General features: G+C 66.8%; 53 protein-coding genes and 1 tRNA gene (1 of these 54 running past the window's edge). 30 read left to right on the top strand and 24 right to left on the bottom strand.

Annotation, left to right across the window (positions count from 1 at the left end):
* On the top strand, positions 1–1433 hold the 3' portion of the coding sequence (gene glgP, locus A5697_RS26255; RefSeq protein WP_068012671.1) for an alpha-glucan family phosphorylase. It extends 1207 nt beyond the left edge of the window; 1433 of the gene's 2640 nt are visible here — the last part of the coding sequence; its start codon lies off the left edge, out of view; it ends in the stop codon at positions 1431–1433.
* A 2-nt stretch (positions 1434–1435) separates the two neighbouring features.
* Here glgP and A5697_RS26250 read toward each other — a convergent pair whose 3' ends face one another.
* Both A5697_RS26250 and A5697_RS26245 read right to left on the bottom strand, forming a co-directional pair.
* The gene (locus A5697_RS26250) at positions 1436–3442 is read right to left on the bottom strand and encodes an ATP-dependent DNA helicase (protein WP_068012669.1); all 2007 of its coding nucleotides are present in this window, start codon (positions 3440–3442) and stop codon (positions 1436–1438) included.
* Between the two features lie 14 nt (positions 3443–3456).
* On the bottom strand, positions 3457–4770 hold the full coding sequence (locus A5697_RS26245; protein WP_068012668.1) for a nicotinate phosphoribosyltransferase: 1314 nt from the start codon (positions 4768–4770) through the stop codon (positions 3457–3459).
* 67 nt (positions 4771–4837) lie between these two features.
* On the opposite strand from A5697_RS26245, the gene clpS reads away from it, so the two are divergent.
* The 7 genes from clpS to rph all read left to right on the top strand — a co-directional run bounded on the left by clpS (position 4838) and on the right by rph (position 10057).
* Positions 4838–5143, top strand: coding sequence for an ATP-dependent Clp protease adapter ClpS (clpS, locus tag A5697_RS26240; protein ID WP_067950984.1), 306 nt, complete (start codon positions 4838–4840; stop codon positions 5141–5143).
* Between the two features lie 24 nt (positions 5144–5167).
* A complete protein-coding gene (locus tag A5697_RS26235) occupies positions 5168–5749 on the top strand; it encodes a DUF2017 domain-containing protein (protein ID WP_067950983.1) in 582 nt (193 codons plus the stop codon).
* Positions 5746–6798 (top strand): P1 family peptidase, encoded by a 1053-nt coding sequence (locus A5697_RS26230; RefSeq protein WP_068012666.1) that lies wholly within the window; start codon positions 5746–5748, stop codon positions 6796–6798. The genes A5697_RS26235 and A5697_RS26230 overlap by 4 nt, the downstream gene beginning before the upstream one ends.
* 36 nt (positions 6799–6834) lie before the next feature.
* On the top strand, positions 6835–7509 hold the full coding sequence (locus tag A5697_RS26225; RefSeq protein WP_068012663.1) for a rhomboid family intramembrane serine protease: 675 nt from the start codon (positions 6835–6837) through the stop codon (positions 7507–7509).
* Positions 7506–8333: a glutamate racemase gene (murI, locus tag A5697_RS26220; RefSeq protein ID WP_067950980.1), complete on the top strand. Its 828-nt coding sequence runs from the start codon at positions 7506–7508 to the stop codon at positions 8331–8333. The genes A5697_RS26225 and murI overlap by 4 nt, the downstream gene beginning before the upstream one ends.
* A gap of 127 nt (positions 8334–8460) precedes the next feature.
* Positions 8461–9243 carry a cyclic nucleotide-degrading phosphodiesterase gene (locus A5697_RS26215; RefSeq protein ID WP_067950979.1) on the top strand — a complete coding sequence of 261 codons (783 nt, stop codon included), beginning with the start codon at positions 8461–8463 and terminating at the stop codon, positions 9241–9243.
* A 34-nt stretch (positions 9244–9277) separates the two neighbouring features.
* Positions 9278–10057 (top strand): ribonuclease PH, encoded by a 780-nt coding sequence (gene rph / locus A5697_RS26210; protein ID WP_067950978.1) that lies wholly within the window; start codon positions 9278–9280, stop codon positions 10055–10057.
* Between the two features lie 37 nt (positions 10058–10094).
* Here the strand turns inward: rph and A5697_RS26205 are convergent, their stop codons facing one another.
* On the bottom strand, positions 10095–11195 hold the full coding sequence (locus A5697_RS26205) for a ferritin-like domain-containing protein (RefSeq protein WP_068012662.1): 1101 nt from the start codon (positions 11193–11195) through the stop codon (positions 10095–10097).
* 209 nt (positions 11196–11404) lie between these two features.
* Between A5697_RS26205 and rdgB the strand changes: the two genes are divergently transcribed.
* Positions 11405–12004 (top strand): RdgB/HAM1 family non-canonical purine NTP pyrophosphatase, encoded by a 600-nt coding sequence (gene rdgB, locus A5697_RS26200; RefSeq protein ID WP_068012660.1) that lies wholly within the window; start codon positions 11405–11407, stop codon positions 12002–12004.
* A 67-nt stretch (positions 12005–12071) separates the two neighbouring features.
* On the opposite strand, the gene A5697_RS26195 is transcribed toward rdgB, so the two are convergent.
* Entirely contained in the window at positions 12072–12413 is a 342-nt protein-coding gene (locus A5697_RS26195) for a DUF3817 domain-containing protein (RefSeq protein WP_068012658.1), read from the bottom strand.
* Positions 12410–12790: a hypothetical protein gene (locus A5697_RS26190; protein WP_067950974.1), complete on the bottom strand. Its 381-nt coding sequence runs from the start codon at positions 12788–12790 to the stop codon at positions 12410–12412. The genes A5697_RS26195 and A5697_RS26190 overlap by 4 nt, the downstream gene beginning before the upstream one ends.
* Before the next feature lie 97 nt (positions 12791–12887).
* Between A5697_RS26190 and A5697_RS26185 the strand changes: the two genes are divergently transcribed.
* Both A5697_RS26185 and A5697_RS26180 read left to right on the top strand, forming a co-directional pair.
* Positions 12888–12970, top strand: a tRNA-Leu gene (locus A5697_RS26185).
* 74 nt (positions 12971–13044) lie between these two features.
* Positions 13045–13353 (top strand): hypothetical protein, encoded by a 309-nt coding sequence (locus A5697_RS26180; protein WP_067950973.1) that lies wholly within the window; start codon positions 13045–13047, stop codon positions 13351–13353.
* Here A5697_RS26180 and A5697_RS26175 read toward each other — a convergent pair.
* On the bottom strand, positions 13350–13775 hold the full coding sequence (locus A5697_RS26175) for a thiol-disulfide oxidoreductase DCC family protein (RefSeq protein ID WP_067950972.1): 426 nt from the start codon (positions 13773–13775) through the stop codon (positions 13350–13352). The genes A5697_RS26180 and A5697_RS26175 overlap by 4 nt on opposite strands.
* A 157-nt stretch (positions 13776–13932) precedes the next feature.
* On the opposite strand from A5697_RS26175, the gene A5697_RS26170 reads away from it, so the two are divergent.
* From A5697_RS26170 to A5697_RS26160, 3 genes are all read left to right on the top strand, one after another.
* Positions 13933–16518, top strand: coding sequence for an ABC transporter ATP-binding protein/permease (locus A5697_RS26170; protein WP_068012657.1), 2586 nt, complete (start codon positions 13933–13935; stop codon positions 16516–16518).
* Positions 16515–18251, top strand: a complete 1737-nt coding sequence (locus tag A5697_RS26165) for an ABC transporter ATP-binding protein (protein ID WP_068012655.1) — start codon at positions 16515–16517, stop codon at positions 18249–18251. Before A5697_RS26170 ends, A5697_RS26165 begins: the two co-directional genes overlap by 4 nt.
* An 87-nt stretch (positions 18252–18338) precedes the next feature.
* Entirely contained in the window at positions 18339–19418 is a 1080-nt protein-coding gene (locus A5697_RS26160) for a phosphotransferase family protein (RefSeq protein WP_068012711.1), read from the top strand.
* On the opposite strand, the gene A5697_RS26155 is transcribed toward A5697_RS26160, so the two are convergent.
* From A5697_RS26155 to A5697_RS26140, 4 genes are all read right to left on the bottom strand, one after another.
* Entirely contained in the window at positions 19404–22718 is a 3315-nt protein-coding gene (locus A5697_RS26155) for a LuxR C-terminal-related transcriptional regulator (RefSeq protein WP_231972187.1), read from the bottom strand. The genes A5697_RS26160 and A5697_RS26155 overlap by 15 nt on opposite strands.
* 101 nt (positions 22719–22819) lie before the next feature.
* Positions 22820–23248 (bottom strand): pyridoxamine 5'-phosphate oxidase family protein, encoded by a 429-nt coding sequence (locus A5697_RS26150; protein WP_068012653.1) that lies wholly within the window; start codon positions 23246–23248, stop codon positions 22820–22822.
* 55 nt (positions 23249–23303) lie between these two features.
* Positions 23304–24125: a mycofactocin-coupled SDR family oxidoreductase gene (locus A5697_RS26145; protein WP_068012651.1), complete on the bottom strand. Its 822-nt coding sequence runs from the start codon at positions 24123–24125 to the stop codon at positions 23304–23306.
* A 29-nt stretch (positions 24126–24154) separates the two neighbouring features.
* On the bottom strand, positions 24155–25327 hold the full coding sequence (locus A5697_RS26140; protein WP_067951087.1) for an acyl-CoA dehydrogenase family protein: 1173 nt from the start codon (positions 25325–25327) through the stop codon (positions 24155–24157).
* 61 nt (positions 25328–25388) lie between these two features.
* Here A5697_RS26140 and fabG point away from each other — a divergent pair, with 61 nt between their 5' ends.
* The 6 genes from fabG (at position 25389) to A5697_RS26110 (ending at position 30943) form a co-directional block, all read left to right on the top strand.
* A complete protein-coding gene (gene fabG / locus A5697_RS26135; protein ID WP_067950967.1) occupies positions 25389–26186 on the top strand; it encodes a 3-oxoacyl-ACP reductase FabG in 798 nt (265 codons plus the stop codon).
* Positions 26183–27409, top strand: a complete 1227-nt coding sequence (locus tag A5697_RS26130; protein WP_068012650.1) for an acetyl-CoA C-acetyltransferase — start codon at positions 26183–26185, stop codon at positions 27407–27409. The genes fabG and A5697_RS26130 overlap by 4 nt, the downstream gene beginning before the upstream one ends.
* A 65-nt stretch (positions 27410–27474) precedes the next feature.
* On the top strand, positions 27475–28599 hold the full coding sequence (locus A5697_RS26125; RefSeq protein WP_231972189.1) for a CoA transferase: 1125 nt from the start codon (positions 27475–27477) through the stop codon (positions 28597–28599).
* 25 nt (positions 28600–28624) lie between these two features.
* A complete protein-coding gene (locus A5697_RS26120) occupies positions 28625–29818 on the top strand; it encodes an acyl-CoA dehydrogenase family protein (RefSeq protein WP_068012647.1) in 1194 nt (397 codons plus the stop codon).
* Between the two features lie 2 nt (positions 29819–29820).
* Positions 29821–30513: a GntR family transcriptional regulator gene (locus A5697_RS26115; RefSeq protein ID WP_068012645.1), complete on the top strand. Its 693-nt coding sequence runs from the start codon at positions 29821–29823 to the stop codon at positions 30511–30513.
* A gap of 67 nt (positions 30514–30580) precedes the next feature.
* Positions 30581–30943: a hypothetical protein gene (locus tag A5697_RS26110; protein WP_067950962.1), complete on the top strand. Its 363-nt coding sequence runs from the start codon at positions 30581–30583 to the stop codon at positions 30941–30943.
* Here the strand turns inward: A5697_RS26110 and A5697_RS26105 are convergent.
* The 6 genes from A5697_RS26105 to A5697_RS26080 are packed head-to-tail and all read right to left on the bottom strand — an operon-like array spanning position 30940 to position 37956.
* A complete protein-coding gene (locus tag A5697_RS26105) occupies positions 30940–32466 on the bottom strand; it encodes a class I adenylate-forming enzyme family protein (RefSeq protein WP_068012644.1) in 1527 nt (508 codons plus the stop codon). The two genes, A5697_RS26110 and A5697_RS26105, sit on opposite strands and share 4 nt — an antisense overlap.
* Positions 32459–34063: a class I adenylate-forming enzyme family protein gene (locus tag A5697_RS26100; protein WP_068012642.1), complete on the bottom strand. Its 1605-nt coding sequence runs from the start codon at positions 34061–34063 to the stop codon at positions 32459–32461. Before A5697_RS26100 ends, A5697_RS26105 begins: the two co-directional genes overlap by 8 nt.
* Positions 34053–35534 (bottom strand): AMP-binding protein, encoded by a 1482-nt coding sequence (locus A5697_RS26095; RefSeq protein WP_068012641.1) that lies wholly within the window; start codon positions 35532–35534, stop codon positions 34053–34055. The genes A5697_RS26100 and A5697_RS26095 overlap by 11 nt, the downstream gene beginning before the upstream one ends.
* Complete coding sequence (locus A5697_RS26090; protein ID WP_068012639.1) at positions 35534–36331, bottom strand: enoyl-CoA hydratase/isomerase family protein; 798 nt, start codon at positions 36329–36331, stop codon at positions 35534–35536. Before A5697_RS26090 ends, A5697_RS26095 begins: the two co-directional genes overlap by 1 nt.
* The gene (locus A5697_RS26085; protein ID WP_067950957.1) at positions 36322–37134 is read right to left on the bottom strand and encodes an enoyl-CoA hydratase/isomerase family protein; all 813 of its coding nucleotides are present in this window, start codon (positions 37132–37134) and stop codon (positions 36322–36324) included. Before A5697_RS26085 ends, A5697_RS26090 begins: the two co-directional genes overlap by 10 nt.
* Positions 37135–37143: 9 nt before the next feature.
* Positions 37144–37956, bottom strand: a complete 813-nt coding sequence (locus A5697_RS26080) for an enoyl-CoA hydratase/isomerase family protein (protein ID WP_068012637.1) — start codon at positions 37954–37956, stop codon at positions 37144–37146.
* 131 nt (positions 37957–38087) lie between these two features.
* On the opposite strand from A5697_RS26080, the gene A5697_RS26075 reads away from it, so the two are divergent.
* Both A5697_RS26075 and A5697_RS26070 read left to right on the top strand, forming a co-directional pair.
* Positions 38088–38795, top strand: a complete 708-nt coding sequence (locus A5697_RS26075; protein ID WP_068012636.1) for a hypothetical protein — start codon at positions 38088–38090, stop codon at positions 38793–38795.
* A complete protein-coding gene (locus A5697_RS26070) occupies positions 38792–39688 on the top strand; it encodes an enoyl-CoA hydratase/isomerase family protein (RefSeq protein ID WP_068012634.1) in 897 nt (298 codons plus the stop codon). Before A5697_RS26075 ends, A5697_RS26070 begins: the two co-directional genes overlap by 4 nt.
* Positions 39689–39707: 19 nt before the next feature.
* Here the strand turns inward: A5697_RS26070 and A5697_RS26065 are convergent, their stop codons facing one another.
* On the bottom strand, positions 39708–40520 hold the full coding sequence (locus tag A5697_RS26065) for a TetR/AcrR family transcriptional regulator (protein WP_067950953.1): 813 nt from the start codon (positions 40518–40520) through the stop codon (positions 39708–39710).
* 222 nt (positions 40521–40742) lie between these two features.
* Here A5697_RS26065 and A5697_RS26060 point away from each other — a divergent pair, with 222 nt between their 5' ends.
* Together A5697_RS26060 and A5697_RS26055 are read left to right on the top strand one after the other, a co-directional pair.
* Positions 40743–41540 carry an SDR family NAD(P)-dependent oxidoreductase gene (locus tag A5697_RS26060; RefSeq protein ID WP_067950952.1) on the top strand — a complete coding sequence of 266 codons (798 nt, stop codon included), beginning with the start codon at positions 40743–40745 and terminating at the stop codon, positions 41538–41540.
* A 44-nt stretch (positions 41541–41584) separates the two neighbouring features.
* Positions 41585–42592, top strand: coding sequence for a dihydrodipicolinate synthase family protein (locus A5697_RS26055; RefSeq protein ID WP_068012709.1), 1008 nt, complete (start codon positions 41585–41587; stop codon positions 42590–42592).
* A 90-nt stretch (positions 42593–42682) separates the two neighbouring features.
* Here A5697_RS26055 and A5697_RS26050 read toward each other — a convergent pair whose 3' ends face one another.
* Positions 42683–42922, bottom strand: a complete 240-nt coding sequence (locus tag A5697_RS26050; RefSeq protein ID WP_068012632.1) for a general stress protein CsbD — start codon at positions 42920–42922, stop codon at positions 42683–42685.
* A 285-nt stretch (positions 42923–43207) separates the two neighbouring features.
* Here A5697_RS26050 and A5697_RS26045 point away from each other — a divergent pair, with 285 nt between their 5' ends.
* The 6 genes from A5697_RS26045 to A5697_RS26020 are packed head-to-tail and all read left to right on the top strand — an operon-like array spanning position 43208 to position 50042.
* Entirely contained in the window at positions 43208–44050 is an 843-nt protein-coding gene (locus tag A5697_RS26045; protein ID WP_068012630.1) for an enoyl-CoA hydratase, read from the top strand.
* 30 nt (positions 44051–44080) lie between these two features.
* The gene (locus tag A5697_RS26040; RefSeq protein WP_067950949.1) at positions 44081–45283 is read left to right on the top strand and encodes an amidohydrolase family protein; all 1203 of its coding nucleotides are present in this window, start codon (positions 44081–44083) and stop codon (positions 45281–45283) included.
* 11 nt (positions 45284–45294) lie between these two features.
* Entirely contained in the window at positions 45295–46962 is a 1668-nt protein-coding gene (locus A5697_RS26035; RefSeq protein ID WP_068012628.1) for an acyl-CoA synthetase, read from the top strand.
* Positions 46943–47773 (top strand): amidohydrolase family protein, encoded by an 831-nt coding sequence (locus A5697_RS26030; protein ID WP_068012627.1) that lies wholly within the window; start codon positions 46943–46945, stop codon positions 47771–47773. The genes A5697_RS26035 and A5697_RS26030 overlap by 20 nt, the downstream gene beginning before the upstream one ends.
* Positions 47774–47775: 2 nt before the next feature.
* On the top strand, positions 47776–48834 hold the full coding sequence (locus tag A5697_RS26025) for an acyl-CoA dehydrogenase family protein (protein WP_067950946.1): 1059 nt from the start codon (positions 47776–47778) through the stop codon (positions 48832–48834).
* Between the two features lie 14 nt (positions 48835–48848).
* Positions 48849–50042 carry an acyl-CoA dehydrogenase family protein gene (locus tag A5697_RS26020; protein WP_068012625.1) on the top strand — a complete coding sequence of 398 codons (1194 nt, stop codon included), beginning with the start codon at positions 48849–48851 and terminating at the stop codon, positions 50040–50042.
* Positions 50043–50149: 107 nt separating this feature from the next.
* On the opposite strand, the gene A5697_RS26015 is transcribed toward A5697_RS26020, so the two are convergent.
* The 6 genes from A5697_RS26015 to A5697_RS25990 all read right to left on the bottom strand — a co-directional run bounded on the left by A5697_RS26015 (position 50150) and on the right by A5697_RS25990 (position 57058).
* Positions 50150–51367: a CaiB/BaiF CoA-transferase family protein gene (locus tag A5697_RS26015; protein WP_067950944.1), complete on the bottom strand. Its 1218-nt coding sequence runs from the start codon at positions 51365–51367 to the stop codon at positions 50150–50152.
* Positions 51368–51388: 21 nt separating this feature from the next.
* Positions 51389–52585 carry a cytochrome P450 gene (locus A5697_RS26010; RefSeq protein ID WP_369806154.1) on the bottom strand — a complete coding sequence of 399 codons (1197 nt, stop codon included), beginning with the start codon at positions 52583–52585 and terminating at the stop codon, positions 51389–51391.
* 143 nt (positions 52586–52728) lie between these two features.
* Positions 52729–53778 carry a 2-hydroxy-3-oxopropionate reductase gene (locus A5697_RS26005; protein WP_082953603.1) on the bottom strand — a complete coding sequence of 350 codons (1050 nt, stop codon included), beginning with the start codon at positions 53776–53778 and terminating at the stop codon, positions 52729–52731.
* Positions 53673–54632, bottom strand: a complete 960-nt coding sequence (locus tag A5697_RS26000) for an alpha/beta fold hydrolase (RefSeq protein WP_082953602.1) — start codon at positions 54630–54632, stop codon at positions 53673–53675. The genes A5697_RS26005 and A5697_RS26000 overlap by 106 nt, the downstream gene beginning before the upstream one ends.
* Before the next feature lie 99 nt (positions 54633–54731).
* Positions 54732–55595: an alpha/beta fold hydrolase gene (locus A5697_RS25995; RefSeq protein ID WP_082953601.1), complete on the bottom strand. Its 864-nt coding sequence runs from the start codon at positions 55593–55595 to the stop codon at positions 54732–54734.
* A gap of 242 nt (positions 55596–55837) precedes the next feature.
* Positions 55838–57058: a GlxA family transcriptional regulator gene (locus tag A5697_RS25990; RefSeq protein WP_255396034.1), complete on the bottom strand. Its 1221-nt coding sequence runs from the start codon at positions 57056–57058 to the stop codon at positions 55838–55840.
* Positions 57059–57671: the final 613 nt, after the last annotated feature.

Here is a 57671-nt window from a genome sequence, read left to right as displayed (position 1 = left end):
ACGGTGAGGTGAGTCGGGCCATGTTCAACGAGCTGTGGTCCGGGTTCGACGCGGACGAAGTGCCGATCGGGTCGATCACCAACGGGGTTCACGCGCGCACCTGGGCGGCGCCGCAATGGTTGCAGTTGGGGCGTGAGTTGGCCGGGTCGGATTCGTTCGGCGATCCCGGCGTCTGGCTTCGGCTGAACCAGGTTGACGCGGGCCATCTTTGGTGGATCCGCTCGCAATTGCGGTCGCTGCTGGTCGAGGACGTCCGGCAGCGGCTGCGGAAATCCTGGCTGGAACGCGGCGCATCGGACGCAGAATTGGGCTGGATAGCAACGGCATTCGATCCGAACGTGCTTACCATTGGGTTCGCCCGGCGGGTGCCCACGTACAAGCGGCTGACGCTGATGCTGCGCGACCCGGAGCGGCTCGAACGCCTGCTGCTCGATGAGGACAGGCCGATTCAGCTGATCGTCGCCGGAAAGTCGCACCCGGCCGACGACGGGGGGAAGGCGTTGATCCAGCAGGTGGTGCGCTTCGCCGACCGGCCGGCGGTACGCCACCGCATCGCGTTCTTGCCCGACTACGACATGTCCATGGCCCGGCACTTGTACTGGGGTTGCGACGTTTGGCTGAACAACCCCCTGCGGCCGCTGGAGGCCTGCGGCACCTCCGGGATGAAGAGCGCGCTCAACGGTGGGCTGAACCTGTCCATCCGCGATGGTTGGTGGGACGAGTGGTACGACGGCGAAAACGGTTGGGAGATACCGTCTGCCGACGGTGTGGCCGACGAGGCTCGCCGGGACGACCTGGAGGCCAGCGCGCTCTACGACCTGCTGGAGCAGGCCGTGGCGCCCAAGTTCTACGAGCGTGACGAACACGGGGTGCCGCCACGCTGGATCGAGATGGTGCGGCACACACTGCAGACACTCGGCCCGAAGGTGCTGGCCTCGCGCATGGTGCGCGACTACGTCGAGCAGTACTACACGCACGCCGCGCAGTCGCTGCGCAGGACCGTCGGGCCCGCCGAGGACGGTGCGGACGGCGCTGAGTTCGGCGCGGCACGCGAGGTGGCCGACTACCGTCGGCGCGCCGAGGAGGCCTGGCCCAAGATCATCATCACCGATGTGGACAGCACCGGGCTGCCGGATACGCCGGTGCTCGGCTCCAAGCTGACCCTGACCGCCACCGTGGCGTTGGACGGGCTCGCGCCGGACGAAGTCACGGTCCAAGCGGTGGTGGGTAGGGTCGACGGCAGCGACGCGCTGCTGGATCCGGTCACCGTTGAGATGTCGTATACCGGGACCGCCGAGGGCGGCAATCAGGTGTTCTCGACGACGCTGTCGTTACCGCTGGCCGGGGCGGTCGGGTACACCGTTCGCGTGCTGCCCCGCCACCCGATGCTTTCCTCCAGCACCGAGCTGGGTCTGGTCACTCTGGCCCGCTGACATCACGCGGGAAGGCCCTCCGACGCGGTGCGCAGCCGCTCGAGCGCGGCGCGGACCTGCGCCGGATTGGTGGTCTGCCAGAACGGCGGCAGCGAGGCACTCAGGTAACCGCCGTAGCCGGCGGTGACCATCCGCGAGTCCAGCAACGCGACCACACCGCGGTCGGTGATGCGGCGCAACAGCCGACCCGAGCCTTGCGCCAGCAGCAACGCGGCGTGGCTGGCGGCGACCGCCATGAAGCCATTGCCGCCACGCGCGGCCACCGCTCGCTGGCGGGCGCCCAGCAGCGGGTCGTCCGGCCGCGGAAACGGGATGCGATCGATGAGCACCAGGGACAGGGACGGCCCCGGAACGTCGACGCCCTGCCACAGCGACAGCGTGCCGAACAACGAGGTCCGTTCGTCGGCGCTGAACTGTTCCACCAGCGCGGAGGTGCTGTCGTCACCCTGACACAGCACCGGCGTCGATAACCGTTGGCGCATGGCCTCGGCGGCGGCCCGCGCGGCGCGCATCGATGAGAACAACCCCAGGGTCCGCCCGCCGGCCGCGGTGATGAGCTCTTCGATTTCGGTGAGCTGCTCGGCCGACCCGGTGCCGTCCCGGCCAGGAGGCGGCAGGTGGGCGGCGACGTAGAGGATTCCTGCCTTGGCGTGCTCGAACGGTGAGCCGACGTCGACGCCCCGCCAGGGCACCTCGGCATCGGCGCCGGTCAGCCCCCACGCCGCGGCCATCGCGTCGAACGACCCGCCGATTGTCAGGGTCGCCGAGGTCAACACGGTAGTGGAACGGGAGAACACCCGGTCGCGCAGCAGGCCCGCGACCGACAGGGGTGCCACCCGCAACACCGGGCGCAACGCCCCCCTGTTGTCCTCGTGATCCAGCCACACCACCTCGGTGCGATCCGGAATGGCGGGGGCGAACGACGACAGGACCCGCGAGGCGGTATCGGATATCTCGCTCAGGGCGGCTATCGCTTCGGCGCGCGCGGCGGCCGCCTTCGCGTCGCTCGTGGTGTCGATCGCCGAGCGTGCCGCGCCGGCCGCGTCGCGCAGGGCGGTCACGTACGTCGCCAGCTCCTCGTCGAGGCGGTCGATGCGACCCGGCGTGCCGTCGTGGATCGCCGCGGCGAAGTTGGCGGTCGCCGCCTCCAGCCGCTGCGTCAGCTCGGGGTTCACCAACCGGGCGATCCGTCGCGCCGCGACGCCGAGGGCGGCCGGCGTCAGCTCCGCGGTCGCCACCGACGTCACCCGGTCGACCAACTCGTGGGCCTCGTCGACAACCAGCAGCGCGTGTTCGGGCAGTACCGCGGATTCGGCGACGGCGTCGATGGCGAGCAGCGCATGGTTGGTGACCACGATGTCGGCGGCGCCGGCCCGGCCGCGCGCCCGTTCGGAGAAGCATTCGGAGCCAAACGGACAACGGGCCACACCCAGGCATTCCCGTGCCGAAACGCTGACCTGGGACCAGGATCGATCGGGCACACCGGGTTTCAGGTCGTCGCGGTCGCCAGACTCGGTCGTCGACGCCCAGGTGGTGAGCCGCTGGACGTCACGCCCCAGGGCGGTGGCCGCGATGGGATCGAAAAGCTCCTCCTGCGGCCGGTCACCGGGGTCTTCCTCGGCCTCGGCGCCGCCATTGTGAATCTTGTTCAGGCACAGATAGTTTCGGCGCCCCTTGAGCAGCGCGAACTGCGGGCGGCGCGGAAGGGCGTCGGCGATCGAATCGATCAGCCTGGGCAAGTCCCGATCGACGAGCTGTCGCTGCAGCGCGATGGTGGCCGTGGACACGACGACGGGCGAGTCGTCGTCGATGGCGCGGACGATTGCGGGCACCAGGTACGCCAGCGACTTTCCGGTGCCGGTACCGGCCTGCACGACGAGATGCTCGCCGGTGGCGAACGCCCGCGCGACGGCGTCGGCCATCTGGAGCTGGCCGCTACGCTCACTGCCGCCGAGCGCGGCCACGGCGACGGCCAGCAACTCGGGCACGGACACTTCGGACGTGGTCAGCCCCTTTTGCTCTGCTACCGGCGGCCGGCGGGGATCAGCGTGGTCGGGATCGCGGGTTCGCCGTGGGAGAGGTTCAGCCCTTCCCAGGGCAGACTGCGCAGCCCGGAAGCTACCAGTTCACGCGCCGCGGCCACATTCGGTTTGGACACCACGTCACCACCGCGGACCAGGGGGACGGTCAACACCCGGGACGGCTCGGTGACCGGGGGCCGGCGGCCCGCCGGATACACCAGCTCCTCGGTGGCGGTCCCGGATGTGCGCGTCAGGCGCAGCGCCTCCTTGCGGCCGCCGCGGGATTCCTTGTGGCTGCTGCGCTTTTGCACCGGCATTCCGTCGACCTCGACCAGTTTGTAGACCATGTTCGCTGTCGGCGCGCCCGAACCCGTCACGAGCGACGTGCCGACGCCGTAACTGTCCACCGGTTCGGCGCCCAGCGCGGCAATCGAGAATTCGTCGAGGTCGCCGGACACCACGATGCGGGTCCCGGTGGCTCCCAGGCCGTCGAGCTGCTCGCGGACCTGGCGGGCCAGCACGCCCAATTCCCCGGAGTCGATGCGGACCGCGCCGAGCGACTCCCCGGCGGCGGCCACGGCGTTGGCCACGCCGGTCGTCACGTCGTAGGTGTCCACCAGCAGCGTGGTGTCGACACCCAGCGCGTCGACCTGCGCGCGGAAGGCGGCCAGTTCGGTCACTTCGGCGGGCTCTTCGGTCGCGTGCAGCATGGTGAACGCGTGCGCCGACGTGCCCTGCGCGGGAATTCCGTACCGGCGCTGAGCCTCGAGATTGGAGGACGCGGCGAAGCCGGCGATATAGGCCGCACGCGCCGCGGCGACCGCGGCGTGCTCATGCGTTCGCCGCGACCCCATCTCGATCAGCGGACGATCCCTGGCCGCGCTCACCATTCGCGCCGCTGCCGACGCGACCGCCGTGTCGTGATTGAAGATCGACAATGCCAGCGTCTCCAGCACGACACACTCGGCGAACGTGCCGGTCACCGACAACACAGGAGAGCCGGGGAAGTACAGCTCACCTTCGGCGTAGCCGTCGATATCGCCGCGGAACCGGAAATCGCGCAAGTAGCGCAAGGCATCTGGATCCAGGAATTGCGCCAGCAATTGACACGCCTCATCGTCGAAGCCGAACTGCGGCAACGCTTCGAGCAGGCGCCCGGTCCCGCACACCACGCCGTAGCGACGCCCCTCGGGTAGTCGGCGCGCGAACAATTCGAAGGTCGTCGGGCGATCGGCGGTACCGTCTCGCAGCGCCGCCGCCAGCATCGTCAACTCGTACTTGTCGGTAAGCAGCCCAGTCACGACCGGGTCGTTCATTCCATAACGGTATCGGCTGGCATCGGGGGCTCGGAAACCTCATCGGTCCCTCGGTATCCTGGGGGCCATGGTTGTTATGTCAGCGCCCACTAAGCCGGGCACTACAGGACAACGCGAGTCCGCTCCGGTAGACGTCACGGCGAGTCCGTGGGTCACGATCGTGTGGGATGACCCGGTCAACCTGATGACCTACGTGACGTATGTGTTCCAGAAGTTGTTCGGCTACAGCGAGCCGCACGCCACCAAGCTGATGCTGCAGGTGCACAACGAAGGCAGGGCGGTGGTGTCGGCCGGCAGCCGGGAGTCCATGGAAGTCGACGTGTCCAAGCTGCATGCCGCCGGGCTGTGGGCGACGCTGCAGCAGGACCGCTGACACTCGGGGCTGCGGCGATTACCTGTGCGCAAATGGAAGCGCGTCGAGACCGCGGACGGTCCCCGTTTTCGGTCCGCCCTGGCGTCGCACGAGGCCGCCCTGCTGAAGAACCTGGCAACCGCCATGCTCGGGTTGCTCGACGAGCGTGAATCATCCTCGCCCGCAGACGAACTCGAGCAGATCACCGGCATAAAGACCGGAAACAGCGATCCGCCGAAGGACCCGACCCTGCGCCGGCTGTTGCCCGACTTTTTCCATCCCGACGACGATGACCCGTCGGCTTCCGACGCCGCCGATAGCCTCAACGCCGCGCTGCGCAGCCTGCACGAGCCCGAGATCATCGGCGCCAAACGTCTTGCGGCGCAGCGGATGTTGGACACCGTTCCGCAAGACGGCGGCCGATTCGATCTGACCGAGGAGGATGCCAACGCCTGGGTGGCGGCGGTCAACGACATTCGGCTGACGCTGGGGGTGATGCTCGAGGTCGGGCCGGAGGGGCCGGAGCGGCTGCCCGCCGACCACCCGCTGGCCGTGCACTTCGACGTGTACCAGTGGTTGACCGTCTTGCAGGAATACCTCGTCCTGGTGCTCATGGGGTCCCGATGAGCACCGACGGCGGCCGGGCGAACGCCATCACCGACGTCGGAGGCATCCGCATCGGTCACCATCATCGACTCGACCCCGACGCGTCCATGGGCGCCGGATGGGCGCGCGGCGTCACCGTCGTGCTGACCCCGCCGGGGACCGTCGGGGCCGTCGACTGCCGCGGCGGCGCGCCCGGTACCCGGGAGACCGACCTGCTGGATCCCGCCAACACCGTCCGCTACGTCGACGCGGTGCTGCTCGCCGGCGGCAGCGCCTACGGTCTGGCCGCCGCCGACGGCGTGATGCGCTGGCTGGAAGAACGCGAACGCGGCGTGGCGATGGACGGCGGGGTGGTGCCCATCGTGCCCGGCGCCGTGATCTTCGATCTGCCGGTCGGTGGCTGGGATCGCCGCCCGACGGCGGAGTTCGGCTACCTGGCCTGCGAAGCCGCCGCGAGCGGCGGGGGTGCGCCGGCCGTCGGGAACGTCGGCGCCGGCGTCGGGGCGCGGGCCGGGGTATTGAAGGGCGGGGTCGGGACGGCTGCTACGACGCTGCCGTGCGGGGCGACCGTTGGCGCGGTGGTCGTGGTGAACTCGGCCGGCGAGGTCGCCGACCGGGCCACCGGCCTGCCATGGATGGCGGACCTGATCGAGGAATTCGCGTTGCGACCACCGCCGGCGGAGGAGATCGACGCCTTCGCGCAGTTGCCGACCGCGGCGACCCCGCTCAACACCGTCATCGGCGTCGTGGCGACCGACGCAGCGCTGAGCGCGGCTGCGTGCCGGCGCGTCGCCGTCGCCGCGCAGGACGGCCTGGCCCGTACGGTCCGGCCGGCGCACACCCCGTACGACGGCGACACCGTGTTCGCGCTGGCCACCGGGGCGGTAGAGGTGCCGCCCCCGCCGGACGCGCCCGCCTCGTTTTCGCCGGAGATGCGGCTGGCGGCGGAGGTCGGTGCCGCGGCGGCCGATTGTCTGGCGCGCGCGGTGTTGATCGGCGTGTTCGCCGCGGATTCGGTAGCCGGCATACCGACCTATCGCGACGTGTTGCCCGGGGCGTTTGCCCGATGAGAAGTTCTCCTCAGTTCGCGCCGGTAACCTGCAGCTATGGGTAAGACCACCGGGCGCCCCGGCACACCGGCGACGTCTGCGAAGCGTCCCGCGTGGGTGGTCGGCGCGGCCACGATCCTCACCTTCGTCGCGCTGCTCTACCTCATCGAGCTCATCGACCAGCTGACGCGGCACTCCCTGGACGAGAACGGCATCAGACCGCTGGAGGCCGACGGGCTATGGGGGATCGTCTTCTCCCCGGTCTTGCACGCGAGTTGGCAACATCTAATGGCCAACACGGTGCCGCTGTTGGTGCTGGGATTCCTCATGACGCTCGCCGGCCTGAGCCGGTTCGTCTGGGCCACCGCGATCGTGTGGATCCTCGGCGGCTTCGGTACTTGGCTGATCGGGGACGTGGGCAGCTCATGCGGACCGACCGATCACATCGGGGCTTCCGGCCTGATCTTCGGCTGGCTGGCCTTCCTGCTCGTGTTCGGGATCTTCGTGCGCAGGTTCGCGGACATCGCGATCGGGCTGGTGGTTCTGTTGGCCTACGGCGGAGTGCTGCTGGGCGCCATGCCGGTGCTCGGCAGATGCGGTGGCGTCTCGTGGCAGGGGCACCTGTGCGGTGCGATCGCCGGCGTCGTCGCCGCTTATTGGTTGTCCGCGCCCGAACGCAAAGCCCGGGCGAAGAGAAAAGCCGGCGCCGCCACGCCGCGTCCCAAGACATGACGTCGCCGTTGGCGCCCGTCGGGATCTTCGACTCCGGCGTCGGCGGGCTGACCGTCGCGCGGGCCATCATCGACCAATTGCCCGACGAGGACATCGTCTACGTGGGCGACACGGGCCACGGGCCATACGGTCCGCTCACCATCCCAGAGGTCCGCGCGCACGCCTTGGCCATCGGGGACGACCTTGTCGGGCGCGGGGTGAAGGCGTTGGTGATCGCGTGCAACACCGCGTCCGCGGCTTGCCTGCGGGACGCCCGCGAGCGGTATGACGTACCGGTCGTCGAGGTGATCCTGCCGGCGGTGCGTCGTGCCGTCGCCACGACGCGCAACGGGCGCATCGGTGTCATCGGCACCCGCGCGACCATCAACTCGCACGCGTACCAGGACGCGTTCGCCGCCGCCCGCGACACCGAGATCACCGCCGTGGCCTGCCCGCGCTTCGTCGACTTCGTGGAGCGCGGGGTGACCAGTGGGCGCCAGGTGCTCGGGCTGGCCGAGGGCTACCTCGAGCCGCTGCAACGCGCCCAGGTCGACACCCTGGTGCTCGGGTGCACGCATTACCCACTGCTGTCGGGATTGATCCAGCTGGCGATGGGCGAGCAGGTGACGCTGGTGTCCAGCGCCGAGGAAACCGCCAAGGAGGTACTGCGCGTACTCACCGAGCGCGATTTGCTGCGTCCGCACCCGGACGATCCCGACGCCGCCCCGCCTTCCCGAGTCTTCGAAGCCACCGGCGACCCCGAGGCGTTCACCAAGTTGGCCGCGCGATTCCTCGGTCCTGCCGTCACCGGCGTGCAACCCGTTCACCACGTGCGGATCGACTAGTGAGGATCATGGCGACCCGTCTCGCCCGGCTTCGCCGCGCTGACGATCGCCACGTGCCGATGGCGAGATTCTCATCACACCAATGCGGCGATGTTTTCGTCACGGTCCTATCGGGCATGGCACAGTAGTGTCCGTGCGAATAACCGTGCTCGGCTGCTCGGGCAGCGTGGTAGGGCCGGATTCGCCCGCGTCGGGATATCTGCTTCGGGCACCGGATACACCGCCGATGGTCATCGACTTCGGCGGCGGCGTGCTGGGCGCGCTCCAGCGCTATGCCGATCCCGCCTCCGTGCACGTGCTCTTGTCCCATCTGCACGCCGACCACTGCCTCGATTTGCCCGGCCTGTTCGTGTGGCGGCGCTACCACCCCTCGCGGCCGGACGGCAAGGCGTTGTTGTACGGGCCCGGCGACACCTGGTCCCGGCTGGGCGCGGCGTCATCGCCGTACGGCGGTGAAATCGACGACTGCTCAGACATTTTCGACGTTCGGCACTGGGTCGACGGCGAACCGGTCACGCTCGGCTCGCTCACGGTGACGCCGCGGGTGGTCGCCCACCCGACCGAGTCGTACGGCCTGCGGATCACCGATTCGACCGGCGCCTCGTTCGTCTACAGCGGTGACACCGGCGTCTGCGACCAACTCGTCGAGCTGGCGCGGGACGCCGATGTCTTCCTCTGCGAGGCCTCCTGGACCCACTCGCCGGACCGCCCGCCCGCTCTGCATTTGTCGGGCACCGAGGCCGGCCGGATCGCGGCGCAGGCCGGCGTTCGCGAGCTGCTGCTGACCCACATCCCGCCGTGGACGTCCCGCGAGGACGTGATCAGCGAGGCCAAGGCCGAGTTCGACGGCCCCGTGCATGCGGTGGTGTGCGGCGAATCTTTCGATATCCGCCGCTCTGAAAGGGTCTGAGCAAGCCGCGCGTGAGTTGGCTTAGGGTTACCGGGTGACCAGACGAGAAGACGGCCGCCTTGACGACGAGCTTCGCCCCGTAGTCATCACCCGCGGATTCACCGACCACCCGGCGGGGTCGGTACTCATCGAATTCGGCCACACCAAGGTGATGTGCACCGCCAGCGTCACCGATGGGGTGCCGCGCTGGCGCAAGGGGTCGGGGCTGGGATGGCTGACCGCCGAGTACGCGATGCTGCCGTCGGCAACCCATACGCGCTCCGATCGCGAATCCGTGAAGGGACGGCTGTCCGGGCGCACCCAGGAGATCAGCCGGCTGATCGGCCGGTCGCTGCGGGCCTGCATCGATCTTGCGGCGTTGGGGGAGAACACCATTGCCGTCGACTGTGACGTCCTGCAGGCCGACGGCGGCACCCGCACCGCCGCCATCACGGGCGCGTTCGTGGCCCTGGCCGACGCCGTGACCTACCTGGCCGCGGCGGGCAAGCTGTCCGACCCGCGCCCGTTGTCGTGTGCCATCGCGGCGGTCAGCGTCGGGGTGGTCGACGGCAGGATCCGGGTGGACCTGCCCTACGAGGAAGACGCGCGGGCCGAGGTCGACATGAACGTCGTCGCCACCGACACCGGGACACTCGTGGAAGTCCAGGGCACCGGCGAAGGCGCGACGTTCCCGCGTTCGACGCTGGACAAATTGCTCGACGTGGCGCTGGCCGCTTGCGACAAGTTGTTCGCCGCCCAGCGCGAGGCGTTGGCGCTGCCGTATCCCGGTGAGCTGCCCGAGGGCTCTGCACCGCCGAAGGCGTTCGGCAGCTGACCAAGCTTCTGGCCGCCAGCGCCAAACCAGACTTGGGTTAGCTCGCGCCCGCCGCGATCACCTCGTCCACCTCGACGGCCCGGGCAGCCATCTCGGCGTGTGCCTTGTCCAGCGCCTCGGCCTGATCCTCATCGGCCTTCATCAACGCCTCGATGTTGGAGTCGGCCAGGTCGTGGACACCCATCTCCCTGAACGCCTTCTGTACCTTTTCGCCCCACAGCCCGATGTCCTTGACGATCGGCACGATGCGGCTGAACAGGTGCGAGCGGAACTGGATCATCAGCGGAGAGGTGTCGACCCAATCGGCACACTCTTGAACGTCCATGCCGAGGGTCGCGAAAACCTCTTCGCCGCGGAACCGGTCGCGCATCAGGTAGCAGGCGTCCACGACGAACTCTTCACGCTCGCCCCGCTCGGACTCGGTCAGCCCGGAATAGTAATCCTTCAGCGAGATTCGGCCGAAGGCGACGTGGCGGGCCTCGTCCTGCATGACGTAGGCCAGCAACTGCTTGGCCAGCGAGTCCGGCGCCGCCATGTCTCGCATCACCCCGAAGGCGGCCAGTGCGAGCCCTTCGATGAGTACCTGCATGCCGAGGTAGGGCATGTCCCATCGCGAATCGCGCAGGGTGTCGTCGAGCAGGGCGGTCAGATGCTTGTTGATCGGGTAGACCAGGTCGGCCTTGTCCTGCAGGAACCGCCCGAATGCCTCGACGTGGCGGGCCTCGTCCATGGTCTGGGTGGCGGCGTAGAACTTCGCGTCCAGGTCCGGGACGACCTCGACGATCTTGGCCGCGCACACCATCGCTCCCTGCTCCCCGTGCAGGAACTGCGAGAGTTGCCAGGCCTGGAAGTGCTGGCGCAACTCGGCGCGACCCGCGTCACCTGCGGCATCCCACATCGGGCTGCCGAACAGCGGATGAAATTCGTCGGGCAGCGCGAGTGGGTTCGTCGGGTCGACGTCTTGCGTCCAGTCGATGCGCGACTGGGCGTCCCACTGCTTGTCCTTTCCCTTTTGGTACAGGGAAAGGAGTCGGGCGCGGCCGTCGTCGTACTCCCAGGTGAAGCGCGCGTCGCCGGCGCTGGGAACCTCCCACGAGTAGGGGTCTGGCACCTCGGTGTACTTGTCCCTCGTGGTCATGAGTTGCCGCCTCTCTGCCCGGTATGACCAGTGGTCATATGACACGTATCACAGTGCGCCGCGTGCGGCGGCGCTGTCAACCCTGCTGAAGTGAGTCGGTTTGATCGGCTGGATGAGCCGCAGATGAGCTCCGCGTAGCACTCCGGCTAGTTTGTTGCCGTATGCATAGGTCGCTGTGCGGAGGTAATGGCCATGTTCCGGATTGACCGGTGACCAAGCTTCTGGTCGCCAGCCGCAACCGGAAGAAACTGGCCGAATTACGCCGGGTGCTCGACGCGGCCGGCCTGACCGGCTTGAGGCTGGTCTCTTTGCATGATGTGCCGCCCTTCGATGAGGCGCCCGAAACGGGCGCGACCTTTGAGGACAACGCGTTGGCCAAGGCGCGGGATGCATTCGCCGCGACGGGCCTGGCTGCGGTCGCCGACGATTCCGGCCTGGAGGTGGCCGCTTTGAACGGCATGCCCGGCGTGCTGTCGGCGCGCTGGTCGGGTGACCACGGCGACGACGCCGCCAACACCGCGCTGCTGTTGGCGCAGTTGCGCGACGTGCCCGACGAACGGCGCGGCGCGGCGTTCGTGTCGGCCTGCGCCCTGGCGGGACCGTCCGGCGAGGTCGTCGTCCGCGGGGAGTGGCTCGGCAGCATCGCCCGGGAACCGCGGGGGGACGGCGGCTTCGGGTACGACCCGGTCTTCATTCCAGCGGGTTCCGACCGCACCGCGGCCGAGCTCAGCCCCGAGGAGAAGGACGCGGTCTCCCATCGCGGCCGCGCCCTCGCGTTGCTAGTGCCGGCGCTGCGCGACCTGCCCTAGTACCTGCCCAGTGTGAAGCCAGCCGCACACTCGGCCTCGAGTGTGAAGCCAGCCGCGCACTCGAGCCCTACACGCCGAAACGGGCCTTCACGTCCCTGGTCTGGACTTGCTCGACGATGATGCCCAGGAGCGGGATGGTGCCGGCAAGGAGGACACCGATCGTCTTGGGAATTGGCCACCGCACCTTGACCGCCAGATTGAACGCCGTCAGGACATAGATGAAGTACACCCAGCCGTGGACCACCTCGATCCAGCGGATCTCGTGGTGCAAGACGAGATGCGAGACGATCTCGTAGCACAGCGCGATCAGCCAGAGACCCGTCGCCCACGCCATGATCCGGTAGCCGAGCAACGCGGTGCGGATCTTCTCCACGGGGAATGCCGACGCGGGTCTTTCCGGTGTGGTCATGCGGTGGTCCTGTTCTGTTTTTCGGTGTCTTGTTTGGCAAGTTCGGCCAGGTACGCGTTGTACTCCGCCAGCGCGGGGTCATCGGACGGCTGTTGCTTCGGTTTGGGGCGCTCGGGCAGCAAGCCGGCGGGTATCTCTGTGTCGGCAACGTCCTGCCGAGGCTCCGGCGGCATGTCTTCGTAGCGGACGTACTTGCGGTACGCGTACACGCAGAACCAGGCGAACAGCGGCCACTGCAGTGCGTAGCCGAGGTTCTGGAAGCTGCCCGAGACGGACTGGAACCTGGTCCACTGCCACCAGCCCAGCGCCAGGCAACCGCACGCCGCGACGATCACCAAGGCGATCAGCGCGGGCCTGCGACGATGGGTGGTGGACACCCCTCGAAGGTACCGCTCACGGTTTGGGTCCGACGAATTCGTCGCGGCGTGCGACCGCCGGGTCCGTTCGCGACCTGAGCGGTACGATCGGCACGCTGCGGGCGTGGCGAAATGGCATACGCGCCGGCTTTAGGTGCCGGTGCTCGAAAGAGCGTGAGGGTTCGAGTCCCTCCGCCCGCACCCTTATTTCGCGATCGCGAAGCGTCAAACCCTCCGTGCGGGGTACATGCAGTGCACGGATACGAGGAGACGCCATGGCTACCGGAGACCAACAACGCGATGAAGCCGTCACCGCACGAGACATAGAGCGCGCCGAACGCAGAGCCGCGGCCGCTCGCGAACGCGCTGCACACGCCGGGCTCTCGGCGGCCCGTAGCTTCGAGGAATCGGCCCGCAAACACGAACAAGTTGCGCGGGTGCAAGACAGCGCCGTCGAACAAGGCGTGTCGCACGTAGGCGTGCACCGCGAGTCGGCGGCTCACCATCGTGAATTCGCCGCCGAAGACCGCAAATTGGCCGAGCTGAAGCGCAAAGAGTCCGAGGCCGACCTGGCTATCGACTAGGCGTCCAGAAAGCGCGCGCGAACCTCCGGCGGCGGCAGCGGACACGTGTCGTACTTGCCGAAGATGCGGTAGCGGACGTCTGCGACCCTGTCGTAGAGCCAGTCACGTAGGGGGGTGGGGACGACGCGGGCAACCTCGAGCAGCTTCCACGGCCCGCCAAGGTAATCCACGACCCGCAACGCGGCTGCGGACCGCACTGCGACGCGTTCTCCCGGCTGGTCGGGCTCGTCAACGAACACCACGGAGTCCACGTCTTTGATGGACGGGTGCCGGGCAAACACTGCTTGGGCGAAGTCGCTGTCCAGCGCCGCAAAGCGCAGGGTGCCATGGTGATCGAACCGAAGTATGGTGCGCACCGCCGCGTTGCATACGCCGCAGACCCCGTCGTACAGCAACACGGGCGGCACCGTTTCGCTGCTCACGCTTTCCAGGCTACTGGCCCAACAGCCACACCGACTACGAGTTGACCTTTGGTAAGGCAATCCTTAGTTTGTGCGGTAACTTATCGAATGGCGGGTCCGCCGGGCCCCCGTTCGGTCAAGTCGTCGCGGAGTTGAGCGCCGCAGGAAAGGACCGCTGATGGCGCGCGGGTTCTCCGGTGTGATGTTGCGAAGCTTCGGCGCACGTGACCACGCCGCAACGGTGACCGAAACCGTCCAGATTGCGCCGCATTTCGTGCGGGTGCGCATGACGTCACCGACGTTGTTCGAAGACGTGGACGCCGAGCCCGCCGCGTGGCTGCGGTTCTGGTTTCCTGACCCGGACGGATCCAGCACCGAGTTCCAGCGCGCCTACACGATTTCCGAGGCGGACGTTTCCAGTGGCCGTTTCGCGGTCGACATCGTGCTGCACGAGCCCGCCGGACCGGCGTCGAAGTGGGCGCGCACCGTTCAGCCCGGCGCCACGATCGCCGTCATGGCGCTGATGGGCTCGTCGCGATTCGACGTGCCCGGCGAACAACCGGCCGGCTATCTGCTGATCGGCGACTCGGCGTCGATCCCGGGCATGAACGGAATCATCGGGGTCGTCCCCGACGACGTCCCGATCGAGATGTATCTCGAGCAGCACGACGACAACGACGTCCTGATCCCGATCACCCAACACCCTCGCCTGCAAGTGCACTGGGTGGTCCGACGCGACGAGAAATCGCTTGCCGCGGCGATTGATAACCGGGACTGGTCCAACTGGTACGCGTGGGCCACGCCTGAAGCGACGGTGCTCAAGCACGTGCGGACGCGGCTGCGCGACGAATTCGGCTTTCCCAAGTCGGTAGTACATGCCCAGGCGTACTGGAGTGCCGGGCGCGCGATGGGAACCCGCCGCGGTGACGAGCCGGAGCCGGTGAATAGCGTTGTCCCCGAGGCTGTTTCCCGACTAAACCCGCCCGACAACGCGCCCGCCCCCGTGGCCCGCGGAAGTTGGCGCGCCCAGGGTGGCGGCCGGTTGCTCGCGCCGCTGCGCTTGGCGCTGATCCTCTCCGGTGTGTTGCAGGCCGTCATCACGGTGGTGCAGCTGGCACCGTTCGTGCTGTTGGTCGAGCTGTCGCGGCTGCTGGTCGCCGGGGCGCCCGCGTCGCGACTCTGGGACGTCGGGATCGCCGCGGTCGCGCTGCTGGGAGCGGGAACGGTGCTCGGTGCCGGCCTGACGCTGTGGCTGCACGTCGTCGACGCGCGGTTCGCCGCCGACCTGCGTTCGCGGTTGTTGCGCAAGCTATCTCGGTTGCCACTGGGCTGGTTTACCGCTCGCGGATCGGGCTCGATCAAGCAGCTGTTGCAGGACGACACGCTGTCGCTGCACTATCTGGTCACCCACGCCATCCCCGACGCGGTCGCGGCGACCATCGCACCAGTCGCGGTGCTGGTCTACCTGTTCGTCGTCGATTGGCGCGTTGCGCTCGTGCTATTCCTGCCCGTCCTGGTGTACCTGGTGTTGACGTCGTCGCTCACCATTCAGTCGGGCCCGCGCATCCCCCAATCACAGCGCTGGGCCGAGAAGATGAGCGGCGAGGCCGGCGCCTACCTGGAAGGCCAGCCGGTGATCCGCGTCTTCGGCGGCGCGGCCGCGTCCAGCTTCCGGCGCCGCTTGGACGAGTACGTCGAATTCCTGGTCTCCTGGCAGCGCCCGCTGGCCGGCAAGAAAACGCTCATGGACCTGGTCACCCGCCCATCGACATTCCTGTGGCTGATCGCACTCACGGGCACCCTGCTCACCGTCACCGGGCGGATGGATCCGGTGAATCTCGTGCCATTCTTGTTGCTGGGCACCACCTTCGGTGCGCGACTGCTCGGGATCGCGTACGGGGTCGGCGGTATCAGCGCCGGCATGCTCGCCGCCCGGCGCCTGCAGAACACGCTCGACGAACCCGAGCTCGACGTGCGAGAGCAGGAGCAGTCCGGAGATTCCTCGGCGACAGTGGTGTTCGACGAGGTCAATTTCGGCTATCGACCGGATGTTCCAGTGATCCGGGGCGTTTCGCTGACGCTGCGGCCTGGCACGGTCACCGCGCTCGTGGGCCCCTCTGGGTCCGGCAAGTCGACACTGGCCGCCCTGCTGGCCCGCTTTCACGATGTCGACCAGGGCGCGATACGCATTGGGGGACAGGATATCCGGGCCATGACCGCCGACGAGCTCTACGCAAAGGTGGGGTTCGTCCTGCAGGAGACGCAGCTGGTGCACGGCACCATCGCGGAGAACGTCGCGCTGGCGGTCCCCGATGCCACCGCGGCACAAATCCAGGAGGCGGCGCGTCAGGCGCAGATCCACGACCGGGTCATGCGATTGCCCGACGGCTACGACACCGTGCTCGGCGCGGGAACCGCCCTTTCCGGCGGCGAACGACAGCGGCTGAGCATCGCCCGGGCGATCCTGGCGGATACCCCGGTGCTGATCCTCGACGAGGCCACCGCATTCGCCGACCCGGAGTCGGAATACCTTGTGCAGCAGGCGCTTAACCGGTTGACCCAGGATCGCACCGTTTTGGTGATCGCCCATCGGTTGCACACCATCACCGGAGCCGACCAGATCGTCGTGCTCGACCACGGCCGGATCGCCGAACTCGGCACCCACGAGGAGCTTCTTGCCGCCGACGGTCGGTATCGACGGCTGTGGGAGCGTGGCCGTCGAGACCCGGTCGCGGCCAGCACGGCTCAGGAGGGGGCGCCATGATCCGCACGTGGTTGGGCCTGGTGCCCGCGGATCGCCGAGCGAGCGTGATCGTCTACGCCGCGCTCGCCGTGCTCTCCGTGGTGGTGCGGGCGGTGGCCACCGTCCTGCTGGTGCCCCTGGTGGGCGCCCTGTTCGGCGACGCCCCGCACCGCGCGCTGATGTGGCTGGGCTGGCTCTCCGCCGCCACCGTGATCGGATGGGTGATCGACACGGCGACCGCGCGCATCGGCTTCGGGCTCGGCTTTGCCGTGCTCGACCACAGCCAGCACGATGTAGCGGACCGGTTGCCCGGCGTGCGGCTGGACTGGTTCACCGCCGAGCACACCGCGACGGCACGGCAGGCCATCGCCGCCACCGGGCCCGAACTGGTCGGCCTCGTCGTCAACCTGCTGACCCCGCTGATCTCCGCCATCCTGCTGCCCGCGGCCATCGGGCTGGCCTTACTGCCCATCTCATGGCAGCTCGGCGTGGCCGCGCTGGGCGGCGTGCCTATGCTGCTGGGGGCGCTGTGGGCGTCGGCGCGGTTGACGCGGCGCGCTGACGCCGCCGCCGACGAGGCCAATGGTGCCCTCACCGAACGGATCATCGAGTTCGCCCGCACCCAGCAGGCGTTGCGGGCCGCGCGGCGGGTTGAGCCCGCGCGGAGCCTGGTCGGCGACGCGCTGGCCGCACAGCACGGCGCGACCATGCGGTTGCTGTCCATGCAGATCCCGGGCCAGCTGCTGTTCAGCCTTGCCAGCCAGCTCTCCCTGATCCTGCTGGCGGGGGCGACCGCGGCGCTGACAGTAAACCGGACGGTCACGATCCCGGAGGCCATCGCGCTGATCGTCGTGATCGTTCGGTATCTCGAGCCGTTCACCACGATCAGCGAGCTGGCACCGGCGTTGGAGAGCACCCGCGCCACGCTCGAGCGCATTCGTTCCGTGCTCACGGCGCCCTTGGTGAGCTCCGGAGCCGCCGCGTTGACCGTCGCCGCGGCACCCCGCATCGAATTCGACGACGTTGAGTTCCGGTATGATGGAGCAACCGTGCCGGTGCTCGACGGAGTGAGCTTCACCTTGGCGCCGGGGACCACCACGGCGATCGTCGGACCGTCCGGATCGGGCAAGAGCACCATTCTGGCGCTGATCGCGGGGCTGCACGAACCCACCGGCGGCCGGGTGCTGATCGACGGCGTCGACGCGGCGACTCTGGACGCCGAAGCCCGCCGGGCGGTGAGCAGCGTGGTATTCCAACATCCGTACCTGTTCCACGGGTCGATCCGCGACAATGTGCTCGCCGGGGATCCCGGCGCCGACGATGGCCACTTCAACCGGGCTGTAGCCCTCGCCCGCGTAGACGAACTCATCGGACGCCTGCCCGACGGCGCCGACACGATCGTCGGCGAGGCCGGTTCCGCGCTGTCCGGTGGTGAACGCCAACGGGTCAGCATCGCGCGCGCACTGCTCAAGCCGGCGCCGATACTGCTGGTCGACGAGGCGACCAGCGCCCTGGACACCGAGAACGAGGCCGCCGTGGTCGACGCGCTCACCCTCGATCCCCGCTCACGCACTCAAGTGATCGTCGCGCACCGGTTGGCCAGCATCAGTCACGCCGACCGCGTCCTGTTCCTCGATGACGGCCGAGTGATCGAGGACGGAGCGGTCGACGAATTGCTCGCGGCGGGTGGGCGTTTCAACGAGTTCTGGCGCCAGCAGCATGAGGCCGCCGACTGGCGGATTCTCGCCGACTAGCTCACCGTGGTTGACCGCAGCACTTGCGGTATGCCTTACAGTTTGTCAGTCGGACGGAGCTGTCCGGGTACAGGAGGCGTGCTGTTCATGAGTGCTGTGGTGTCGATCCCGCGGTATCCCGGCGACGTGACCCCGCAATGGCTGTCGGCCGCGCTGAGTGGGCGTGGCGCCCCTGTCGAGGTCGCCGACGTCGACGTGGTCGCGATCGGCACCGGGCAGACCGGTGCCACCTACCGGGTGTGCGCCCGGTACGCGACGGACCCCGGTGACCTGCCGCAGACCTTCGTCATCAAGCTGCCGGCCCAGGACGACACCGTGCGCGACCGGGTCGTCATCGGATATCGCAGCGAATGCGCGTTCTACTCATCCGTGGCGGACCGGGTGCAGGTGCCGACGCCCCAGTGCTTCTACTCCGAGATCACCGAGGACGCAATGGATTTCGCGTTGCTGCTCGCCGACCAGGCGCCTGCAGTGCAGGGCGATCAGCTCGCCGGGTGCGGGGAGACCGAAGCGCGTCTTGCGGTCACCGCTCTGGCCGGGCTGCACGCGCCCAGCTGGTGTGATCCCGTCTGGCTCGACTTCCCGGGCATCGCGTTCGCCAGGCCGGACGAGGCCGGCGCCGGCGGCATGGGCGAAGTGGCGAAGATGAGCGCCGACATCACGCTGGGCAAGTTGGGCACCCGGATGAGCACCGAGGACCGTGAGACCTTCAGCGCGGCAATGGGTCTGGTCACACCGTGGCTGCTTTCCGAGTACGATCGGTTCGCCCTGCTGCACGGCGATTATCGCCTGGACAACCTGCTCTTCGATCCGGACCGGACGCGGGTCAGCGTGGTGGACTGGCAGACGCTCGGCGTCGGTTTGCCGGCCAGGGATCTCGCCTACTTCACCGCGACCAGCCTCAATTCGCAACTGCGCGCGAGCATCGAAGAGGGGCTCGTCGCCGACTATCACCGCGCCTTGGTGGCGTGCGGTGTCACCGGCTATGACCGCGAGACGTGTTGGCGTGATTACCGGCTCGGGGTGTTGCAGGCACCGCTGATCTCCGCACTGGGATTCGCGTTCGCGGCCGCCACCGAACGTGGCGACGACATGGTGCTGGCCATGCTCGGCCGCGGCTGCCAGGCGATCCGTGAGCTCGGAACGCTGGAGCTAATCGAGCACTGATCGGCGCGTTGCTTTGTGCGCCAGCTGCATCCGCGACGTGATCCCTAGCTTCGCGTACACATGGGTCAGGTGGGTCTGCACCGTGCGCGGGGAGATGAACAGCCGGTCGCCGATGTCCTTGTTGCCCAATCCCTCGCTGACGAGCCGGACGACGTCGCGTTCGGTCGGGGTGAGCGAGTCCCAGCCGCTGGGCGGACGTTTGCGTTCGCCGCGGCCGCGCCGCGCGTATGCGATCGCCTCGTCGGTGGACAGGGCGGCGCCCGCTTCCCACGCAGTGCTGAATTCCTCGTCGCTCAGGGCTTTACGAGTCGTTTCCACCGATGTCTCGTAGTCGGCGTCATACACGCGGAAGCGGACGATGCCGGTGCGCTTGCGGATCGAGTCGGCGGCCCCGAAGAGCCGTGCCGCTTCCATGTGGTTCCCGGCGAGGTGAGCCAGATGGGCAAGGCACTCCAAGAGGTCCGGAACGAACAGGTGCGCTCGCTGTTCGGCCGCACGGGCCAATGCGTCGTGGGCATCGCGTTCGGCCTGACCGGGCTCGTCTTCCGCTAACGCCACACGTGACCGGATCGCCAGCGCCTGCACGGCGAACCAGCCTCGCGCGCCGGCAACGCCTTCGTCGGCCAAGCGACGCGCGGAAGTGAGATCACCATGCGCCAGCGCGACTTCACCAGAGGGCTTGGCATTGATGGTCGCCACTGGCCAGTCGCCAAACCGCTCGCGAGCCGCCCCACTGGCCTCAGCGGCGGCGTCCACATCGCCGCTGGCGAGCGCCGCAAACGCCATCGACGAGTACACCACGGCCTCCATGTACCGGCCGATCTCGGCCGCGCCTTCGAGCGCCTCTATGGCGAGAGTGCGACCTTCGTCTGCCTGTCCGTGGTGGGCTAAGACGTGACATAAGCGCTCGCGGGCGCACACCTGCCAGATCAGAGCGTGCGCCGCATCCGCTTCGGTCAGCAATTCGCGAAGTTGCTCCGCCGCGCCGGAGACGTCCCCGAACACCAACTGCGTTCCGGCCAGACACCAACGGCATCCCCGTGAGTAGCCGTGGTCGAAGACGTCGTCCGCGAGGTCGCGGCCCTCCGTCGCGGCGGCGACCGCGGCCTCCACGTCTCCCGAGCCGATTATCGCGGTGAGCGCCTTGCTGTAGAGGAGCTGGCCCAGCCTCCACGGGTCGCCCTGTTCTCGGGCCAGGGTTTCCGCTTCGGATAGATAAGGTTGGGCCAGTTCGGACTTCCAGGCGGCAAGCCGCCCGCAAGTCGTGAGAGTGCGCGCCAACAGCGCTGGGTCGTCCACCCCACGCGCGATGGCCAGTGCGCGCTGGGCGCGCGCGAAGCTATCGGGGTCGCGCATGTTGTCCAGGAACGCCTTGTCCGCCAGGGCTCGCGCCAGCGCGCGGGGCGTCACCTCGGTGCCCGCCTCGGCGTCGGCCAGGGCGAGATCGAGCCAGTCGGACCCCTCCTTGAGGCGGCCCCGGGTGAGCCAATACGGCTGCAGTGAAGTAACCAGTTCCAATGCCCGATCGGTGTCGCATTTCTCGCGGCTCCACCCGAAGGCGGCCCGCAGATTGTCGATGTCGGCCTCGGCCCGGTCGAGCAAAATCTCCCGGCTTGTCTCGCCCGGGGCGTCGAGTTCGGCCGCCATCGCGGTGAAATGGTCACGGTGGCGATCCCGGACATCGACGGCCTCCGCCGACTCGCCGAGCTTCTCCTGCGCATACTGGCGGATCGTTTCGAGCAGTCGGTATCGCGTTGGACCGCCGGTGGATTCGGCGATCACCAGCGATTTATCGACAAGCAGTGCCAGCACATCCATCACCTGGTGTGAGGCCAGGTCGTTGTCGCACACCACATTTACGCAGGCTTCGAGGCCGAACCCGCCCATGAATACGCCGAGCCTGCGGAACAGAATTCGCTCCGGCGCGGTCAACAGCGCGTGCGACCAGTCCACCGATGCGCGCAACGTCTGCTGGCGGCGCACCGCAGTTCGCGATCCGCCGGTCAGCAATCGGAACCGGTCTTGCAGTCCGGCGAGAATCTCCGCGGGTGACAGCGCGCGAATCCGGGCCGCCGCCAGCTCGATCGCCAGCGGCATGCCGTCCAGGCGGCGGCAGATCTCGTCAATCGCGCGAGCATCGTCATCGTTGGCCTGGAAGCTCGGTTGCGCATGGCCGGCACGGTCGTTGAACAGTCGTACGGCTTCGTCCTCCAGCGACAAAGACGGGACTCGCCAAGTCACCTCGCCGTTCATGCCGATCGGCTCGCGACTCGTCGTCAGCATCGTCAATCGTGGGCAGGCCGCCAGCAGGGCCTCGGCCAGCGCCGCGCAGGCATCCAGCAGATGCTCGCAGTTGTCCAGCACCATCAACATCTCTCGGTCCCCGATGAACTGCAGCAGGTTCTTCTCCGGGGCACGCCCCGGCTGGTCCGGCAGACCCAAGGCGCGGGCGGTGGCAATGGGCACCAGGTCGGGGTCGGTGAGGGGAGCCAGGTCCACATAGCAGATTCCGTCGGTATAAGCGCCGCCGGCGGTGGCCGCAACCCGCACGGCCAGCCGGGTCTTGCCGACCCCGCCGGCGCCGGTCAGCGTCACCAGCCTGTCGCGCGCGAGAATGTCTCGCACCACGGCGATTTCCGCGTCGCGACCGACGAAACTGGTCAACTCGGCTGGAAGATGTTGGGTGGCAAGGGTTTCCCGCTTGCGAAGCGGAGGAAATTCGTTGCAGAGGTCGCGATGGCACAGTTGCACCACCCGCTCGGGACGGGGGAGGTCCCGTAGCGCATGGGTGCCGAGATCGCTCAACCACACGTCATCGGGAAGCGCGTCGGCCACCAAATCGCTGGTGGTGCCCGACAGCACGGTCTGGCCGCCATGCGCGAGCTCGCGAAGTCGTGCCGTCCGATTGATCGCGGGGCCGACGTAGTTGTTCTCGTCTCGCAGCTGCACCTCGCCCGTGTGCAACCCGATGCGCAGCCGCAGCGGCGCCAGGGGCGCACGTTGTATCGCGAGCGCGCATGCCACGGCGTCCGACGCTCGGGAGAACGCGATGACGAAGCTGTCACCCTCGCCCTGTTCGACTGGGCGGACGCCGTGATGAATGTTCACCAACTCGGCCAGCGTTTGGTCGAGGTTCGCGATCGCGGCCATCATCTCCGAGGGCTGAGAGTCCCACAATTGCGTCGACCCTTGGACGTCGGCCAGCAGCAGGGTGACGATGCCGGTCGGCAAGGGCTCGTTCATGGCCGCGTCGCTCCAGTCCAAGGGCGGCGTTTCCGCCCGTGGATCGATTTCGCTCATGTTAGCCAGCATGCGTAATCGCATGCGGCAAAACATCGGCGCATGCGCGTAGATTTCCGCCGGAAGCGCTATCGGCTACGGGCGGCGATCACCCTGAGACCTCAGAGGTCGCCGGTGAAATCCGAGCTGAGCCAACGGTCGGGGCGAATGGTGAACAACACCTCTTCCACGCCCTCCATGCTTTTGACGAAGGCGCGGCCACCCTCTTCGCCGAGGTAACGAATGGCGGTGGCCAACGCTACTTCGGCCGGGACCGGCTTGGTGGTGTCGACGACTGTGCCCTCGACCACCACGTACTGGTAGGGCGGCTCCTCGCGCTGAACCACCAGCGTCACCTTGCCCGCTCGCTCGATGAGCCGCGCCTTGCGGCTGGATGCCCCGGTCATGATCCGGACGTCGCCACCTGGGGTGTAGGCATACCAGATCGGGACGCTGGCCGGCGGCCGGCCGTCGGCGGCGTCGACGGACAACACGGCCACGTGCTTGCCGGCCAAAAACTCCTGACGTTCGCTCTCGGTGAAGGCTCTCATGTGCCCTGCAAGCGCCGATGCCGGCGAATATATTCCCCGGGGGTCGGGCGACTCGTCAGTACTGCGTCGAGCCCTGATCGACGGGGATGCGCGCGGCGGTGACCTTGCGGGACTCGTCGCTGGCCAGCCAGCACACCGTGTCGGCGATCTCCTCCGGCTCGGCGACCCAGTCGGGCAGGAACGGGGTGAGGACGTTGGACAGCTGCGGGTTGGTCTCCATGGCCTTGCCCACCGCCGCGACCATGTCACCCGTTCCCATCGGAGTGTTCACCGGCCCGGGATGAACGCTGTTCACGCGGATCGAATGCTTGCCCAGCTCCGCGGCGAAAGCCCGCGCCATCCCGGTGACGGCGTGCTTGCTTGCGGTGTAGTGAATCATGAACGGCTGCATCTTCATGCCGGCCGCGGAACTGATCAGAATGATGGAGCCGCCGCGACCGCCCTCGATGATTTTGTCGGCGCCCGCCATCACGGTGTTCCAGGTCCCGGTCACGTTGATGTCCATGACGTCGCGGAAGTTTTCCGGCGTGATGTCGTTCCAGGCCTGCGGAGCCGCGACCCCGGCGTTGGCGACAATGATGTCGAGCCGCCCGAGGGCGGCGACGCCGGCGTCGACGGCCTTGCGAAGCCCCTCGAAGTCGCGGGTATCCACCACCGAGGCGATGATCCGGCGGCCCGTTTCCTCAACCAGGCGAACCGTCTCGCTCAGATCGTCGGGAGTCGCCGGGTCGTAGGGGACGCAGGACGGCAGCTTGCCGGCGATGTCGACGGCGATGATGTCGGCGCCCTCACGCGCCAGACGAACGGCGTGTGCCCGGCCCTGGCCGCGCGCCGCTCCGGTGATGAATGCCACTCTGCCCGCGAGTTTCCCGCTCATTGTTTGCTCCCCTAGTGGTCCGGCCGCTCTTATCGCTGAGCCGCCTTGACGAGGTTCGATCCGATGATCAAACGCTGAATCTCGCTGGTGCCCTCGTACAGCCGCAGCAGGCGCACGTCGCGGTAGATGCGTTCGACGGCGACGCCGCGCATATAACCGCTACCGCCGTGGATTTGGACCGCGAGATCCGCCACGTTGCCGGCCATTTCGGTGCAGAAGAGTTTGGCCGCCGACGGGGCGATCCTGCGATCCTGGCCCGCGACCCACTGCCGAGCGGCATCGCGCACCAGCGCCCGGCCGGCCATCACCGCGGTCTGCTGATCGGCGAGCATCGCCTGTACCAACTGGAAGTTTCCGATCGGCGTTCCGCCCTGGGTCGCGGTGGCGGCGTAGGAGACCGATTCGTCGAGCGCGCGTTGAGCGGCGCCCACCGCCAGGGCGGCGATGTGCACCCGTCCCCGGGCCAGCGAGGTCATCGCCGCTCGATATCCGATGTCTTCGCTGCCGCCGATCAGCGCGTCGGGGCCGACGCGGACGTCGTCGAAGCTGACGTCGGCCGTCCAGGCACCTTCCTGACCCATCTTGGCGTCCTTGGCCCCCACCTCGACGCCCGCGGCGTCAGCGGGCACCAGGAAGACGGCGATTCCCGGGCCCTGGTCGTCGGCCGGTCGGGTGCGCGCGAACACGACGAAGAGATTGGCGACGGGCGCGTTCGTGATGAAGCGCTTCTGCCCGGAGATCACCCAATCGCCGTCGTTGCGAATGGCTTTGGTGCGCAGGCCGGCCGGGTTTGATCCGGCGCCGGGTTCGGTCAGCGCGAAGGAGGCGACGACGTCGCCTGTCGCAATCGATTCCAACCAGCGGGATTTCTGTTCATCGGTGCCGAAGCCGACCAGAACTTGTCCGGCGATGCCGTTGTTGGTGCCGAACATCGAGCGCAGTGCCAGGGACGTGTAGCCCAACTCCATCGCCAGCTCGACGTCTTGCATGAGGTTGAGGCCCAGGCCGCCCCACTCCTGCGGAATCGCGTAGCCGAACAGACCCATCTTCTTGGCCTCGTCGCGGAGGTCGTCCGGAACGCGATCCTGCTCGAGGATTTCCTGCTCGCGGGGGACGACGGCGCTGCGAACGAATTGCCTTGTCTGAGCCAGGATCTCTCGGAAATCGTCGTCCGAGACCTCGGCGGATTCGGCGGTGGCCATCGACTCCACACTCCTCTCCTGGCTGGGGCACCCCGGTTCAGGGAGGGATCCTATATCAAATATGATATTCGCTCTGAGGGTGTCCGATGGCGGAGGCAACAGTGAAGGATGTGAACACGTGTCGTTGTTGGCAGGTCAGGCCGCGGTAATCACGGGCGGAGCGCAAGGACTGGGGCTTGCCATTGCGGAGCGCTTCGTCGCCGAGGGCGCCCGGGTCGTGCTCGGCGACGTCAATCTCGAGGAAACCCAGGTCGTTGCCAAGCAACTGGGCGGTGATGACGTCGCGGTCGCGGTCCGGTGCGACGTCACGCAGGCCTCCGACGTCGAGAGCCTGATCCAAACCGCGGTTGAGCGCTTCGGCACGCTCGACATCATGGTCAACAACGCCGGCATCACCCGCGATGCGACGATGCGCAAGATGACCGAAGAGCAGTTCGATCAGGTGATCGCCGTGCATTTGAAGGGCACCTGGAACGGCACCCGGTTGGCGGCGGCGGTCATGCGAGAGAACAAGCGGGGCGTGATCATCAACATGTCCTCGATCTCGGGCAAGGTCGGCATGATCGGGCAGACCAATTATTCGGCGGCCAAGGCGGGCATCGTCGGCATGACCAAAGCCGCGGCCAAAGAGCTGGCTTACCTGGGCGTCCGGGTCAACGCAATCGCCCCCGGTTTGATCCGCTCCGCCATGACAGAGGCTATGCCGCAGCGCATTTGGGATTCAAAGGTTGCCGAGGTACCGATGGGCCGGGCCGGTGAGCCCAGCGAGGTCGCCAGCGTTGCGCTGTTCCTGGCGTCCGACCTTTCGTCGTACATGACCGGCACCGTCATGGAAATCACGGGTGGCCGACACCTATGAGCGACCTCCGCGAAGCCGTTATCTGTGAACCCGTCAGGACGCCGATCGGGCGCTACGGCGGAATGTTCAAAGCGCTGACCGCCGTCGACCTCGGCGTCGCCGCGCTGAAAAGATTACTGGAGCGGACCGGGCTGGCGCCGGAGGCGGTGCAAGACGTCATCCTGGGCCATTGCTATCCCAGCAGCGAGGCGCCTGCGATCGGGCGCGTCGTCGCGCTGGACTCGGGGCTGCCGGTGACGGTTCCCGGCATGCAGGTGGACCGGCGTTGCGGCTCGGGTCTGCAGGCGGTCATCCAGGCGTGCCTGCAAGTGGCTAGCGGCAACAACGATCTCGTCATCGCCGGCGGCTGCGAAAGCATGAGCAACGTCGCGTTCTACTCCACAGACATGCGCTGGGGCGGCGCCCGCGGCGGCGTCCGGGTGCATGACGGGCTGGCCCGTGGGCGCACCACCGCCGGTGGCCGGCACTATCCGGTGCCCGGCGGGATGCTGGAAACTGCCGAGAATCTGCGCCGCCAGTACGACATCTCCCGCCAGGAGCAGGACGAGTTGGCGGTGCGGTCGCATCAGCGCGCGGTGGCCGCACAGAAGGACGGCATCCTCTCCGAGGAGATCATTCCCGTTGCGGTGCCCAGCCGCCACGGCGAGGAACTGATCGACACCGACGAACATCCGCGCGCCGACACGTCGGTCGAGTCGCTGAGCAAGCTGAAACCCGTGCTGCTGAGCCAGGATTCGGAGGCCACCGTCACCGCCGGCAATGCCAGCGGGCAGAACGACGCGGCGTCGATGTGCGTGGTGACCACGCCCGAGAAGGCCGCTGAGCACGGTCTGAAGCCGCTGGTGCGCCTGGTGTCCTGGGCGGTGGCGGGGGTCGCGCCCAACATCATGGGGATCGGGCCGGTGCCGGCAACCGAGGTGGCGCTGGCCAAGGCCGGACTGCGGCTGTCCGACATCGACCTCATCGAACTCAACGAAGCATTCGCCGCGCAAGCGCTCGCTGTCATGCGGGAATGGAATTTCGGTGCCGCCGACCACGAGCGCACCAACGTGCACGGTTCCGGCATCTCCCTGGGCCACCCGGTCGGTGCGACGGGAGGGCGAATGCTGGCCAGCCTGGCGCGCGAGCTCGACCGCCGCCGGGCGCGCTACGGGCTGGAGACCATGTGCATCGGCGGCGGCCAGGGACTGGCCGCGGTTTTCGAGCGGGTCGCCCCGACGTGACCGGGCCCCTGAGCGGTCTCACCGTCGTGGAGGTGTCCAGCTTTGTCGCCGCCCCGCTGTGCGGCATGACGCTGGGTCAGCTCGGCGCGGAGGTGATCCGCATCGACCCGATCGGCGGTGCGTCCGACGTTCACCGGTGGCCGCTGGCGGCGGACGGCACATCAATCTACTGGACCGGGCTGAACAAGGGAAAGCGCTCGGCCACCATCGATTTGCGGTCTCCCGACGGGCAAGAGCTGGTCCAGCGTCTCATCGTCGAGGGGGACGGCGTGGTCGTGACCAACGCCGCCGGCCTGTCCTGGCTCAACCACGACGTATTGACGAACAGACGGCCCGATGTCATCCACGTACAGCTGCTCGGACGTGGTGATGGTTCCACCGGAGTGGATTACACCGTCAACGCCGGCATCGGATTCCCGCTCGTCACCGGGCCTGCCGATCACGCCGGCCCGATCAACCACGTGCTGCCGGCGTGGGACGTGTGCTGCGGCCTGTACGCCGCGCTGGCTGTCGTCACCGCCGTCCGCCGCCGCGACGAAAGCGGTGCGGGCGCGCGGATCAGCGTGGCGCTCGAGGACGTCGCGCTGGCCACCGCCGGAAACCTGGGTCTGCTGACCGAGCCCCAAGTCACCGGCACGCAACGACAGCGCCTCGGCAACGCCATTTACGGGCAGTACGGACAGGACTTCAACAGCCGCGACGGCGCCCGGTTCATGGTTGTCACCCTGACCCGCCGGCACTTTCGCGACCTCGTCGACGTGACGGGCACCGGCAACGCGGTAGCGGCGCTCGCTGAGGCGCTGGGGGTCGACTTCGGCTCCGAGGGTGACCGCTACCGATACCGCGACGTGCTGTCCGGCCTCCTGGGCACCTGGTTCGCCGACCACACCGCCGAGGAGATCACCGACGCGCTGTCGGGCACCACGGTGCTCTACGAGCGGTACCGCACCTTCGCGGAGGTCGCGGCGAGCCCGAAAGTGACTGCCAACCCAATGTTTTCCCTCTTGCATCAGGACGGCCTGGGCGACTACTTTGCCCCAGGAATGCCGGTCGCGTTCGACTCCGCCCACCCCGCCGGCACGCCCGCCCCGGCCTTGGGCCAAGACACCGCCGACGTCCTTCAGCGCCGTTTGGGATTGACGAGCACTGACATCGAACGCCTGACAAAGGCCAGGACAATCGCTTGCTGAGCAAGCCGATACGGAAAGACAGCGCATGACCAAACTCGCCCAGACCCTCGGGTTGACCGAATTCCAGACCGAAATCATCGCCACCGTAAGGCAATTCGTAGACAAGGAAGTCATCCCCAACGCCGCGGAACTCGACCGTGGGGACACCTACCCCCAGGACATTGTCGACCGGATGCGCGACATGGGCCTGTTCGGGCTGATGATTCCGGACGAGTACGGCGGCTTAGGGGAGTCGCTGCTGACGTACGCGCTGTGCGTAGAAGAGCTGGCCCGCGGTTGGATGAGCGTGTCCGGAGTGCTCAACACGCACTTCATCGTGGCATACATGCTGCGCCAGCACGGCACTGATGCGCAGAAGCAACGGTTCCTGCCGCGCATGGCGACCGGCGAGACGCGGGGATCCTTCTCGATGTCGGAGCCGGAGCTGGGCTCCGATGTCGCCGCGATCCGGACACGGGCGGTACGCAATCCGGACGGTGACTACACCATCAACGGCCAAAAGATGTGGCTGACCAATGGCGGGAGCTCGACGCTGATTGCGGTGCTGGTTCGCACCGACGAAGGGGCCGACAAGCCGCACCGTAACCTGACCACCTTCTTGGTGGAGAAGCCAACGGGTTTCGGTGAAGTCGTGCCCGGCCTGGTCATACCGGGCAAGCTCGACAAGCTGGGGTACAAGGGGATCGACACCACCGAACTCATCTTCGACGGCTACCAGGCGAGCGCCGACGACGTTCTGGGCGGTAGCCCCGGACGGGGCTTCTTCCAGATGATGGACGGCATCGAAGTCGGCAGGGTGAATGTGTCTGCCCGAGCGTGCGGTGTCGGCATCCGCGCCTTCGAGCTCGCGGTCCGCTACGCCCAGCAGCGCCACACCTTCGGCAAGCCCATTTCCGAGCACCAGGCCATCGCATTCCAGCTGGCCGAGATGGCCACCAAGATCGAAGCGGCACATCTGATGATGGTCAATGCGGCCCGACTGAAAGACTCGGGGGAGCGCAACGATGTGGCGGCCGGGATGGCCAAGTACCTGTGCAGCGAGTATTGCACCGAGGTGACCCAGCAGAGTTTCCGGATCCACGGCGGCTACGGCTATTCCAAGGAATACGAGATCGAGCGGCTGATGCGTGACGCTCCGTTCCTGCTGATCGGCGAAGGAACCAGCGAAATCCAGAAGAACATCATCAGCAAGCGACTGCTCGCCGAATACCAGGCCTAGCGATGACGATCCCGGGTTTCGCTGCGCGACCGCAACTTTCGGATGATGTCGCACGTTTCATCCGTCGACGGATCTTCGATGGCACCTACGTCGCGGGGTCCTACGTCCGCCTGGATCAACTGGCCGCCGAGTTGGGAATCAGCGTCACACCGGTGCGGGAGGCGCTCTTCGCCCTGCGCGCCGAAGGCCTGATCGACCAACAGCCCCGACGGGGTTTCATGGTGCTGCCGGTGACGGGTCGCGACGTCACCGACGTCGCGAACTTGCAGGCTCACGTCGGAGGTGAACTCGCGGCGCGGGCCGCGATCAACATCACCGACGACCAACTGCGCGAACTCAAACAGATTCAGGCGGAACTCGAAGACGCCTACGCCGGCGATGACGACGAGCGGACGGTGCGTCTCAATCACCAATTCCACCGCGCCATCAATGTTGCCGCGGACTCGCCGAAGCTCGCCCAGTTGATGTCGCAGATCACCCGCTACGCACCGGAATCGGTGTTTCCGGCCATCGAAGGTTGGCCCGAACAGTCGATGAGGGACCATCGGCGCATTCTGTCCGCACTGAAAAAACGTGACGGCCAGCTTGCCCGCGCGGCGATGTCACAACATCTGGCCGCCGGCGCGGTCCCGCTGATCGATCACCTCACCGCGCGCGGGGTGGTCATGGACGCGAGCCGTCCGGCCTCGGGCTAACTGTTGTTTCCCGGATGGGCCTCGGCATATTCTGCCTGGGAGGGGGCAACGACATAAGCGAGGAAAAGTGCCCCGAACGATCCGCACGTCGGCCATCTTCGGTGTAGCCGTGGTCGCGATAGCTCTCGCACCCCCGGCCGTCGGCGACCCACTGGACCCGATCCCCGGCAACGGCGTCTTTGTCGTGGGTCCCGACATCGCACCGGGCCTTTACCACACGGGTGGCTCGGGTTCGGCCTTCGGCGTCTGGATCAACAACGTGCCAACCCAGGACTCGATGTGCTCGTGGTTCACCTACAGCACGCCCGATGCGAACAAGGACCACGTACTTCAGACGAATACCTCGATCGGCCCTATGTACGCCAATATCAACACGTCGGTCAAGGCCTTCGAGTCGCAGAACTGTCAACCCTGGACCCGGGTTTCCTAACGCTGATTCGCGTTGGTCAACATCTCACGCAGCCTCCCGGTGTCGACTTTGCCTGTGCCGCCGCGCGGGATGTCGTCGTCGGATTCCAGCAGTAGCCAGACCGTCGGTACCTTGAATGCGCTCAGCAGCTTTCGCGCGTCGCGAGCCAGTCGGTCAGCGGTTGCCGAGTCGTCGCACACCACTACCGCGCCCACCCGTTCGTCCGCCGTTCCGGGCACACTGGTGACGAAGGCGCTATGGACCCCGTCGATGGTCCGCAGCGCGCGTTCCACCTCGCTGGGATAGACGGTGGCGCCGCTGACCTTGAACATGTCGTCGGAACGTCCGCGGTAGAACAGGAATCCCTCGTCGTCGAGGTGGCCCAGGTCGCCGGTCGGGTAGAACCCGTCGGCGGTGAACAGTTCTTCTCGGCTGCGACCGCAGATGCCGCGCAGCGTATGAGGTCCGCGAATCTGGATCATGCCGACCGTGCCCGCAGGGACGGGCTCGCCGCTGTCGGGATTCACGATGCGAACCTCCATGCCGCCGAGCGGCTTTCCGCAGCTGCCCCAAGCAGTCTCGGGCATATCGGTGTCGGCGGGATAGCCGCAGTATGGACCGAATGCCTCGGTCATGCCGAACAACGTGGCCCGAGCGCCGGGCCGGGCCCGCTGTTCGGGCGGGAGCAGTGCCTGCAGGCTTCCCGGCCGAAGGGCCGACAGATCGGCGCCGACCGTCGCGGCGTGCCTGGCCAACGCCTCCGCTTGGTCCGGCCAGCCGCGAAACAGCGTCACCCGCTCGGCTTCCAGCAGGCGCACCGTGGTCTCCGGACGCGGGATCTCCTCCGTCACCAGGGTGGCACCGGCCAACAGCGTGGACAGGATTCCGCTGCCGAAGCCGCCCACCCAGAAGAACGGCATGGGCAGGTAGAGCCGGGTGTCGGCGGTGATGCAGCGCGCGGCCAGGCCCGACCGTACGGCCCCCAGTGCACTGCCGTGAGAGTGCAGGACGCCCTTGGGGGCCCCACTGCTGCCGGAGGTGAAGATGATGACCAAAGGGTCGGCGGCCGTGACCGTCTCAGTCATGGCATCGACGATCCGGCGCACCGGCTCGCCGGCGGTGGCGTCGGCGAGCCGGTCGGTCGTCCAGACATGGCGCAAGGCGGGAAGTTCGGGTCGCAGCTGCTCGAGCTCATCGAGATAGTGATGACCGCGGAATTCGTCGACGCTGACCAGGAATTGCACGGCGGCGACACGCAGCTGCGCGGCGAGCTCACCGGCCTGCAGCAGGGTGCTCAGCGGTACCAGCACGGCACCGATACGGGTCAGCGCGGCAGCCACCTGCACCCAGCGAGTGCTATTGGGCATGATCAGGCCCACCCGGGTGCCCTTGCCCACACCGGCTTCGACGAACACCGCGGCCAATTCGCGTGTGGTGAGGTCGAGTTCGCGATAACTGATCCGCGACGTAGGGTCGATGACCATCGGTGTGTCGCCGACGTGCTCGGAGCGGAGCCGCACGAGTCCGTCGATGGTGTCAGGCATCGAAGAGCGCTCTCAGTCCGCGGCTGTCCACCTTGCCGCTGGAGAGCAACGGCAGTTGGGAGCGCGACACGGCGATAAACCGCCGCGGAATTTTGTACGCCGACAATTCCGCCTTGAGCCCATCGCGCAGCGCCGCCTCGTCCAACGCGGCGCCGTCCGGGACCACCACGACCGCCGCGACCAGCTCTCCGCGTTGGACATCGGGGACACCCACGACGTGGGCCGTCAACCCGCCGGTGACCCTGCCGATGGCCCGCTCCACCTCGTCCGCCGATACGTTGGCGCCGGCCGTTTTGATCATCGTGCTGATCCGGCCGAGGTAGTAGAAGAATCCGTCGGCGTCAGTACGAACCAAATCCCCGGTGCGGAACCAGCCGTCGGCGTCGAAGCACTCCTCGCGACTGCGTCGGTAGTAGCCCTGCATCACGTACGGTCCGCGGATGCACAGTTCCCCGACCTCGCCGACGCCGACCCGAAGTCCGGTTTCTGTGTCGATGATTCTGGTGTCGAAGCCGGGTGCCGGCTTGCCGAACGATCCGCGCCGGCTCTCGGGTTGATCGGTTTCGTCGTCGCTGATCAACACGATGCTGCCGGCTTCGGTCATGCCCAGCATGTTGTGCCGTAGTTCCGGGTCGCCCGGTCGGACGTCGTCCGCCATGATGGGGTACAGGTTGCCGCGCCGCAGCGATGACAAATCCCGTCGCGGGAAGCTCGGATGATCGGCCAGGTGTGCGATGCCGGCGCTGAAACCATTGGTCATGCTGGGTTTTTCGGCTTCGAGCAAGTCGAGCGTCTCGCCGGGATCGGCGGCGTTGGAGCACACCAGCGTCGACCCGGCGACCAACGTCGCGAGCAACCCGAACGCGAAGCCGCCGATCCAGAAGAAGGGCGAATTGCAGAACAGCTTGCCCTCGGCCGTCAAACCGCGGATCCTGTTGAGGTTCCGCTGGTGTCCGAGCAACGCCGCGTGCGTGTGCACGACCCCCTTGGGGGCACTGCTCGAGCCCGACGTGTACACGATGGCCAGGGGATCGCAACCGTGGACGTCCTCTTGCGTTGCCGCGAGCAGCTCGGGGGCCACCGTCCCGGCCAGCCGGTAGAACCGCTCGATGTCGCGGATACGGCCCGCCGCCCCCGGCCGGTAGCCGATGCCGACCTCCCTCAGTTGGGGCGCGGCGGGGGAGAACAGGCGACGGCCGGATTCGAACTCAGGGTCCGACAGCACCTCTTTGAGCCGCTGGACGTAGTCGTGGCTACGGAAAGCCGCTGCACCCAGGAGGATTTCGACGTCGCTGTCGCGCAGCTGCTCGCGCAACTCGCGGACGGTGACGAACGTCGAGAAGGGCACCACCACGGCACCGATCCGCGCCGCCGCCAGCATCGCGACGACGAACTCGGGCCGGTTGGGGTAGAGCAGGCCCACATGGGAGCCCTTGCCGGCCCCGACGGCGATCAGCCCGCGGGCGAGCTCTGCCGAGCGAACCTCGGCCTCCCGGTAACTGATGCGGTCGCGGTCGCAGACAAGTAGCGGGTGGTCACCACGCGAACGGGCCTGGTGGGTCAGGACCTCGGCGACGGTCGCGGTGTCACCGCGCATGGTCGCTGTGGGCGGCTGCGCTGAAGAATCTCTGGACCGCACCCAGATCGGCTTTTCCCGACGCTGTTCGCGGGATGGCTTCGACGACCGCGATTTCGGTGGGAATCTCATAGCGCGCCAGCTGGGTTCGCAGATAGTCCACCAGTGCGTCGGATTCGACGGAGGCGGGCTCGCGCGGTTCCACCATGGCGACCGGCGTTGCGCCGAGGCGCGGGTCGGGCCGCCCGACGACCGCCGCCGCGGCCACCGCGGGGTGGCTCTCCAGGGCCGTGCGCACGTCGTCGGGCATGACCTTGAACCCGCCGCGGATGATCGCCTGGTCGGCCCGGCCGACGATCCAGACGAAGCCGTCCGCGTCGATGCGCGCCATGTCCGTGGTCCGCATCCACTGGGCGGACGGCCCCAGTTGTCCCGGCTTGACTTCGAGCAGACCGATCCGGTCATGGCCGAGCGGCGTGCCGTCGTCGGCGACCACCCGGAGTTGCGCGCCTGGGTTGGCGCGGCCGACGCTACCCCGCTTGGTGGGCCAATATCGCTGGTAATCAGGTAGGGTCCAGCCGGCCACGCCGCCGCCGAACTCGGTTGCGGCGTAGGAGGTTAACACTGGGATTCCATACTTCTCGGTGAAGGCATCGGCGTCGTCGGCCGCCAGTGGGGCCGTGCCGCAGGTGACGGCGCGGATGCTCTCCAGGTCCGCCCTCGGCACGTCGGAGTGCAGCACCGTCCGCAGGGCGGCGGGTACCAGCGAGACCGTGCGCGGCCGATGCCTGCGCACGGCCTCGGCCCACGCGTTCAGCTCGAATCGCTCGAGCAGCGCGAACGGCCTGGCCTCGGCGATGCATTGCAACACGCGGAACACGCCGCCGATGTGCACCAGCGGCGAGTTGACGATCGCTACGCCGCGCCGCAGCTCGGTGGGCGCGGGGGCGCGGTCGGCCTCAGCGCCCATCACGCTGCGCGCCAGCATGTCGTAGCCGAGGTCGATTCGTTTGGGCGGACCCGTCGTACCGCTGGTCAACATGCGCACCGCCACGCCGGGCCGGAGGCCGTTCCCTCGCGCCGGCGGAACTGCCAGGCAGGCTTCCTCGGGATCGTCTAATCGGCCCGAGATCTCCACCGTGCTCGTGTCGGTCGTCGGGCGCACGAGTGCCGTCAGGTCGTCGTGTTCCCCGATGATCAGCGGCAGCCGCAGCGCGGCGATGTCGGCTTGTGTGCGCTGGTCACCGCGCGACGGGTTGATGACGACGACGGTGCCGCCGCCGAGCAGCACCCCGAGAAAGGCCGCCACCTGACCGGGGCGGTTGCGCAGCAGCATCCCCACCTCGCCACCGGCGGTATGCGCGGCGATGGCCTCTGCCATGGCGCGGACCCTGAACCACGAAATCCATTGGCCGTCAAACTCGATCGCGTGCGCGTCCGGGTCCAGGTTGAGGACGTCGGCGATGCGCTGACTGAGCGGGTGCGGAGCCATCAGCGGGTTTTCGGCGTGCGGGTGGCGCCGTCGCCGGCGTTCCGCTGGGCGGCTAGCTCCGCCGCGCCGAGCGGGTTACCGAGCCGGGTGTAGATCAGGCCCTGCTCCATTGCCGCGCGATACGGCTTGTCGAGCGACTCCCAAATCGCCTTCACCGTGCCCTGGGTCGCGGTCGGCGGCTTCGCGGCGATGGTCGCGGCGATCTCGTGCGCGCGGTCCCAGAGTTGCTCGGTGGGGACCACTTCCGACACCAGCCCGATCCGGAGCGCGGTGTCCGCGCTGACCCGCTCGTCGTTGCCCATCAGCGCGATGCGCAACGTCTCGCCGAGGCCGATGCGCCTCATCAGGCCGATCGGCTCCAATGCGCAGACCAGTCCGGCGGAAACGTGCGAGTCGAAGAAGGTGGCGTCCTGCGAGCAGATGACCACGTCGGATTCGTTGATGAAGTAGAACGCGCCCGCGGTGCACAGGCCCTGGACGGCGCAGACGACCGGCTTCCACATCTTCTGCCACTTGGGGCTCAGCGCCTCGCCGGGATCCTCGTGGTTCCAGACGTTTTCGGGCTGACCGTAGGGCGTTTTGATATCCAACCCGGCGCTGAACGCGCGGTCGCCGGCGGCCCGCAGCACCACCGCGTTGACCGACTCGTCGAGTTTGACCATGCGCCAGGCGCGGGTCATCTCCTCGCACATGGTGCGGTTGAACGCGTTCAGCTGCGCCGGCCGGTTCAGCGTGATCGTCGCGACGCGATCGGTGGCGTCCACCTCGAGCAGGATGGTCTCGAACGTCATCGACATTGCCAATCGGGCTTGCGCTTCTCCGCGAAAGCCTTGGGTCCCTCGGCCGCGTCCTCGGTGCGCAGCACGCGTTCGCGGAACGTCTCGGCCATGATCTCGGCTTCGTGCAGCGGAACGTTGAGGCCCTTGACGATGGCCAACCGGGTGCCCCGAACCGCCAGCGGCGCATTGGAGTTGACGATCTCGGCGATCTCGCGCGCCCGGTCGAGAAGCCGGTCGTGCTCGACGATCTCGCTGATCAAACCGAGTTCGTAAGCGCGCTGTGCGCTCATCCGCTCGTGCTTGCCCATCAACGCCATCCGCAGGGCGATCGAGCGGGGCAGCACCCGCGACAGCCGCACCATCTCGCGTCCGGCCACCAGCCCGATGCTCACATGCGGATCGAAGAAAGTTGCTTGGTCCGAGGCGATCACGATGTCCGATGTGGTGACCCAGTCCATGCCGGCACCACAGCACAGCCCGTTGACCGCGGCGAGCACGGGCTTGGCGGCCGTGCGAAACGGCGGGGTGCCCTCCTGCGGTGCCTCCCATTGGTCGTAGGTCGACAGATACGGGCGTTCGTAGATCACCTTGCCGTCTTCGGGAATGGCCTTGACGTCGGCACCCGTGCAGAACGCGCGACCCGTGCCGGTCACGATGGTCAGCCACACCTTGTCGTCGTTCTCGGCCTCGTCGTAGGCGGCGCGCAGCTCGGTGATCATGTGCGGGCTGAGGGCGTTGAGGGCATCCGGCCGGTTCAGTGTGATAGTGGCGGTATGCCCGTCGACGTCGTAGTTGATGGTGTCGAACGAGTCAGTAGGCATCCTGCTCCCTCATCGGCCCTGAAATTTCGGTGCCCTTCGCTGCCGGAAGGCTTCCAGACCTTCCTTGAAATCCGCTGTCCGGCAAGATAGTTCGAGATTGAACAGCTCCTGTGTCATGGCTTGGCTCAGCGTGGCATGTTGGCCGAAGCTCAGGGCCTGCTTGGTCAAGCCGATCGCCGCGGTCGGGCCGAAAGCCAGCCGCTCGAGCAATTCCTCTGCGGCGCCGTCGAGCTCGGCAGGAGCTACCGATTGGTGGATCAATCCCCAGTCGGCCGCGTCCTTCGCGCCGACCTTCTCGCCGAGCAACAACATTCGCCTGGCCCGGGCCAGGCCGACCAGCCGGGGCAGCAGCCAGGTGGCGCCCGAGTCGGGGCTGAAGCCCCGGTCCACGAAGGGCTCCCAGAACACCGCGTCGGTGGCGGCGACGGTGAAGTCGGCTGCCAGCGCGAGATTGCAGCCAAACCCCGCGGCCCATCCTCGCACGCTACAGAGCACTGGCAGCTGGATGCTCGCCACCAGCTCGATCAGGCGGTGTGCGGCATGGGGGATCCGCCGCACAAGATCGCCGGTGCGAGGGCGCTGCCGGTCGTTGGTGGCTATCCAATCCACTCCGGCGCAGAAGTTGTCGCCACCCGTGATGAGAACCGCGCGCAACGAATCGTCGGCGGCGGCATCGGTCAACGTCCCGATCATGGAGCCAATCATTGCCTGGCTCAACGAGTTACGCCGGGATGGACGATCCAGCGTGAGCCGCAACACGGCGCCGTCCCGGTGCACCGTCACCGCACCGTCGGCACCGGCCGTGTCGGCCTCCTGACTCACCGTCGAATCCGGCCTTTCTGCCGATACGGTTACCCATACAGTAGGCAATACGATTGATACGCTGTATAAGTTAGCAGGGTACGCTGCCGCCGGAAATAGCCGGGCCGGAACCCGAGCGAAAAGAGACAAGCATGGCCTTGCAGGGAGGGCGAGCGGAGGGGCGGGCCGCACCAGAGGCACCGGGCGCCGGCGATGCCACATTCGGCGAGCGGCCCCTGGCCCAGACGGTGGCTGCCGCCGGCGCCATGCGGCGCCTGAGTTCGCTGTTGTTGGCACTCGAGCATCCGCATCCGACGGTCGACACCATGGTGGAGAAGTTCGCGCAGTGGGAGCGTGAGCTGTCCGCCGTTGCGCCGGAGGACGACGCGCCGCGGATCGGTGACATCCCCGACGATCCCCGGCGCGTCTATCTCAACCACGCCACCGACATCGGCGCCTACAACCCGTGCTTTCCCGAGTATCTGTTCGATCACCTCGATGCCGACAAGGCGACCGGGCGGGTGAACTTCCCCCTGGTTTACGAGGGCCCGCCGGGATTGGTGCACGGCGGTTTCCTGGCCGTCTTCTTTGACTGCGTCATCCAGCACCACAACTGCGTCACGGGCCTGTCCGGCAAGACGCGGTCGCTGGCGGTCGCGTTTCGCCGTCCGACGCCCGTGCTGACCGAGCTGCGGTTCGACATCGCTCGCTCGCAGAGCGAGCGCGGCGTCGTATCGACAGCGCGGCTGCTGCTCGACGACGAGGTGCTCTGCACCGGCGAGGTGAGCACATTGGCGTCCCCACCGGAAAAGCTGGCCGGGTTCCAATTCGGCAGGCGGCGAGAGGAGTCCGACACATGACTGTCTCGAGCGCCCAGGACGATCGGGTGCTGTTCGAGGTCGACCGCGACCGCCGTATCGCGACGATCACGCTCAACAATCCCGCGCAACACAACTCCTACGACGCCGCCATGCGCGAGGCCGTCGCACGCTGTCTGGACCGGGTGGCCGACGACGACGATCTCACGGTGGTGGTGTTGCGCGGAGCCGGTGGCGTCTTCTCCACCGGAGCCGACATGAACAACGCGTACGGCTGGTACGGCAAGCAGAGCCAACCGGGCGACGACCCGTCGCCCAAACGCCGCCCCAGCCAGCGCCGACGACTCGCCGTGGACCGCAAGTCTTTTGGCTTCTACCACAACTTCATGGGCTTTCCCAAGGTGACAGTGGGAGAGATCGCCGGGTATGCACTCGGCGGCGGGTTCGAGATGGCACTGATGACCGACATCTCCGTGATAGCGCGTGACACGAAGATCGGCATGCCGGCGACCCGCTTCCTCGGCCCCGCGCTCGGCAGCCTGCACATGTTCTTCCACCGGCTGGGGCCAGTACTGGCCCGGCGTCTACTGCTCACCGGTGACGTCATCGAGGCCGGCGAGCTCGAGCACCTTGGAATTTTCACCGACACCTGCGACTCAGCCGCCGTCGGGGCGCGTGCGCGGTACTGGGCCGAGAAGGCGGCAAAGATGCCCGCCGACGGAGTGGTGATCGCCAAGGAGGCGTTCCGTCTCGTCGAACAGAGCCAGGCGTACCAGGGTGAGGAAGTCGCCAGCTACCTCTTCCACGCCTTCGGCACCAACCTGCAATTCGGGCCGGACGAGTTCAACTTCGTCAAAGCCCGCGCCCAGCACGGCACGAAGGAAGCATTCCGGCTCCGCGATGAATACTTTGAGGTGCCCAAACCCGAAGCCTAATAACCCGATTCGTGGTTAGCTAGCGCCCGGCGGGGGCCTTGGTACGTGCCCGCGGCCCAGACGACTTGGCCGCCTTGCGTTGCCGTGACGGCGTCGGCTTGCCGGCCTTCGATCCCTTGCCCTCCTCGATCAACCGGCTGGCGTGATCGAGGATGCAACCGAGCCCGTACTCGAAATTGGTTTCGTCGGGTGCGCCGATGCGGTGACCGATCCGGCTTACTTGCGCGAGCAGGGGGGTTTTCTCGGGATCGATGGCCACGGCGTCCTCGATGGCACGCGCACCCTCGTCGGTGGATTGGTTCTTTTCGTACAGCCGCTGCAGCACCACCGAGCCGCGGACATGGACGGAGACGGCCGAGTAGGTGTCGAAGGCATCTTCGGGCGACAGGCCGGCCTCGACCAAATTGGCGATCGCCCTTTCCATCTCCTCGGCGCCCAACCGCGCCGCCTTCGGGCTGAGCGCGGCACGAATCAGAATCAGGTCGCACAGAATTGGGTTGCCCATGAACGTCTTACGCATCAGGCGCGCATGGTTGCGCAACGTCTCGCGCCAGTCGCTGGCCTCGACGTAGGGGGTGGCGAACACATACTTGCTCAAGGCGCGGTCGGTCATCGCGTTGAGCAGGTCGTCCTTCTTGCGGAAGTACCAGTAGATGCTGGTCACCCCGACGCCCAGATGTTTGCCGAGCAGCGGCATGCTCAAGTTGTCGATCGATACTTGCTCCGCGAGTTCGAATGCGCCACTGATAATGTCATCGGGATTGATGGATCCGCGTTCGCGCCGTTGCCGCCTATCGGCAGTAGCTTGCTTTGCCACTACGGGCACCTCCATCACGATGTATCCTGTGCATACGGTCGGAGAGCTGTGCGAGCTCACCTGCGCATACGCTGGCGTTTCTGCCGCTCGACGAGGACCGTCAACTCGGCTTCTCTGCAATTTTTCATCTGCTACTGTAATACCTATCGTAGGCTTTTTGGTAACGAAGGCTGGACGGGCGAAGATGACCGGGCACAGGCCATTGATCGAGTCCCCCGATGAGCCACGGGAATTGCCATGGATTTAGGTCTGGCGCATGCCGCAACGGTGGTGGTCGGCGGCAGCCGCGGGATGGGTTTGGCGGCGGCACGATGCCTCGCCGACGAGGGTGCCCGGGTGGCGGTGGTCGGCCGCAGCCGTGATGCACTCGACTCCGCGGTCGCGGATCTGACCGCACGCGGAAGCGCGGATGCCGTCGGTCTCGTCGCGGACATCGGTGACGCGGGGCAGGTCGACGAAACATTCGCCGACCTCGCGCGGCGATGGGGCGGCGAACTCAATGTTCTTGTCAATACGGTCGGGCCGGGCGCGGCGGGCACTTTCGACGATTTGACCGACGAGCAGTGGCGCCAAGCCGTCGAAGACGGCGTGATGGGCATGGTGCGCTGCGTCCGCGCGGCACTTCCGCTGCTGCGTAAGGCGCAATGGGCGCGGATAGTCAACTTCTCGGCGCACTCGACCCAGCGGCAGAGCGTCATGCTGCCCGCCTACACGGCGGCCAAGGCGATGCTGACAAGCGTCTCCAAGAATCTGTCGTTGCTGTTGGCCAAGGACGAGATCTTGGTCAACGTGGTGTCGCCAGGCACCATCGCGTCCGAGTCGCTGGTCGGCTGGGCGCAGTCGGTAGGAGTCGACGGCGGCGACCCCTACGCGCTAATGGACGCCATTGCCAAGCACTTTGGCCATCCCGCGCACATGCCCCGGGCGGGACTACCGGAGGAGATCGGGCCGGTGGTCGCCTTCCTCGCGTCGCGGCGCAACTCGTACATGACCGGGGCGAACATCAACGTCGACGGTGGTTCGGACTTCACCTAACCGCCGGGATGGAAGAAAGTTCGGCTGATGGGAAGGAGTCGACGGTGGCGACGGCAAGTGAGGCGCGCGCCTGGGCGCGCGGGGCCTTGCGGGGAATCGGCGACTCGGTGTACACCCCGTTCTGCGGCCCGGATGGTGACGACATCGACTGGGAGGCCTACCGGACGCTGGTCCGGTATTGCGTCGGCGACCTTGGGCACCCGATGTTGTGGTGCACCAGTGGGCTCGCCGAATTCTGGTCGCTGACCCTCGACGAGCGAAAACGCTTGCTGGAGGTGGCGATCGAGGAAGCTCGCGCCGTCAACCCCGATGTCGTGGTGCAAGCCTGCACGGCGGCGATGGCGGCGAAGGACTGTCTGGACTTGACGCTGCACGCCCAAGAGGCCGGTGCCGACATCGCCTACATCCAGACGCCGATGATGGAGGCGCACGGGGGCGAGGGGGTGTTGCGATTCTTCAAGTACATCGCTGCCCGCACCGACATCGCCCTGGGCATGTTCAACTCACCGTCGTCCGGGTACGTGCTAACCGCAGTCGAGAGCGCACGGATCTACGACGAGGTGCCCGCGGTGTGCGCCACGAAGGAGGGCGCCTTCCGGCCGGCGAGTAGCCGCATGTTGCACCAGCTGGCGCCCGGCCTGGTGCTCTGGGAATGCGACAAGACGGTCTATCGCGCGGGGTGGCTGCGCGACGGGATCGTCTGTCCGGCCCAGCTGGGCACCGCGGGCTACCTGTTCGAGACTCCGCAGCGGCGATTGTTCTCCCATTATTGGGATTTGGTGCAAAGCGACAAGCTGATCGAGGCGATGGATTTCGGTCGTGAGTCGGGACTGGACCAGTTCGACCTCGACGTCGGATCCTGGTGGACCTGTTATCCGGGGCGGGCCGATTACTTCACTCATTGGGCTGGCGCGTTCAAGTACGCCGCCTCGCTGCTCGGATTGCCGATAGGCGAGTATCCGCATTCCCGGCCACCGCAAGCGGAATTGCCGCCGGAGGCCAAGTCACAGATCGAGGAGGCGTATCGCCGCCTCGGGCTCGTCGGAGCGTAGCGGCTCGGCAAAAGGCCTGTGCCAGAAGTCGACTGACGCGCAAGGACCCGGCCACCAGCCGGTGACCGGGCCCTTGCCACCCCTCGTACCTTACTGCTGTTCGGCCTTTTGGCGCGCCTCCGCCGTCTTGGCCTTGGCCCGGGCCTTCTCGGCCGCGGCTTCCTTCTTGGCCGCGTTGCGCTGGGCGTCGGCCTTGTCCTGCTGGGCCTGGCCCTCGTTCACTAGATCGTTGCGGCCGATGATCGTGCCGATGATCTCCTTGGCCTTGCCGAAGACCGCCTCGACGATGCCCTGGACCGCCTCGACCGGGCCACTCTTGATGTCAACCATTGCGTTTCCCCTCCCTGGTATCGGGTATCTTTCTTCGCTTTCCCAAATCGGTGGTCGAAGAAAACCTGGTGTGGGCGTGGTGCTCGCCACACTGGGCGATACGGGCCGATCGGCGGCCCATATTCCGCGGCTAAGGAGCGCGCTTCAGTAGACAGATATCCGCTGTTCGGCCGGGGTCCGCAGGGGCATGGCGGCGGTTGTGGAAAACGGTACCGATAGGTATACAGTATGCGTACAAAATATCGCGCAATCCGGTATGCGAACGACGAGGAGGTACCGGGGGAGATGTCCGGCAGCGACGGCGCTTCCGAGGACGCAGTGCTCTACGAGGCCACCGGCAGCGGCGTCGCGATTCTGACCTTCAACCGACCGGACCGTCTCAACGCCTGGGGTCCAGACATCGCCGCCGGCTTCTACTCCGCGATCGACCGCGCCGAACAGGACCCGGCCATCCGGGTGATCGTGCTGACCGGGCGGGGCAGGGGTTTCTGCGCCGGCGCGTATCTGGGCACGCCGAGTTCCGCGCCCACCTATGGCGACACGATGGAGAGGGCGAGTCAAACCAGCCTCGCCGACTTGGTCGGCGAACACCCACCGCATTTCGTGACCACGCTGCGCAAGCCCGTCATTGCGGCCATCAACGGCGCCTGCGTCGGCATCGGCCTGACCCACGCGCTCATGTGTGACGTCCGGTTCGCGGCCGCCGGCGCCAAGTTCGCCGCGGTCTTCGCGCGGCGCGGGCTCATCGCGGAGTTCGGCATCTCCTGGATCCTGCCGCGCCTCACCACGTGGGGCGTCGCCCTGGATCTGCTTTTGAGCGGGCGCACCTTCCTCGCCGAAGAGGCCGCCGAGCTCGGCCTCGTCAAGGAGGTGGTCGCGCCCGAAGATCTGATGAAGCGCGCGTTGGAATACGCCGAGGACATTGCCCGCAATTGTTCGCCGGCGTCCATGGAAGTGATCAAGAGGCAGGTCTACGGTGACGCCACGCGCGATGTCGTGGACGCCACCTCACGCGCCGAAATCCTGTTGCGCGAAGCGATGCCGCGGCCGGACGTCATCGAAGGCATCACCAGCTTCCTCGAGAAGCGGCCCCCGCAGTTCCCCTCGCTCGACTCGACCGACGCTTAGCGCTCGCCGGTACCGCCGGAAAGGAAGATCATGGCCAATTTGGGTTACAAGGCGATTGACGTCGACAACCACTACTACGAGCCCCTGGACGCCTTCACCCGGCACCTCGACAGGGCGTTCAAGAGCCGCGGCGTCCAGATGGTCAGTCAGGGCAAGCGCACCTTGGCCGTGATCGGGGGTCGGGTCAACCATTTCGTTCCCAATCCCACCTTCGACCCGATCATCGTGCCCGGCTGCCTGGATCTCTTGTTCCGCGGGGAGATTCCCGAAGGCGTCGATCCGGCGTCACTGATGAAGGTCGAGCGCCTCGCCGACCACCCGGAGTACCAGAACCGCGACGCGCGGGTGGCGGTGATGGACACACAGGACGTCGAAACGGTGTTCATGCTGCCGACTTTCGCATGCGGGGTCGAGGAGGCGCTCAAACACGACATCGAGGCGACGATGGCGTCGGTGCACGCGTTCAACCTATGGCTCGACGAGGACTGGGGCTTCGACCGGCCCGACCACCGCATCATTGCCGCACCGATCGTCTCGCTGGCCGACCCGGCAAAGGCGCTCGAAGAGGTGGAGTTCGTGCTGGGACGCGGCGCCAAGCTGGTGCTGGTGCGCCCGGCGCCGGTGCCCGGTTTGGTCAAACCGCGCTCGTTGGGTCATCCCAGCCATGACCCAGTCTGGGCCCGGCTGGCCGAGGCCGGAGTCCCGGTCGGATTCCACCTCAGCGACAGCGGCTATCTGCACATCGCGGCGGCGTGGGGCGGTAAGGCGACGTTCGAGGGGTTTGGCGCGAAGGACCCGCTGGATAACGTGCTCCTCGACGACCGCGCCATCCACGACACGATGGCATCGATGATCGTGCACGGCGTGTTCACCCGTCATCCCAAATTGAAAGCGGTCAGCATCGAGAACGGCTCATACTTCGTCCATCGGCTGATCAAGCGGCTGAAGAAGGCGGCCAACACCCAGCCCCGCGAGTTTCCCGAGGATCCGGTGGAGCAGTTGCGCAACAACGTGTGGATCGCCCCCTACTACGAGGACGACCTGGTGGAGCTTGCCGATGTCATCGGCATCGACAAGATCTTGTTCGGTTCCGACTGGCCGCACGGCGAGGGTCTCGAGACGCCGGTGTCGTTCGCCGAGGAGCTCAACGGCTTCAGCGAAGACGATGTCCGTAAAGTGATGCGCGACAACGCCCTCGACTTGCTCGGCGTCCCCGTCGCGTCGGCCGTCTAGCCGCCCGCACGATGAGTGAATGGACCGTGGGCGCCGTTCTCGACGCCATTGCCGACGTGGTGCCCGACCGCCTGATGACGGTGTGCGGAGACCGCAAAAGCACCTTTGCCGAATCCGCGCGCCGCACCAACCGGTTGGCGAACTACCTCGAGGGCAAGGGATTCGGTGTCTACGCCCCGCGCGATGAGTTGCAGCGCTGGGAGTGCGGCCAGGATCGGATCGCGCTCATCATGTACAACGACCTCTACCCCGACATGGTGATCGGATGCCTCAAGGCGCGCACCGTCCCGGTCAACGTCAATCACCACTACTCGCCGCGGGAAATCCGCGACCTGCTCGACTATGTGCGCCCTCGAGGCATCATCTACCACCGCTCGCTCGGCGCCCGGTTCGCCGACGTCCTGCCCCCGACCGGCACGGAGTTGCTGATATCCGTCGACGACGGCAGTACCGTTCCCCAACTGCCGAAGGCGATCTCGTTCGACGATGTGCTGGCGGCCGCCGGCCCCGATCGCGAGGACGCGGGCTCACCGGATGACCTCATCATGATGTGTACCGGCGGAACGACGGGACGCCCCAAGGGTGTGTTGTGGCGACAGAGCGACATGTACGTGTCGTCGATGGTGGGCGCCGACCATGCCAGCGTCACCGAGATTCACGACAAAGTCGCCGGGGGCGGGCAACCCTGGTTCGCCGTCTCTCCGCTCATGCACGCCGCCGGAATGTGGACCGCCTTCGCCGCGCTCTGCGCCGGCCTGCCGGTGGTGCTCTACGACGACCGCAACAAGCTGGACGTACGGTCGGTGTGGGAAACCGCCGAACGCGAGAAGGTGGGCATGATGACCATGGTGGGCGACGCCTACGCCGGGCCGCTGATCGCCGAGCTGCGCGCGCGCTCTTACGACCTGTCCTCGCTGAACGCGATCGGCACCGGAGGGGCCGCGACCAACGCGAAACACAAACGCGCACTGATGGAATGCCTGCCGCACATCACCATCATCGAGGGCTACGGATCCTCCGAGAGCGGCAACATGGCATTCGGACACAGCCGTGAAGGGAACGCCAGCGAGACCTTCCAGCCCAGGGAGGGGGCGACCGTGGTGTCGGCCGACCGGAGTCGGTTCCTACGGCCCGGTGAGCAGGAGGTCGGCTGGGCCGCCCGAACGGGCCGGATTCCGCTCGGGTATTTCGGCGATGTCGAGGCCACGCAGCGGACCTTTCCGGAGATCGAGGGACAGCGGGTGGTGATCCCCGGCGACCGGGCATCTCTCGAACCCGATGGCACCATTCGCCTACTCGGCCGCGATTCGCTGGTCGTGAACACCGGCGGCGAAAAGGTCTTCGTCGAAGAAGTCGAGGAAGTGCTGCGAGCACAGCCGGGCGTCGTCGATGCCCTGGTCGTAGGGCGCCCGAGCGAGCGGTGGGGAGAAGAGGTCGTCGCGCTCGTCGCAACGCACGCCGACGCCTGCCTCACTCAGGACGCGCTCTACGGCGCATGCACGACGCAGCTGGCGCATTTCAAGGCGCCCAAGGCCTACATCTTCGTCGAGCAGATCGAACGCCTCGGGAATGGCAAGCCCAATTACCGCTGGGCCAGAGAGCAAGCCACTCAACACGTTCCGGCGATCGCGCTGGTCCCGTCCGAGCCCGAAGGAAGTCATGAACAGCAAAGCGATTGACTGCCTGGTGAACGTCCACTTCGGGGAAGCCGAATCTCAGCCGACGTGGATGCTCAAGGTCAGGGACGATTACTTCAAGGGCCCCGAGTCGATGTTCGCCCCGGTCGACCTCTCCGAATTACTTTCCGAGATGGACGAACAGGGCGTGCAGAAGGCGATCCTGATGGACTCGCTTGCCAACCCGTCCACGACTGCGCGCAAATTCGTCGAAGCCAGGCCGGACCGGTTCGCGCTGGCCATGGGCGGGGCCAACTTGCTGCGGCCGGTGCGGTCGCTGCGCGAACTGACCGCCATCTCGGGCGAGTTGCCGGTGGCGTATGCCGTAGTCGGGCCGAGCTTTTGGGGCGACGGCCAGTACCCGCCCAGCGACGCCGTCTATTACCCGCTCTACGCCAAGTGCGCGGAACTGGACCTTCCGCTCTGCATCAACACCGGTATCCCGGGACCGCCGATACCCGGGGAGGTTCAGCACCCGATGCACCTGGACCGCGTGTGCGTGCGATTCCCCGAACTGCGGCTGTGCATGATTCACGGCGCCGACCCGTGGTGGGACGTGGCCATCCGGTTGCTGTTGAAGTACGCCAACCTGCGCCTCATGACGTCGGCGTGGTCGCCCAAGCGGCTGCCAGAGAGCCTGCTGCACTACATGCGCACCCGTGGGCCCAACAAAGTGATCTACGCCTCGGACTGGCCGGTGTTGCCTATGCGCCGGGTCATACCCGAGGCCCGTGCCCTTGACCTGCCCGCCGAGGTGCTGGACAACTACCTATACAACAACGCGCGAGACTTCTTCTTCGGGAAGGACGAGTAACGATGGACCGCTTCGAACTCCGCCGACTGGACTACAGCCTGTCCGACGACCATGTGGCCCTGCAAGAGGCCTACAAGCAGTTCTTCAAGACCCACTGCTCGATCGAAACCGTACGGGCCGCAGAGCCATCCGGCTTCGACAAAAGCCTCTGGGAAAGGTTGTGCGGGATGGGCGCGACCACGATGGCACTGCCGGAGTCGTGCGGCGGCGACGGCGCCACCTTGGTCGATCTCACGTTGGTGGCCGAAGAACTTGGCCGGTCCCTGGCACCCGTTCCATGGATCGACCATGTGTGCACCGCTCGCCTGCTGGGGCGCCTCGGCGCGCTGGGTGAGGGGGTCGCCGGAGTGGCCGAGGGGGAACAGCTGGCCGCGCTTGACCCGCGCCTTGACGCCGGACGCGGTCCGCGGTTAATTCCCTCTGGGTCGATCGCCGACCACATCATCGTCCGCGACGGCGACGAAGTCGTGCGGCTGACCTTCTCGACCCGCCCCGAGAAGGTCGACAACATCGGCCGGCTGCCGATGGCGTGGGTAGACCCGACCGCGGCCGACACCCGTACGGTCGTCGCCGAAGGACGCGAAGCGGTGGCGGCGTACCGGCTGGCGCTGGACGAATGGCGGTTGCTGGTCGCTGCGGCGCTCGTCGGGCTGGTGGAGGAGACCATGACGATCGCGGCCGAGTTCGCCAAGACCCGCTACACGCTGGGCGTGCCCATCTCCACCCTGCAAGCGATCTCCCATCCCCTCGCGAACATGGCTATCACCGTCCAGGGTGGGCGGAACCTGGCTCGACGCGCCGCCTGGTTTCTGGACAATGAACCCGACGAGCGGCCCGAATTGGCCCCCTCTGCTTTCGTTTTCATGGCCGAGGAGGCCGCCAAGGCGGCGACCATGGCGGTTCACATCCAGGGCGGACTCGGGGTTTCGTCCGAAGCCGCGGCGACGGCGTATCTGGTGCGCGCCCGGGGATGGCCACTGGCCGGTGGTGATCCTGGTGTCACGGCGCAACGGGTCGCCGAGATAGTGACCGCCCGCGAGGGCGCGGCGCAGCCGGCCTAGGAAGGGGCGACATCATGGATTTCTCCCGCGTCGAACTGTCGGACGGCGACAAGGCATTCCGCGACGAAGCACGCAGTTTCCTGGATACCCATATGACCGAGGAGATCAGGCGACGGGACCGCGAGACGGGCGACAATTTCGACGAGGGTCTGCACCTGAAGTTCGGCGCGGCAGGCTATTTGGAGGCCGAGTGGAAACCGGAATCCGAAGGTGGTTTCACCCGGGTGCGGCGGCGCATATGGGAGCTGGAGAAGCGGCGTGCACACGTGCCCTGGGTGACCTGGGGGACGACGGCGATGGTGGCCCGTTCGGTGGCCAAATTCGGGTCACCGCAAGTACGCGACGAGGTATTACCGAAAGTCTTCAGCGGCGAGGTCCGGTTGTGCCTGGGGTACACCGAGCCCGAAGGTGGCTCCGACATCGCCACTTGTAAGACCCGCGCCGTGCGCGACGGCGACGGGTGGATCATCAACGGCTCCAAGATGTTCACCACCGGCGCCCATAACTGTCAGTACGTCTTCCTGATCACCAACACCGCCCCGGACGAGCCGAAGCACAAGAGCCTGACCATGTTCCTGGTGCCGCTGGATTCGCCGGGCATCGAAATCCAGGGCATCCGCACGGTGGACGGTGATCGGACCAACATCGTCTACTACAGCGATGTGCGGGTAGACGACAAGTATCGGCTGGGCGAGGTGAACGGTGGCTGGACCGTTCTGCGCGAGCCGCTCAACGTCGAGCACGGTGCCGTCGCCGCCGCCCCCGACGGACTGCAGGACACCTCAATCATGATGCACCAGGCCGGTTTCCTGTCGCAGGCGGTGGACAAGGCCGCGGCGAGTGTGACGCGGCCCGACGGCGACGGGCACCGGCTCATCGACGACAAATCGGTGGCATACCGGCTGGGCCGCTGCGTCGCCCGACTGGAGACGGCGTTGGCCACGCCGAGCATCTTCGGCCGGGTCGCCATCGCGCAAACAATGCGTGACATCTCCCCGGAACTGATGGACATCCTCGGGACCGCCTCCGCGCTGCCATACGGAACCGAAGCGGCCGCCGACGACGGCAGCGCCGAATACGCCTACCGATTCGCCCCGCTGGTGGGAATCTATGGCGGCACGCTAGAGGTGTTCCGCAACATGATCGCCCAGTACATGCTCGGTCTGGGCAAGCCGGCTTACGCACCCCCGGTCAAGAAGGTGGGTTGATAACGCGCCGAACGTGCACTCAGGGCGAGAAATCAGCCAATTCTTCGCCCTGAGTGCACGTTCGGCGAAGTCTCAGGTCGTCACCCAAAGCATCGTCGCCGGCGCGATCACGCAATGGCTCCCGACTCCTTCAGCTCCTCGATGCGGTCCCAATCCATGCCCAGTTCCATCAGCACGATCTCGGTGTGTTCGGAAGCCTGAGGGGCCCGCGTGGTGACCAGCGGCTCGTGGTTGAACTGCACGGGGCCGCGCACGACGCGGAAAGGCTTCCCGCCGCTGGCGAGCTCGACCTCGCTGATCATGTCGTTGGCACGGGCCTGCTCGTCATCGACCAGGTCGAGGAGGCTCTGGAACGGCGCCCATTGGCCCTTCATCGTCTTCAGGTGCTGCCGCCAGTAGTCGAAAGGCTTGGCGGCGAAGGCCTTTGCGATCAGCTCGGCGGCCGCGTTGGCATTCTGTATCAGCGGAAGCACATCCGAAAAGCGGGGATCGTCCGCAGTCTCGGGGATGCCGAGATGCTCGAACGTGTCGCGGATCAGACCGGTCGGGCTGATGATGCACAGGTTGATGGTGCCGCCGTCGGAAGTTTCGTAGTTGCCCATGAACGGGTTCACCGACATCGCGGTGGCGGAGCCCGGCATGGGAGTGCGCATCACCTGTCCGGTCTCCATCCCCTGCGTCACGCTCGCTCCCGCCGCCCACCAGGCCGTGCTCAACAACGACACGTCGAGCTCGAGGGCCTCGCCGGTGCGCTCGCGATGCAGCAACGCGGCCGAGATGCCGCCGGCGATGAACATGCCACCGATGGAGTCGCCGAACGCTGGAATGCCTTGCCCAAGCGCGCCACCCAGCTCCTCGGGCGTCAGCGCGTACCCGATGCCGCTGCGCGTCCAGAACGCCGTCCCGTCGTAACCGCCCGTGTCACGCTCGGCGCCCTTGTCCCCATACGCCGAACCGCGCGCATAGACGATGTCCGGGTTCACCGCGCGGATGTGCTCCACGTCGAACTTGTGCCGCTGGCGCTGCGCCGGCATGTAATTGGTGAGGAACACATCGGCGGTCTTGGCCAGTTCGTAGATCACTTCCTGACCGCCCGGCTTCGAGACGTCGATCCCTACGCTGCGCTTGCCCCGGTTGGGGTGCTCCATCAGCGGGTGCCGCTCCGGGTCGAGTTGGATGCCACCCATGTTGATGAAGCCGCGCTGGGTATCGCCGCGCAGAGGGTGTTCGACCTTGATAACGTCTGCGCCCCAATCCGCCAGGATGGCGCCCGCGGCGGGGACGAAGGTGAATTGCGCAAGTTCGAGGACCCGGAAGCCCGACATGACTTTTACCATTTTCGGACCCTACTTCGCCTTGAACGCCACGGGAAGCGCCGTCGGCGAACGGAAGGGCTGGCCGTGGATGTGTGGGTCGTCGTCGGTGAGCAGCCTGAGGTTGGTCAGCCGGTCCAGCAGGCATTCGACCGCGACGCGGGTCTCCAGCCGCGCCAGGTGCAGCCCCAGGCACGTGTGTTCACCGGCGGCGAAGGAGATGTGCGGGTGGTGCTCGCGAAAAATGTCGAACTCTTCCGAACGATCCCAGCGCCGTTCGTCGCGGTTCGCTGACCCGACGCACACGCCCACCACCGCACGTGCCGGAATCTCGACACCTTCCAGCTCGGTGTCCTCGGTGGTGAACCGCTGCACGGTGGTGAGCGGTGTCTCGTAACGCAGCCCTTCCTCGATCGCCCGCGGCAGCAGCTCCAAATTGTCCTGCACCGCGGCGAACTGGTCCGGATGGGTGAGCAACAGGTACAGCAGGTTGCCCGATGACCGGTACGTGGTCTCCAACCCGGCCGGCAGCAGCAGCCGCAGGAAGGAGTAAATGGCTTCGTCGCTTAGCTTTTCGCCGTCGATCTCCGCGGTGACCAGGTCGCCGATGATGTCCTCGGTGGGCTGGGATTTGCGCTCTTCGATCTGCTCGACGAAGTAATCCTTGAGCGCCGCCGACGCCTCGAACGCGCGCTCGTAGTCGACGTGGTAGCTGATCAATTGCACGGCGCGCTTGCGGAACATCGGCAAGTCGTCGGCCGGCAGCCCCAGCAGTTGGGCGATGACGCGGGTGGGGAATTCGAAGGTGAAGTTCCGGACCAGGTCCGCTTCACCGCTGGCGATGAACTCGTCGATCAGCGCGTTGCAGATCGGCCGCACAATGGTGTCCTCCCAGCGGGCCAGCGCCTTGGACTTGAAAGCCGCGGACACCAGGTTGCGATGGTCGCGATGCTTCTTTCCCTCCATCGCCAGGATGGTCGGCCCCATGAAGAGGCCGATCGTCTTGTCGTAGGGTGCGGAGCTGAACACCCGGCCGTCCCGGAACACCGTGTTCACCGCATCGAAGGACACCGCGGAGTACTCGCGCTTGGGCATGAGCGACTCGGGCGTCTTGGCATAGTCCATCACGGTCCCGCGGAACACCCCGGATTCGCGGCGCTTTCGCGCGAAGAACGGGTAGGGGTCACGCAGGCTGACCGTCTCGTCAGCGCTGCGAACGTCGGTCGTCACGTAGTACTCCAGCATCTCCAGCAGGAACGGGGCACGCCATTGCGTAAGATCGTACTGTAATTCTTACAGTAGACAATATGGGCAAGGCCCGGTGTGGCCCGGGCGAGTGGCGGCGACTGCCGAGATGCCCGGGGATTGCGAACTCAGGCGCTATCCCTTACCTCGCGACCGGAGAGCCGCTCAACTCCCCGCAGGAGTGCGGAGTGGTCGAGGCTTCCGTCGCCGTTGGCCCGGGCGGCGGCCAGGAGTTGCGCAACGAGGGAACCGACAGGGCTGATGGCGCCGACGCTGCGGGCTGCTTCGGCGAAGATGCCGAGGTCTTTGTGGTGCAGGTCGAGGCGGAAGCCGGGCGCGAAAGACCGGCTCAGCATGTTGTGGGCTTTCTGATCAAGTACCGCTGATCCGGCGAGGCCCGCGCTGAGGACGCTGATCGCCGCGTAAGTGTCCACTTCATGCGCTTCGAGGAAGACGAGCGCCTCGGCGAGAAGTTGGATGTTGCCCGCGACGATGAGCTGGTTGGCGGCTTTCAACGTCTGCCCTGAGCCGCAGGGTCCAACGAGTGCGGCGTGGGCGCTGACCGCTTGCAGCACTGGTTGCGCCGCCGCGAAGTCCTCAGGGCTGCCGCCCACCATGACCGAGAGTTCGGCGTTGATGGCGCCAACCTGGCCGCCCGAAACGGGGGCGTCGATCATCCGGAGGCCGCGCTGGCGCGCCCGGCTGGACAGCGTGCGTGTGACGTCGGGCCGGATGCTGGAGAAGTCGATGATCAGCGCACCCGGTTGGGCCGTCTCGAAAACTCCACCGTCGGCGGTTAGCACGGCTTCGACGTCGGGGGAGTCGGGCAGCATGAAGGCGACGATGTCGGCGTGCTGGACCGCGTCGGCGATGGAGTCGGCGGCAACACCGCCGGCGGCGACGAGGTCGGAAACTCGGTGACGCGATCGGTTGTATCCGGTCACCTGATGACCCGCGCGGACGAGGTTGACCGCCATGGGACTGCCCATGATTCCGAGACCGATGAAGGCGACCGCACTCACTACGACCTCGCTTTTCTTTGATTCAACCGATTCGGAGCGGCAGAACCGCGTCAGGTGGGAAAGAAGCTCGATAGCGCGGCGGCGGTCTCGTCGGGCAGCGTTTCGGGGATGAAGTGCCCCGATGGCAGCGTCGTCGTGGTGACAGTTGCAGCACATTGGGCTTGCCAGAGGGCGTGAGCGTCGAACAGGCGATGCACTGCTCCGTTCTCGGCGGTCAGAACCTGTGTGTCGCAGGCGATCCGATGTCCGCGATCGCGACTGTGTTGATCGTGTTCGAGGTCGATGCCGGCGCTGGCCCGGTAGTCCTCGGCGGTGCTGTGCAGCGTCTCGGGAGTGCAGAAAGCGCGTTCGTACTCGGCAATCACCTCGCGTTCAAGGTAGTCGTCGTTCCCGCCTGATAGTTGTCGTAGCACGATGGCCAGGTAAGCGGCCGGGTTGCCTCCGATGAGAAGTTCGGGCAGTGGGGCGGCCTGAATGAGCAGGAACCAGTGAAAGTAGGCGGTCGCGAACTCTTGGTTGGTGGCCCTGTACATGTCGAGGGTGGGGGCTATGTCGATCAGAGACAGCTTCCTGACTCGGTGTGGGTGATCCAGCGCCAGGCGGGCCGCAACGCGCGCCCCGCGGTCGTGCCCACAGAGGTAGAACGAGTCTCGTCCGAGCTGATCCACGACCGCGACGAGGTCGTTGGCCATGGTCCGCTTGCTGTAATTGCTGTGATCGGGTAACCCGACCGGTTTGGCGGAGGCCCCGTAGCCGCGGAGGTCGGGTATGACCAGGAAGTAGCGGTCCCGCAGCCGGCCGGCGATGTGGCGCCACATCAGGTGAGTCTCGGGGTAGCCGTGCACGAGCAGTAGTGCGGGTCCGCCAGGGTTGCCGCCCCACCGGGCGTAGATGGCCGTTCCGTCGGTATCGAAGGTACCGGCGTCGAATCCGGGGAACCAGCGCGAGTCCGCTTGTGCGACAGTCTGTTTTGGGTTTGGGCGGTCGCCGGGTTGGGCGTTGTCGATCATGTTCAGTGCCGCTCGGCGGGTGCACCCGACGATCTCATGACAATGGCCCTTTCGTGAGTGATGCGAGGTGCGAAACCGGAACTCCGGTGTGGCCGATGGTCACCGGCTGATGTGTTCCAGGAGGTGCTTGGACCACATGTCAGGTGACTCCAGTGGGCTGAAATGGCCGCAGTTGTCAAGGTACTCGAGGGTGAAGTCTTCGTAGAAGTCATCCAGGGTGTCGCTCCATGCCTGCGGGAACAGGGGGTCCTGGTCCGGCCACAAGATGGTGATGGGCTTGGCGAACCTGTCTTCCCGTGCCGGCGTCGTCTCGTTTGCGTAGAAGGTGATCGGATTGCCCTCAGGGTTGCGGAACCACAGGACGCCGGCCAGGAATGCCCCTGGTGCGCAGTGGTTCTCGGTTAGGTGGTCAAGGAGGTCGTCGACGACGGTCGATCCGGGCGCCGACCAGTTCACCAGGTTTTCCTTGAGTGCAGCGCGGACGGCGTCGGGCTTGCCGTCAATGATTTCTTCGACGAGTTCCGACTTGTAGAAGATGGCGTGCACGAACGCGTTCACCGCGTCCTCTTCGAGAATCCGCCGCCCGACGCCCAGGGTGGGCGGTGCGACTACCAGCGATCGCACCAGATCGGGCCGGGTCGATGCGACCGTCTGGGCGGTGAAGCTGCCGATGTCGTATCCGCCCAGCACGGCATTGCTGATACCCAATTCTTCGAGCAGGGCAATGACGCTGCCCACCTGGCGACTGAGTGCGTAGGCCGTTGGATCGCTCAGGTGTTTGTCCGACTTGCCGTAACCGCGCAAGTCGATCACGGTGACATCGGCGTGCTCCACCAGTTGCGGCATGACCCTGGAGTACTCCCGGTGGTCGCCGGGGTTGCCGTGAATCAGGACGACCGGGACACCTTGCCCGGAGCGCTCGTAGTAGAGCTTGAAACCGTCGTGTTCGCTCGAGTAGGGCACGGAACCAATCCTTCCTGTCGGCGCACCAGCGCCTCGCGATCCGCGACGGTGCTGCTCCGAAAAGGGTTTACCCGGAGCCGGTTCGGGGCTCTCCGTAGTGATCGTAAAAGCTGGCCCGAGGTCAGATCGCCGGCTGGCTGGAATCGATCGCGTTCTGACTCGTTTTGCCCGCCGGGACGCTCGTCAGCCGCCGGAAGGGACGCGGTCCGCGGTGCCTGCTCGCAGTCGCAGCGAGACGCCACCTAGTTGGTCAGCCCGCATTGTCGGTCAGTACCGGCATGTGCGTCGACGGTCCGGAAAGCTTGCCGGTACGCCTGGGGGCTGACGCCGACGATGCGCCGGAATGCGGGACGGAGCGACACCGCGGTGGCCAGACCTACCTGTCGCGCAATGGCGTCGACGGTCAGCTCGGTGCGCTCCAAAAGATTCTGGGCGCGCAGGATCCGTTGGTGCAGTAGCCATTGCAGCGGCGAGACCCCTGTTTGGACCCGGAAGCGGCGGTCGAAGGTCCGGCGGCTCAGGCCGGCTCGCATGGCGAGCGCGTCAATGTCCACGTGCTGCAGATGAGCGATGGCGTACTCCATCACCCTTCCCAGTTCGACGTCTTCGGACCGGGCGGGGACGTGGTGATCGACAAACTGTGCTTGGCTGCCGCATCGTGCGGGCGACAGGACGAGATGACGGGCTATCGCCGTGGCCGCGGCGGCGCCCCAGTGGCGTCGCACGACATGAAGGCAGGCGTCCAGACCAGCTGCCGTCCCGGCGCTGGTGACAATGTCGCCGTCGTCGATGAAGAGGACCGAGGGGTCAACGTGAACCGATGGATACCGCGCTGCCAGCGTGGGTGCGTGGAACCAGTGCGCGGCGGCCCGCCGGCCGTCGAGCAGACCGGTGGCTGCGAGGACGAACGCGCCCATACACAGGCTCACGATCAAGGCTCCATCGGCGTGTGCTGTGCGGACTGCTTCCAGTGACGCAGAAGGTGGGGCGTCATGAGGACTGCGCCAGCCGGGTAAGACCACAATCCCGGCGCGGTCTAGGGCCTCGAGCCCATGCGGTGGATCGAATCCAACTCCGTCGCTGGTGCGCATCCGGCCGGTTTCGCCGGCAACCGGCAGCACGGTGAATGTGGGAGCCCCGGCAGGGTTCATGCCGAACACGCTCATCGGCACCGATGTCTCGAACATCGACGCCCCGTTGAACATCAGCACCGCGACGGTGCGCAGGCTTCGGCCTCTGCCCAAGCGGCGAGCACCGGTGGACTGAATGCCGCTCCCATCGCGCGCGATCGCGACGCTGTCCTCACGCCGACTCGGGAGTTGATGCGTTGCCGGCGTCGCGAATAGTGGCGGTGACTTCGGATGCGCAGAGGTCAGCGCAGCCGGATGTCGACTGCGATCGCCCGGCCGCGGCGGGCCCGAGGGCGGGGAACTCCGCTCGATTCGGTCTAGAGTGAGATCCATGAGGTGATTCCGGTCACTTTGGCTGTGCCGCAATGTGTTTGAGTGTGATCGATTCGATCGGTCCGCCAGCAAGTGGTGAGTGGTGGCATATCCCGATGCTCAGCCGGGGCGGCGCAGCGCCGGGAGCCGGCGCCGGGGAGCGCGGGTGCCCAGGTGCCGATCTCGACGCGGTCGGTGGGTGCGCCGATCCGGGGGCGGCAGGTCGATCGCGCGAGAGCTTCCCGTCCTCGAATAGTCGCCAACAACTTTGCCTTTGCCCGTCGAGCAGCACGCGATTTCCGGCGTGTGCCCAGCCCTTTCGAGTTACGTCTCACCCTGGTCCCCGTGGTTCCTCCCCAGGCCCACCGGTCATGTCATCGCGGCCCGGCAGCGCAGAGGTTCTGATGGCTTATGTTTGCGCGCGAAAGCGTGTCCGTGTGTGCCGGGGCTGCGCGACGTTGTGCCTCTGCTGCAGGCGGCCGGGGCGGACGTTGCCGAAGGGTGATGGCGCCGAACCCGGGGCAGCAGTGGTGCGCCGCGTAGAGCGCTCCAAGTCACGCCGCCCGGAGGGGCGAGGCCGTTGCCGCGCAGACCGACGTCGCAGCTGGCGTGGTGCAGCTGTGCCCCGCGGGAC

Origin of the sequence: Mycobacterium sp. E3251 (assembly GCF_001666835.1) — a bacterium.
Taxonomy (GTDB): domain Bacteria; phylum Actinomycetota; class Actinomycetes; order Mycobacteriales; family Mycobacteriaceae; genus Mycobacterium.
The sequence above is the reverse complement of the archived record's forward strand: the minus strand, read 5'-3'. Positions and strand labels throughout refer to the sequence as shown.

Coding starts and splice junctions, on each gene's coding strand:
- clpS (WP_067950984.1), top strand. CDS start 4,838: ATGGTTGTTATGTCAGCGCCCACTAAGCCGGGCACTACAGGACAACGC.
- A5697_RS26145 (WP_068012651.1), bottom strand. CDS start 24,125: ATGAGCGGGAAACTCGCGGGCAGAGTGGCATTCATCACCGGAGCGGCG.
- A5697_RS26085 (WP_067950957.1), bottom strand. CDS start 37,134: ATGCCTACTGACTCGTTCGACACCATCAACTACGACGTCGACGGGCAT.
- A5697_RS26040 (WP_067950949.1), top strand. CDS start 44,081: ATGGCCAATTTGGGTTACAAGGCGATTGACGTCGACAACCACTACTAC.
- A5697_RS26060 (WP_067950952.1), top strand. CDS start 40,743: ATGGATTTAGGTCTGGCGCATGCCGCAACGGTGGTGGTCGGCGGCAGC.
- A5697_RS26140 (WP_067951087.1), bottom strand. CDS start 25,327: ATGGCCACCGCCGAATCCGCCGAGGTCTCGGACGACGATTTCCGAGAG.
- A5697_RS26150 (WP_068012653.1), bottom strand. CDS start 23,248: ATGAGAGCCTTCACCGAGAGCGAACGTCAGGAGTTTTTGGCCGGCAAG.
- A5697_RS26130 (WP_068012650.1), top strand. CDS start 26,183: ATGAGCGACCTCCGCGAAGCCGTTATCTGTGAACCCGTCAGGACGCCG.
- A5697_RS26045 (WP_068012630.1), top strand. CDS start 43,208: ATGTCCGGCAGCGACGGCGCTTCCGAGGACGCAGTGCTCTACGAGGCC.
- A5697_RS26030 (WP_068012627.1), top strand. CDS start 46,943: ATGAACAGCAAAGCGATTGACTGCCTGGTGAACGTCCACTTCGGGGAA.
- A5697_RS26070 (WP_068012634.1), top strand. CDS start 38,792: ATGACTGTCTCGAGCGCCCAGGACGATCGGGTGCTGTTCGAGGTCGAC.
- A5697_RS26115 (WP_068012645.1), top strand. CDS start 29,821: ATGACGATCCCGGGTTTCGCTGCGCGACCGCAACTTTCGGATGATGTC.
- A5697_RS26075 (WP_068012636.1), top strand. CDS start 38,088: ATGGCCTTGCAGGGAGGGCGAGCGGAGGGGCGGGCCGCACCAGAGGCA.
- A5697_RS26025 (WP_067950946.1), top strand. CDS start 47,776: ATGGACCGCTTCGAACTCCGCCGACTGGACTACAGCCTGTCCGACGAC.
- A5697_RS26225 (WP_068012663.1), top strand. CDS start 6,835: ATGGGTAAGACCACCGGGCGCCCCGGCACACCGGCGACGTCTGCGAAG.
- murI (WP_067950980.1), top strand. CDS start 7,506: ATGACGTCGCCGTTGGCGCCCGTCGGGATCTTCGACTCCGGCGTCGGC.
- A5697_RS26015 (WP_067950944.1), bottom strand. CDS start 51,367: ATGTCGGGCTTCCGGGTCCTCGAACTTGCGCAATTCACCTTCGTCCCC.
- A5697_RS26005 (WP_082953603.1), bottom strand. CDS start 53,778: ATGTGCTGCAACTGTCACCACGACGACGCTGCCATCGGGGCACTTCAT.
- A5697_RS26165 (WP_068012655.1), top strand. CDS start 16,515: ATGATCCGCACGTGGTTGGGCCTGGTGCCCGCGGATCGCCGAGCGAGC.
- A5697_RS26155 (WP_231972187.1), bottom strand. CDS start 22,718: ATGAGCGAAATCGATCCACGGGCGGAAACGCCGCCCTTGGACTGGAGC.
- fabG (WP_067950967.1), top strand. CDS start 25,389: ATGATATTCGCTCTGAGGGTGTCCGATGGCGGAGGCAACAGTGAAGGA.
- A5697_RS26245 (WP_068012668.1), bottom strand. CDS start 4,770: ATGAACGACCCGGTCGTGACTGGGCTGCTTACCGACAAGTACGAGTTG.
- A5697_RS26170 (WP_068012657.1), top strand. CDS start 13,933: ATGGCGCGCGGGTTCTCCGGTGTGATGTTGCGAAGCTTCGGCGCACGT.
- A5697_RS26020 (WP_068012625.1), top strand. CDS start 48,849: ATGGATTTCTCCCGCGTCGAACTGTCGGACGGCGACAAGGCATTCCGC.
- A5697_RS26050 (WP_068012632.1), bottom strand. CDS start 42,922: ATGGTTGACATCAAGAGTGGCCCGGTCGAGGCGGTCCAGGGCATCGTC.
- A5697_RS26180 (WP_067950973.1), top strand. CDS start 13,045: ATGGCTACCGGAGACCAACAACGCGATGAAGCCGTCACCGCACGAGAC.
- A5697_RS26205 (WP_068012662.1), bottom strand. CDS start 11,195: ATGACCACGAGGGACAAGTACACCGAGGTGCCAGACCCCTACTCGTGG.
- A5697_RS26195 (WP_068012658.1), bottom strand. CDS start 12,413: ATGACCACACCGGAAAGACCCGCGTCGGCATTCCCCGTGGAGAAGATC.
- A5697_RS26105 (WP_068012644.1), bottom strand. CDS start 32,466: ATGCCTGACACCATCGACGGACTCGTGCGGCTCCGCTCCGAGCACGTC.
- A5697_RS25990 (WP_255396034.1), bottom strand. CDS start 57,058: ATGGATCTCACTCTAGACCGAATCGAGCGGAGTTCCCCGCCCTCGGGC.
- A5697_RS26035 (WP_068012628.1), top strand. CDS start 45,295: ATGAGTGAATGGACCGTGGGCGCCGTTCTCGACGCCATTGCCGACGTG.
- A5697_RS26090 (WP_068012639.1), bottom strand. CDS start 36,331: ATGTCGATGACGTTCGAGACCATCCTGCTCGAGGTGGACGCCACCGAT.
- A5697_RS26160 (WP_068012711.1), top strand. CDS start 18,339: ATGAGTGCTGTGGTGTCGATCCCGCGGTATCCCGGCGACGTGACCCCG.
- A5697_RS26120 (WP_068012647.1), top strand. CDS start 28,625: ATGACCAAACTCGCCCAGACCCTCGGGTTGACCGAATTCCAGACCGAA.
- A5697_RS26125 (WP_231972189.1), top strand. CDS start 27,475: ATGACGCTGGGTCAGCTCGGCGCGGAGGTGATCCGCATCGACCCGATC.
- A5697_RS26100 (WP_068012642.1), bottom strand. CDS start 34,063: ATGCGCGGTGACACCGCGACCGTCGCCGAGGTCCTGACCCACCAGGCC.
- A5697_RS26230 (WP_068012666.1), top strand. CDS start 5,746: ATGAGCACCGACGGCGGCCGGGCGAACGCCATCACCGACGTCGGAGGC.
- A5697_RS26065 (WP_067950953.1), bottom strand. CDS start 40,520: ATGGAGGTGCCCGTAGTGGCAAAGCAAGCTACTGCCGATAGGCGGCAA.
- A5697_RS26095 (WP_068012641.1), bottom strand. CDS start 35,534: ATGGCTCCGCACCCGCTCAGTCAGCGCATCGCCGACGTCCTCAACCTG.
- A5697_RS26000 (WP_082953602.1), bottom strand. CDS start 54,632: ATGATCGACAACGCCCAACCCGGCGACCGCCCAAACCCAAAACAGACT.